Here is a 54,774-nt window from a genome sequence, read left to right as displayed (position 1 = left end):
GCCGATTTCCGGCGACAAGAAACTGTCTAACATTAGAAAAGGGCCCAGGGCCTGGTTGAGAACCACGAGTTCTCCCAGACCTGGGCCCTTTTCTCATTCCCGAAACCCGCCACACGCGTGATCCGACACGGAACACGCGTGATTGCAGAGCGAACACGCGTGATCCCACGGACGACACGACCACCGGCCGAGCCGGCCCTGCAATCACGTGTGTCGTCCGTCTGATCACGCGAGATCCCCCTCTAAACACGCGAGATCCGCCTCCAATCACGCGAGTCACGGCCCCGATCACGTGAGGGGGCGGACCCGGCGCATTTAGAGGACTAAATGCGGGAGGGGGCGGGGCGGCGTAGGTGGTAGATGTCCATGATCCAGCCCTTGCGGGTGCGGGCGGAGGCGCGGACGGAGCGGATCTCCTCGGCGAGGGCCGCGGTCAACGGGCCGGAGAGCAGGAGCTCGTCGGGGGTGCCGAGGTACGCGCCCCAGTAGATCTCCAGCCCGGTATCGACGAACCGCGAGAACGTGCACCCCGCGTCGAGCATGACGAAGACGTCGTCCACGTCCGCGGGCCAGCCGGCTTCGAGGCGGCGGCCGGTGGTGACCAGGACCGGACGGCCGATCTGGTTCATCGTGGTCCGGTGCCGTGACGTCAGCGCGGCCACACTGCTCACCCCGGGGATGACGTCGTATTCGAACTCGACGTTCCCGCGGTCGAGCACCGCGTCCAGCAGGGTCAGGGTCGAGTCGTAGAGCGCCGGGTCGCCCCAGACGAGGAACGCGCCCCGCTCGTCGGGACCCAGGGAAGCGATCATGCTCTCGTAGACGTCGGTGCGGAGCCGGTGCCAGTCGGCGACGGCCTTCCGGTAGTCGTCAGGAGTACGGTCGCGTTCGGGGTCCGGTGCCCGCACGACGCGGTAGCCGGGCCGCTCGACGAAGCGGTCGAGGATCTCCTGGCGCAGCGCCACCAGGTCCTGCTTTTCCGAGCCCTTGTCGAGCACGAAGAACACATCGGTCTCGTTGAGCCGCCGGATCGCCTGGACGGTCAGGTGGTCCGGGTCGCCGGCGCCGATGCCGATGGCGGAGATCTTCCTCATTTCCGCAGTGTCCCCGCACCCTCTGTGCACACCCCTACCCCCACGGGGTATAAAGGAAGTGATCGCTCCACCTGTCCTGTAGAGGAGTTCGAACCGATGGCCGAAACCACCTACATCGTCAAGGGCATGTCCTGCGGGCACTGCGCCTCCTCCGTCACCGAGGAGGTCAGCGAGATCGCGGGCGTCAGCGCCGTGAACGTGGACGTCGCCAGCGGCAAGGTCACCGTCACCAGCGACGCGCCGCTGGACGTCCAAGCCGTCGACGCGGCCGTCAGCGAGGCCGGTTACCAGCTCGTCTCGTGAGCACCGCCCTCAAGGTGTCGGCGTTCGCCGCGGCTCTGGTCGCGGTGTTCGCCGTCGCCTGGGCGATCGGTTCCGCCGTCGGGCCGCTGGACGAGGAGCCGCCCCCGCCGGCGCCGACCAGCGAGCACCACGGGCACCACCCGGGAGGTACGCCGTGACATCCCAGCGCGTCGAACTGGCCATCGGCGGGATGACCTGCGCGTCCTGCGCCGCGCGGGTCGAACGCAAACTGAACAAGGTCGACGGCGTCTCCGCCACGGTCAACTACGCCACCGAGAAGGCGCAGGTCGACTTTCCCGCGGCGGTCTCGGTCGAAGACCTCGTCGGCGTCGTCGAGTCCGCCGGCTACACGGCCCAACCGCCCACACCCGACGAGGACGAGGACCAGACCGGCTCCCTGCGAACCCGTCTCGTGGTCTCCGCCGTCCTCGCCGCGCCGGTGATCGTGCTGGCGATGGTCCCGGCCTGGCAGTTCCCCTACTGGCAGTGGGTCTCGCTGGTCTTGGCCGCGCCGGTCGTCACCTGGGGCGCGTGGCCGTTCCACCGCCCGGCCTGGACGAACCTCCGCCATGGCGCCGCCACCATGGACACCCTGATCTCCCTCGGCGTCGTCGCCGCCACGCTCTGGTCGCTGTACGCGCTGCTGTTCGGCACCGCTGGGACACCTGGCATGCGGCACGGTTTCGAGCTGATCATGGAACGCGGGCACGGCGCGGGCAACGTCTACCTCGAGGTCGCCGCCGGGGTGACCACGTTCCTCCTCGCGGGCCGCTACTTCGAGGCCCGGTCCAAGCGCCGCTCCGGCGCCGCGCTGAGGGCACTGCTCGAACTCGGTGCGAAGGACGTCGCGCTCCTGAAGGACGGCATCGAGAGCCGTGTCCCGATCGGCGAGCTGAAGACGGGCGACGAGTTCGTCGTCCGGCCGGGGGAGAAGATCGCCACCGACGGCGTGGTGACCGAAGGTGGCTCGGCCGTCGACCTGAGCATGCTGACGGGCGAGGCCGTCCCGGTCGAGGTGGTGGCCGGGGACGCGGTCGTCGGCGGGACGGTCAACGCGAGCGGCAGGCTCGTCGTCCGCGCCACCCGGATCGGCGCCGACACGCGGCTCGCGCAGATGGCGCGGCTGGTCGAGGACGCGCAGAACGGCAAGGCGCGGGTCCAGCGGCTCGCCGACCGGGTGTCGGCGGTGTTCGTCCCGGTGGTGATCGCCCTCGCGGTCGGCACACTCGGCTTCTGGCTCGGCGCGGGCAGCGGGGCCGACGCCGCCTTCACCGCCGCCGTCGCGGTCCTGATCATCGCCTGCCCGTGTGCGCTCGGGCTGGCCACGCCGACGGCGCTGCTGGTCGGCACCGGCCGCGGCGCGCAGCTGGGCATCCTCATCAAGGGTCCGGAGGTGCTCGAGTCCACTCGCGCGGTGGACACCGTCGTACTCGACAAGACCGGCACGGTGACCGCCGGGAAGATGAGTCTCACCGACCTGTTCGGCGACGACGAGACCGAAGTCCTGCGCCTGGCCGCGGCGGTCGAGCACGGCTCCGAACATCCGATCGCCCGCGCGATCGTCGCGGCCGCCGAGGAGCGGGTGGGCGAGCTGCCGCCGGTCGGCGGGTTCCGCAACGTCGAGGGCCTGGGTGTCGTCGGTGAGGTCGAGGGCAAGACCGTCCTGGCCGGGAGGCCCGCCCTCCTCGACCGGCACGGCATCGCCGTCGGCGACGAGTTCACCCAGGCCAAGAAGGTCGCCGAGGAACGCGGCGCGACCGCGGTCGTCGTCGCGTGGGACGGCGAGGCACGCGGTGTGGTCGTCGTCGCCGACACGGTCAAGCCGACTTCCGCCGAGGCCGTGGCCGGGTTGAAGGCGCTCGGGCTCCGGCCGGTCCTGCTGACCGGGGACAACGCCGGTTCCGCGGCGGCCGTCGCCGCCGAAGTGGGGATCGACGAGGTCGTCGCGGAGGTGCTGCCCGCCGACAAGGTCGATGTCGTCAAGCGCCTTCAGGCGCGAGGCAACGTGGTCGCCATGGTCGGCGACGGTGTCAACGACGCGGCCGCGCTCGCGCAGGCCGACCTCGGTCTTTCGATGGGGACCGGGACCGACGCCGCGATCGAAGCGGGCGACCTCACCCTGGTGCGCGGCGACCTGCGCGCGGCCGTGGACGCCATCCGCCTCGCCCGCCGCACGTTCGGCACGATCAAGGGCAACCTGTTCTGGGCGTTCGCCTACAACGTCGCCGCCCTGCCGCTGGCCGCGCTCGGCCTGCTCAACCCCATGATCGCCGGGGCCGCGATGGCGTTCTCGTCGGTCTTCGTCGTCACCAACAGCCTGCGGTTGCGACGCTTCAGGACCGGACCAGCCGGGCGATGGCGTCGGACGCCTCCCGGACCTTGAGGTCGGCCTCTTCGCCGCCCGCGGCCGCGGCGTGGACCACGCAGGTGGCGAGGTGCTCGTCCAGCAGTTCGAGGGAGAACGACTGCAGTGCCTTCGTGGCCGCGGACACCTGGGTCAGGATGTCGATGCAGTACTTGTCCTCTTCCACCATCCGCTGCAAACCGCGGATCTGCCCCTCGATCCGGCGCAGGCGCTTGAGGTAGGCCTCCCGCTCGGTGCCGTAGCCCGTCATTCCCGCACCCGTTCTCTCGTCGTTCCCTGTCGTCTTCCCACTATACCCTCCCCACGTATGCAGCCGGAGAGCGGAAAAAAGTGGGTGTCAGGATGTCGAGAACGATCCGGCCGCTCCGACTCCTGCGTGAGTGGCCGGGCACCGGCCGCACGACCAGGAGGAACACCGATGAAGTACATGATCATGATCACGATGAACCCCACCGCCTGGGACGCCCTCCCCGAAGAGGAGCGCAACGAGGTGGTCGCCCGCATCGACCCTTTCATGAAGAAGCTCACCGAGAGCGGCGAACTGCTCGGGACACAGGCGCTGGCGGAGCCGAAGGACAGCACCGTGGTCCGGGTGCGTGACGGCGTCCCGGTGGTCACCGACGGCCCGTTCGCGGAGTCGAAGGAGTACCTGGCCGGCTTCTACCTGGTCGAATGCGACAGCAAGGAGCGGGCGATCGAGATCGCGGGCCAGATCCCGGACGCGCACATCAACGCGATGGAGATCCGGCCGGTGGTCTTCTCGTCCGGCGACAACGCTTAGTCAGGTGGCGGCGGCTTCGGTGCCGGTGCGGGCTTCGGGCCTGCTCCGGCGCTGAACGGGCACTTCCGGTTTCGGTGAGTCCGGTACGGCCAGCACCATGCCGGCTTCGGTGAGCAGTTCGCGGCAGCCGACCAGCTGTTTCAGCACGTCGTCGCGCAGGCGGAGGGCCACATCGGCCTTCTGCCGCGCTTCGGCGACCAGGCGCTCGGCCTCTTCGGCGGCGTCGTCGAGCAGTTTCCGCGCCTTCGCCTGCGCGGCTTCGTCCCGCGCGGCGAGCGCGCGCATCGCCTCCGCGCGGCGCAGCGTCATGGCGCGCTCGAAGTCTTCGGCGATCCGCTTTCGTTCCGCCTCGGCCTTGGCGGCTTCTTCGGCGGCCCGCGCGGCGATGTCGTCGGCTTCCTCGCGTGTGAGTTCGAGCATCCGGCGCGAGCGTTCCTGCAACGCGTCGGGTGCGATCGGCACGCGGCTGATCCGGTCGACGCTGGCCTTCAGTTCGCGATTTTCCTCTTGTGTGGCGGCGAGCTCGCCGGCGAGAGCTTGCCCACGGCGGATCGCTTCGTCGCGTTCGGCTTCCACTCGTCTTAGTTCGGCTTCCACCTCGCGGACGAATTCCCGGACCTGGGCGCGATTGAAACCACGCCACGCCAGATCGAAGCCGGGCATCTCCATTGGTCACCTCCACAGTGGTCGATGTGTCACCGTTGGGCGCTTTTCTTTGCCACACGGGGCTTTCAACGACCAGTGTGCCTGAAGCCGCGACGACACGCGCCACGGGTGGGTGGTCTTTGCGGTGAACGGTCCGCCGCAAGCGGGAAGAAGGGTGAAGTCTCCCGGCGGTGGGAGAATGGACGACCATCGCATACCCCACGGGAGGTGGCCGCGTGACGAGCAGCCGAATTCGGGTCCCTGGCTGGAATACGGCGACAGCGGCCGAAGGATATCGGCAGGTCAGGGAGAACATCGCGATCTTGGTCACCGATCACGCGGGGGCGGGCGAGCGGGCCGTCCCGGCGTGTCCACAGTGGACCGTGCGCGACCTGATCGCGCATCTGACCGAGATCTGCGATCGGGTGATCACCCGGTTCGGTGGCGAGGCCTGCCCGATCCCGGAATCCGCGTCGGCCGTCGAATTGCTGAAACTCTGGCTCGAACGCGGTCCCGAGGCCGACAACCTCCTCGCCGCCGACGGTGCCGGGAAGAGTCGCGGCGACATCATGGTGATGGACGCCTTCACCCACGAACTCGACATCCGGTACGCGCTCGGTGCTCCGCCGCCGCAAGCGCACGCGGCCTGGCTGCGGGGTTTCGAAGTGCTCGTCGGCGGGCTCGGCGCCTCGCTGGGCAGGCACGGGCTGCCGGGGATGCGGATCGAGACCGAGGGTGCGACCTGGATCGCCGGCACCGAGCCGGTCGCGGCGGTGCTCTCGGGCGCGCCCTCGGACCTGTACCGGACGCTCGCCGGGCGGCGGAGCCCGGCCCAGATCGCCGCCATGGACTGGCTGGGCGATCCCGAGCCGTGGCTCCGCGCCTTCACCTGGGGACCGTTCACCCCGCCGGAAGCGGAGATCGAGCGGTGATCAGCCGGTCGGGGACATCGAGGACAACGCCGCGGCCAGCGCGAGCACCACGGCCACGATCAGCACCTCGACGCCGACGCTGACCCGCAGTTTCCGCAGGTCGGCGGTCACCACGCCGGTGCCGCCCCGGCCGGAGATCCCGCGGCGCACCGCGGTGCGGCTCATATTCGCCACCAGCAGCAACGCGGCGAACCCGGTCAGCTTCAGCACGAAGACGATGCCGTAGGCCGACGTCCAGAGCGCCTCCACCGACGGGACGAGCCGGAAACCCAGGTAGGCGCCGCTGACCACCATGATCACGATCGACCGGGTGGCGATCGGATGGAACCGCGCCAGCGCGGGCTCGGCCTCCGACGACGGGTATCTGCCGCGCAGGAGCACGGCCAGCTGGATCAGCCCGCCCACCCAGACGGCCATCGCGCCGAAATGCGCGAGGTCCGCGCTGACCGAGAGGAACATGATCTTGTCGGCCACCGCGTGCCCGGTCGCGGAGAAGCTCAGCATCACGATGAACCCGGCCGCGATGCCGAGGTTCTCGTAGCGCGATCGCAGCCGATCCGGCAGGTCGCCCGCCAGCAGCCGCCGCACGAGCACGGCGAGCGCGACGATCGCGGCCAGGCGCAGGAGCAGGAGTTTCCCGTACGCCACCCGCAGGGTCGCCTCGATCAGCGCGCCGTCGAAGATCGCGCCGACGCCGCGGCCCGCGACGTACGGGCCTTGCAGCAGGAACCCGGCCACGGCCGTGACACCGGAGAGCCACAGACCCGCGGTGATCGGCTTCCGTGCCGCCGGGTCGGTCCGGCCGCCCGGACGGCAGACCAGCAGGAACACCAGCCCGCCGAGCAGCGCGACCCCGCCGAAGGAGCCCCAGCGGAACGTGGTGAACAGCGCGTCGGTCACCGGGTCGGTCCCGGTGGAGGCGGACACCGCGCCCGCCGAGGTGATCAGGGGACCGGTGCCGACCACGAAGGCGATCGTGCCGCGCACCGGATGCGAGTCGGTCGAGACGAAGGCGTACTCGACGAGATAGCTCCCGTCGGGAAGGTCCGGTTCGAGTGCGACGGCGACCTCTTCGGCGACTTCGCCGGGCTGGAACACCGGGCCGGACACCACGTCGGTGCCCTGCTGGTCGACGACCTTGATCGAATTCGGCTGGATGCCGATGTTCTCCGACAGGGTGATCGAGACCCGCGCCGGCGCCGAGGTGAGCCGGGCGCCGTCGGCGGGGTTCGAGGAGAGGAGTTCGACGTGGGCCGAGGCCGGGGCCGCGGCGAGTACCGCGACCCCGAACCACGCCGCCACGAGGGCCAGGAGCGCGCAGAGTCTCCCGGTCACGATGCCGCGGTCGCCAGCTCACGCCGGCTGACGGGCGAGCACGTGCAGCCGGTCAGTTCCCGCTCGGCGGCGGAGGCCTTCCGGTGCACGAGCATCGCGATGATCATCGGGATGGTGACGATCGTGTTGTAGAACAGGTGCAGTTCCACCCGCGGGATGAACAGCTGGATGATGCTGCTCGGCGCGGTCCCGCCGCCGAGCCGCCAGCCGGTCTGCGCCTGGATCAGCAGGAGCAGGTGCTCGATGTGGTGCCAGAACTGCAGGCCGAGCGCCAGGTTCCACCACTGCCGCGAGCGGCCGGCGAAACCCTTGCGCAGGGCGAACAGGAAGATCAGCATGACGATGGCGTAGCCGTAGTGCAGCCATTCGGAGCTGATCAGCTTGGGGAACGGGATCCCGAGCACGCCGCGGGCGTCCGACGTCTTCCAGCCGAGCGCGTAGATCTGGAACGCCTGCACCAGGTGTTCCGCCCAGTGGGCCACGACGACCACCGCGAAGGTGAGGAGCGCCGCGCGGTGGTATTTCCCGTTGAGCGAGGCGAGCAGACCCGGACGAGGCGAATCGAGTGCGGCCATGAAGGGCTCCTAGGGCGAAAGACCGACCGGTGACGGATGTCGACGATATCCCGCGTTCCGAGGATTTCCGTTACTCCGGATTGCTGATCCGACCAGCGGTGTTACGCCGGATGGATCAGCGGACGACGATTCCGTCGGACATTTTCGGAGCGGCGGGAATGTGGAACAATTCCGTGAAAAGCTCCAGATATTCGAAGGCGCCCTCGATCCGGATCTTCCCGGTGCGCGTCGCCTCGGCCGCGGAGAGATCCCCGCTCAGCAGATCCTTGATGAACGGGCCCAGCGGTTCGATGACCGCGTCGGCGCCGGGGTGCGCGCCTTCCGCGACCTTGAGCGCGCCGTCCTCGACGATCGCGTGCAGGACCATCTCGCCCGGGTAGCGCAGCTCGTAGGTGACCTGGACGCCCTTGGCCTTTTCACTCCGGAAGGTCGTGTACAGCGAAAGGATCGCCGAATCCAGGGTGAAGACGTCCTCGGCCGCCGGCTGCCCGAGCGATCGCGCGCCCCAAAGCCCGAGGTCCAGCACGATCTGGTCGAGTTCGCTGCCGTATTCGGTGAGCTCGTAGACCACCGCGGCGTCGAGCTGGGGGAGCAGGCGGCGGCGCAGTACGCCGGACTGCTCGAGTTCGTTGAGCCGCGCGGACAGCGTGCTCGCCGGGATCTTGGGGAGACCCGCCTGCAGTTCGGTGAACCGCTTCGGGCCGAGGACGAGGTCACGGACGATCAGCAGCGACCAGCGTTCGCCGATGATCTCCAGCGCGCGGGCCAGACCGCAGAACTGTCCATAGGTACGACTGCTCATCCGTCGATCCTCACTTTCGTTTCCGTGGCGGGAGCGGGGTTCACGCGGGTTCACCTTCGGAAAGCAGGTCGTGGTGCAGGACCTGCAGTTCGTCACAGGGTTCCACGCCCAGTTCGTTGTTGAGCCTCGCCCGCACCTGACGGTACGTGGCGAGCGCGTCGGAGCGGCGCCCGCTGCGGCCGAGCACGCGGATCAGTTGCCCGTGCAAGGCCTCGTCGAGCGGGTTCGCGGTGACCAGGGAACGCAGTTCGCCGATCAGCTCGTGCCGCATCCCGGCCGCGATGTCCGCCTCGATCCGCAGGTGCAGCGTGCTGCGCCGCTGCTCGACGAGATCGACCGCGTACGCCGACAGCACCGGTCCACAGTGGACGTTCGCGAGCGGCGGCCCGGACCACAGGTCGAGCGCCGACCGGAAGGCCTTCGCCGCTTCGGTGTGCTCGCCGCGCAGGTGCAGCTCGCGGCCCTTGTGCTGCAGCTCCTGGAACTCGAAGACGTCCACCTGCTCCGGCGCGATCCGGAACACGTACCCCGGCGGTTTCGTCGCCAGCATGGTCTCGCCGTACGGGGCCAGCTCGTTCTCGTCGATGCACTTGCGCAGCTGGTAGACGTAGGTGTGCATGGTGGTGCGGACGCTGCGCGGCGGGTCGTTGGCCCACAGCTCCTGCACGATCGTGTCGATGTGCACGATCTTCCCCGGGCTCATGACCAGCATGGCGAGCACCTGCAGCAGCTTCGGCGTCGTCGGCGCGTAGTCGATCCCGTCCCGGACGAGTTCGAGCGGGCCGAGGAGGCTGAAACGGACGGGGCTTGCGGACGCGGCCGGAATCGGGTTGGGTGCCGAGCCGTGGTGCTTGTCCGCTACTCGTGATCCGGTGTACATCGCAAGCGCCCTCCAGCTCGATACGCGTCGTGACCTGATTCCCAGTGCTTCGACAGTGACAGAGCGGCCGGTCGCCGGGCCAGTGAGCCGTCCACCAGGGCCCGCATGCGTGTCTCCCGGGAGAACATGGGTTTTTCACGTCCGACGCGTGAATCGCACACTGGCCGGTACCCGGCCCCACACAGCAGGATTCGAGAATCGAACCGACCTACTGGGGGTCATCATGCGCGAGGCATCGTCCACGCCCACCTCGATCGGCGGACTGGGATTCAAACGGCATCTGCGTGCGGAGATCAGCGAGGGCAACGGTGCCTACCTGTTCTCCGAACAGGGGGTCATCGCGATGCGAGGCGCGCAGGTCGCCTCGGTGGCCGCCCTGCTCGACGGCACCCGTGACCTCGACGGGCTCCTGTCCGCCTGCCCGGAGGGGATGAACGCCGAACAGGTCACCGGCGTGGTGGCCCGGCTCGTCGAGGCCGGTCTGGTCACCGTCCGCGTCCCGGACGAGTTCAGCGGGGACGAGCGCGCGCTCGCGTACTGGGACGCGTGCGGGCTCGACGCGTCCGCCGTGGCCTGCCGCCAGAAGCCGGCGACGGCGAGCCTGACCGCGATCGGCCGCGGCGTCGACACCTCGCAGGTGGCGAACGCGCTGGCCGCGAGCGGTATCGAAGTGGTCGAGACGGCTTCCGAGCTGGCCATCGTGCTGTGCGACGACTACCTCGACCCGAGGCTGGCCGAGATCGACGCCGAGCACCGGCGCACCGGACGGCCCTGGCTGCTGGCCCGGCCGTCGGGTTCGCAGGTGTGGATCGGTCCGATCATGCAGCCCGGCCGGTCCGGTTGCTGGCACTGCCTGACGAACCGGTTGTGGGGGCACCGGCACGCCGAGGCCTGTGTGCAGGAGGTGCTGGGGCACGACGGGCCCGCGCCGTTCCCGATGCCCGCCGTGCCGCCGCTGACCGCGGCGGCGTCGCAGCTGATCTCCCTCGAAGCGTCCAAATGGCTGGCGGGGCACCGCTATCCGGGGCAGCAGGCCGTGTGGATCCTCGACACCCTCGACCTGCAGGGGCGGTTGCACGAACTGCGCCGCCGCCCGCAATGCCCCGAATGCGGCGACGAAGGCATCGTGGCCGCGCGGACGGCCGAGCCGGTCGTGCTGCGGGAGGCCAAGAAGGCGACGTCGGGCGGTGGCGGGCACCGGACGCTCACCCCGGTCGAGGTGCTCGACCGCTACGGCCATCTGGTCAGCCCGGTCACCGGCATCGTCAAGGAGATCGCCCGCGACCCGAGAGCCCCCGCGTTCGTGAACGCGTACCGCTCCGGGCTGAACGTCGCGCGCCGCGTGCGCGGCGAGGCGGGGCTGCAGGCCGGGCTGCGCGGGGACAACGGCGGCAAGGGCGCGAGCCCGATCGACGCCGAGGTCGGCGCGCTGTGCGAGGCGATCGAACGGTTCTCGGCGAACTACCAGGGCGACGAACTGCGGATCCGCGACACCTTCCGCGCGCTCGGCGACGACGCCGTCCACCCGAACTCGTGCATGCTCTTCGACGAGCGCCAGTACGAAACGCGCGTCGAATGGAACGCCAGGCACGCGAACTTCCAGCACGTCCCCGACCGGTTCGACGCCGAGGCGGCCGTCGACTGGACGCCGCTGTGGTCGCTCTCGCAGCAGCGGCGGAAGCTGATGCCGACGGCGTACCTCTACTACGGGGTGCCGCCGGAGTGCGGGCTCACCGGGATGCGCGCGGACTCCAACGGCTGCGCGGCCGGGAGCAGCGTCGAGGACGCGATCCTGCAGGGCCTGCTCGAACTCGTCGAACGCGACGCCGTCGCGATGTGGTGGTACAACCGGCTTCCCGTGCCCGGCGTCGACATCGCGTCGTTCGACGACCCGTGGGCCGAGGAGATGGTCGGCCAGTACGCGCGGGCCGGCCGGGAGCTGTGGGTGCTCGACCTGACCGCGGATCTCGGGGTGCCGGTGATGGTCGCGCTGTCCAGGAGTATCGCCGGGCCGCGCGAGAACGTCATGATGGGCTTCGGCGCCCACCTGGATCCCAGGACGGCGTTGCGGCGGGCGGTCAGCGAGCTCAACCAGATGATCCCCGCGGTGCTCGCGAACGACGTCGAACTCGACGATCCCGACGCGTCGGCGTGGCTCAAGTACGCGACCGTCGGGAACCAGCCGTATCTGCTGCCGGCGCCGGGACGGTCGGCGAAACGCGCCGCGGACTTCAAGTTCGTCCGGCGGCCCGATGTCCGTGACGACGTGGAGTGCTTGGTACGCAAGCTTTCCGCGCTGGGAATGGAGACGCTCGTGCTGGACCAGACCAGGCCCGACATCGACCTCCCGGTGGTCCGGGTGGTCGTTCCGGGGCTGCGCCCGTTCTGGAGCCGCTTCGCCCCCGGACGGTTGTTCGACGTGCCGGTGCGGCTGGGCAGGCTCGCCGAGCCGACTCCCTACGACCGGCTGAACCCATTCCCTATGTTCTTGTAGAGCAAGCTGGAGCAACCGTTGACGACAGATCCCCCCGGCGGAGTGGCCGAAACGATCCCCTTGTGGTCGCTCACCGACGACAGCCTTGTCGAGATCGGTGAGGACGGCTCGCTGGTGGTCGTCACCCGCTGGGGCGAGTACGAGTTCGACCGCGCGGAACCGCTGGTGCTGGAATCGTTGCGGCGGATGGCGTTGGGACCGGTCTCGCTGGCGAACGTGACGTCTTCGTGGGAGCCCTTCGAGCGGGAACCCGATCTCGAAGGCGAGCTGAGCTGGACGGCCGAAGGCGCCGACGCGCTGCGGCAGGTACTCAAGGAACTCGGCGGTTCCGTGGTGCGTTCGCTCGGGCTCGCCGACGGCAGGGGGCCGCTGCTGTCGGTCATCCCGGTCGTGCTCGCCCCGGTGTTCGCGCCGGTGGAGATCCCGCCCACGCGTCCGATCCGGTTGTCCCGCTTCAGTTCCCTGCGGTCCGACGCCGACGGGATGGGGCTGGAGTCGCCGTCCGCGCGCTACCGCGTCGTGCTGTCCCAGCCGTGGGCGGTGCATGTCGCGGCGACACTGGCGACGGCGAAATCGGTCCGGGACATCGTGTCCACCACCGGGATCGACGCCTCGGTGGTCGGCGCGATCGTGTCCTATCTGGTCGCCGCGGGCGTCGTGCAGGTGGCCGGGGAACACGGCCGGTTCGCCGAGGACGACGATCCCGAACTGGGTTTGTGGTCCCCGGACGAACTCTCGTTCCACACCACCAGCCGTACGTGGCGGCCGGGTGGCCCGGCGGATCTGCCCGGTCTCGGGAAACCGCCGGTGGTCAAGGCTTCCACCGGCGACGGGCCGGTCCATGCGCTGTACCGGCCCGATCTGGCCGACCGCGCGGAGACCGATCCGACGCTGACGACGTTGCTGGAGAACGACCACACCTGCCCCGAATTCACCGAGGGTGTGCTGACCGCCGAGCAGATCGGCGAGTTCCTGTTCCGTGGCGCGAGAATCCGGTCGATCGGTCCCGCGCACCTGCCGAACGGGCCCGCCCACAGTGCTTCGCAGCGGCCCTATTTCAGCGTCGCGTGCCTGTACGAACTCGAGTTGTACGTCTCGGTCAACCGGTGCTCGGGGCTGGACCGCGGGATCTACCACTACGACCCGCTGGAGCATCGGCTCGGCCTCGTCAACGCCGACGAGGCCGACCTCGACGCGATGCTCGACATGGCGATGATCGGCGGCGGCAATCATCGACGGCCCTCGGCGCTGATCACCGTGACCGCGCGGATGCCGCGGATGGCGTCCGTCCTCGGAGGTGGCGCGTACGCCACCACGCTGGCGCATGTCGGTGCGCTCCAACAGACGCTGTACCTCGTCGCCCGCGCCATGGGGCTGGCCGCGCACGCCGTCCCGGTGGACGCCGGCGACCGCGTCGACCGCGCGCTCAAGCTCGACTGGCCCGCCGAGGTCAGCGTCGGCGAGTGCGTCCTCGACCTCCCCGTATGACCCTCGATGATCGCCGTCTGATCACGCGAGTTCCGCGCCCAATCACGCGTGTCACGTCCTGGATCACGCGAGTTCGGCCTTGCGGATCTCGATCGCTCATCGAGTGCACCGAAATCGGCACCGCGTTTGCTGGCGTACAGAGGAAAAGCGACAGCGAATCCGAGGTTGGTCTGATGCAGCTACGAACAGTCGCCATGGCGGCGAACGAGAAAGGCGTCACCGAACCCGGTCGGCTCCCCGAGCCGGCGTCCCCCTTGCAACCTGCGGTGCTGCAGGCCATCTCAGCGATGCACGCGAGGTACTTCGACCCGATCACCTTGAGCGACCTGGCATCGGAAGTCTTCGTCAGCCCGTTCCACTTCTCGCGGATCTTCACCAAGGCGACCGGGGTCACCCCCGGCCGATACCTCACCGCGATCCGGCTCTTCGAAGCGAAACGGCTGCTGCTGACGACATCGCTGACGGTGTCGGACATCGTGTGCAGCGTCGGCTACAGCAGCGTCGGCACCTTCACCAGCCGCTTCACCCGTGCGGTCGGGATGACCCCGACCCAGTACCGCGATCCCGAGGTCGGCGAGCTGCTCGTCGCGCTGGCCCCGCATTTCCAGCGCCTCCCGACCCTGGAAGCGTTGCACAGCGCCGGAATGGGCAGCGCCACGATGCGCAGCGGCACCGGCACGATCAGCGTGCGGGTCGAGACCCCGCGCGGGGCCGGTCCGGCGAGTGTCCTCATCGGACTGTTCGCCGAGTCGATCCCGCAGTGCGGCCCCGTCGCCTTCGGTGGCAGGGCGAACGTCCTGTCCGCGGACATCGAGATCCAGAACGTCCCCGAGGGGCGGTGGACCGTCATCGGGGTGGCCGAGCACGCCGCCGGGACCGCGGCCTCCTCGTTCTCCGTGGGCACGCTGCCCGGCCGCGTCGACATCACCCGGTACGGCCGGGTCCACCTGCGGATGCCCATGCGCGCCCCCCGGCCGACCGACGCGCCGATGGCGATCACCCTCGCCGGCGGCCCGAGCTCGGCCGGGAACCGGATGACCATGCCCGCTTCCGAGTACCTCCGCGCGGTGGCCTGAGCGAGGTTGTTCCCGCGGTCTCCCGATTTCGCAAACCGGGAGAACCGCGGGCGCAACCGTGGAGTGGTCGCGTCATCACCACGCATGTGAGCCTTTAAAGCAATCCGGAATTCGAATCCACCCGTTAGGGGGAGAGTGCGTTGGGCAATGGTTGGCGCACGATCAGACGTCGCATGATCACGCCGGACGTCTCCGAGACGTCACTGGACAAGCGCGGTTTCCACAAGAAGAGCCCGGCCGCTCAAGAATTGCTGGAGACCGTCGGTGAGAAGTTCCTGCTCGGCTACGCGCACGCGGTCGAAGCACGGTCCGTCGAACAGGCGGAAGAATGGCTCGAACGTATTCCGGTGAAATACCGCGGCTTCGCCTACGAAGGCGCGGGAATGGGTTACGGAATGCTGGACGGGCTGCCGGGCGGCGGCCGCCGTCACATCGAGCGGTTCCTCGACGGCCCCGGCGAGAAGCACGACTACATCATCTACGTCGGCGTCGGCTGGGCGATGGCCCGTCTGCCGCGCTTCCGCTGGCCGTCCGCCGAGGACTTCGACCCGTTGCTGCGCTGGCTGGTGCTCGACGGCTACGGCTTCCACCAGGCCTACTTCAAGACGGCGAAGTACGTCGACGGGCAGTTCCAGGACCCGGACTTCTCGTGGCCGCCCGGAAACGACGGCTACGCGCTGCGGGCGATCGACCAGGGCATCGGGCGGGCGCTGTGGTTCATCTGCGGTACCGACGTCGACCTGGTCGCCGACACGGTCGCGCGATTCCCCGAGCATCGGCACGGAGACCTCTACGCCGGCATCGGGCTCGCCTCGACCTACGCGTGCGGTGTCACCGGTGACGAACTGCTGAAACTGGCCGAGTTCGCCGGCGAGCACCGCGGGAACCTCGCCCAGGGCAGCGCTTTTGCCGCCGAAGCCCGCGTCCGCGCGGGGCTGCTGATCCCCGAGACCGAGGTCGCCACGCGGGCGATCTGCGGGCTGCCGGCCGAGCGGGCCGCGGCCATCACCCAGGAGGTGCGCCCGGCGACCGTGGTCGACGGCGAACTCCCGGCATTCGAAACCTGGCGACAGCGCATCGCCGCTGAGGTTCTCAACTCTGGAGGTGCAGGGAAATGACCGCGACCTTGGGCTGGCTCCGCAAGCAGCTTGCGGGCATCGTGGCGCTGGTGCTGATGGCGGGACTGTTCGTGGTGGCGCAGCTGCCCACCGTCTCGACCGCCGAGGCCGACACCATGGCTTCGAAGTACGCGTTCGAGCCGCTGACGATCGCCTTGCCGGAGGCGGCGAAGAGCCAGTCGATCCGGACGGTGAACAAGGAGTACGAGCACATCCGCGCCTGGATCTCCTCGGTCGGCGCCGCGATCGCGGTCAACGACCTCGACGGCGACAAGCTCGCGAACGACCTGTGTTTCGTGGACCCGCGCAGCGATCAGCTGGTGATCACCCCGACGCCGGGCAAGGGCGGCGACCGCTACGCGCCGTTCGCGCTCGACGCGGCGCCGCTGCCGATGGGCAAGTACATCGCGCCGATGGGCTGCGTGCCCGCGGACTACAACGAGGACGGCCGGGTCGACCTCCTGGCCTACTACTGGGGCCGCACGCCGATCCTGTTCCTCGCGAAGCCGGGCGCCACGAAGCTGGAGCCGAAGGCCTACGAGCCGGTGGAACTGGTGCCGGGCAACAACTCCAAGAACGGTGAGTACGCCGGTCCATTGTGGAACACCAACGCCGCCTCGGTCGGTGACTTCGACGGCGACGGCCACCAGGACATCTTCATCGGCAACTACTTCCCCGACAGCGCGGTGCTGGACGACCGCGTCTCCGGCGGGGTCGAGATGAACAAGTCGATGTCGCACGCCGACAACGCCGGCGGCAAGTACATCCTGCGGTTCACCGGCGCCACGCAGGGCGCGAAGCCGAGCGCGACGTTCGCCCTCGACGACAAGGCCATCCCGGCCGACTCCCAGGGCGGCTGGTCGCTGGCGGCCAGCGCCACCGACGTCGACGGGGACAACCTTCCGGAGCTCTACATCGGCAACGACTTCGGCCACGACCGCCTGCTGTACAACAAGTCCCGCCCCGGGCACGTCGAATTCGCCGAGGTGAAGGGCATCCGCGGGCCCAACGAGCCGAAGTCCAAGGTGATCGGCAACGACTCCTTCAAGGGCATGGGCGTCGACTTCGCCGACCTCGACCACGACGGTCTCTACGACCTGTACGTCAGCAACATCACGACGTCCTGGGGTATCGAGGAAAGCCACTTCCAGTTCATGAACACCGCCAAGGACACCGCGGATCTGCGTGGCCGGCTGCAGGGCGGCGAGGCGCCGTGGGTGGACCGCAGCGCGCAGGCCGGCACCGCCTGGTCCGGCTGGGGCTGGGACGTCAAGATCGCCGACTACAACAACAGCGGAGAATCGGTCATCACCCAGGCGACCGGCTTCGTCAAGGGCGACGTCAACCGCTGGCCGCAGTTGCAGGAGCTGGCGACCTCGAACGACGAACTGCTGAAGCACCCGTACTTCTGGCCGAACATGGTCGCCGGTGACGACGTCGGTGGCGACCACACGCTGCACTTCTGGGCCAAGAGCTCCGACGGCCGCTACACCGACCTGGCCCCGCGCCTCGGTCTCGCGGTCCCGGTGCCCACCCGCGGTATCGCCACCGGTGACGCCGACGGCGACGGCAAGCTCGACTTCGCCGTGGCCCGCCAGTGGGAGCAGCCGATCTTCTACCACAACGTCAGCCCTGACACCGGGTCGTACCTGAACCTGAAGCTGGTGCACGACAAGGCTTCGGCGGACGGTCCGCTCAAGGCGGCGGGTACCGCGGCGATCGGCGCGCAGGTCACCGTCGTCACCCCCGACGGCAAGAAGTACATGGACCGCGTCGACGGCGGCAGCGGCCACTCCGGCAAGCGCAGCCACGAGATCCAGATCGGGCTGGGCAAGGTCACCGGGCCGGTGAAGGTCTGCCTGCAGTGGCGCGACCTGACCGGGCAGATCCGCACGCAGGAAGTCCAGCTGACCCCGGGCGACCACACGTTCCAGCTCGGCGCTCAGGCTAAGGAGAAATGACCGTCATGGCTGAGCAGACACTCACGGCACCGAAGAGCAACAAGACGATCACGGCCCTTCGCCGGTTCGCGATCTCGATCACCATCTTCAACATCATCGGCTACACCGTGCTCGGTTTCGAGCAGCCCTACACCTATCCGTTCATCGCGCTGGCCACGGCGTACACCACGGAAATCCTGCTGGAGATCATCGGGGCCCGCGTCCAGGGACGCGACGTCCGCTTCCGGGGCAACGGGTTCAAGGGACTGGTGGAATTCCTCTTCCCCGCGCATATCACCGGTCTCGCGCTGAACATGCTCACCTACGTCAACGACCAGGTGCTGGTCATGATGTTCGGCGTCGTGGTCGCCGTCGGCGCCAAGTGGGTGCTGCAGGCCCCGGTGCGCGGCAGGCTGCGCCACTACATGAACCCGTCGAACTTCGGCATCACGATCATCCTGCTGGTGTTCCCCTGGGCGAGCATCGCGCCGCCGTACCACTTCACCGAGCAGGTCGACTCGTGGGTCGGCTGGCTGATCGTCGGCATCATCATGGTGTCGGGCACCGTGCTCAACGCGATGCTGACCCAGCGCATGTGGCTCATCGGCGCCTGGCTGATCACCTTCGCGCTGCAGGCGATCATCCGTGGTCTGGTGTTCGACACCGCGATCCCCGGCGCGCTCGGGATGATGACCGGTGTGGCCTTCGTGCTCTACACGAACTACATGGTCACCGACCCGGGGACGACCCCGTCCAAGCCCGCGTCGCAGATCCTGTTCGGTTCGGGGGTGGCGCTGGCGTACGGGTTCTTCATGATCGTGCACGTGGCCTACGGCCTGTTCCTCGCCACCGCGCTGGTCTGCCTCATCCGCGGGATGTTCCTGTGGGGCCTGCACTTCTCCAAGAAGGCGACCGAGAAGTGGGAGGCCGAGCAGGCGAAGTCGGCCGAGATCACGTCCCTGCCCAAGCCGGCCGGGAAGCCGGAGACGGAAACCGGGGCCGTGGCGGCATGACCACCGGTGCGGAAACCACCCGGGGGGCGCGTCTCGCGCCCCCCGGGCCGCCGCGCCGGGCGACCTTCGGTCTGCTGAAGAAGCTCTTCACCGACCGGCTGGCGCTCATGTCGGATTCGGCCAAGGCACACGGGGACGTCGTCCGGATCGCGATCGGTCCCAAGACGATGTACCTGGTGAACCACCCCGAACTGGCGAAACACGTGCTCGCGGACAACGCGGCCAACTACCACAAGGGAATCGGCCTCCAGGAGGCGCGACGGGCGCTCGGCGACGGGTTGCTCACCAGCGACGGCGACGTCTGGAAGAAGCAGCGCCGGACCATCCAGCCGGTGTTCCAGCCCAAGCGGATCGCGCGGCAGGCCTCGGTCGTCGCGAACGAGGTCGAAGGACTCGTGAAACGCTTGCGGGACACCGAAGGACCCGTGGAGATCCTGCACGAGATGACCGGGCTGACCCTCGGTGTGCTCGGCAAGACGCTGCTCGACGCGGATCTCGGCGGGTTCACCTCGCTGGGGCACTCGTTCGAGGCCGTGCAGGACCAGGCGATGTTCGAAGCGGTGACGCTGAGCATGGTCCCGCAATGGGCGCCGCTGAAGAAACAGGTGCGATTCCGGGAATCGCGGGACGACCTCCGCCGCATCGCCGACGAACTCGTCCAGCAGCGGCTGGCCAACCCGGTCGAGAACGGCGAGGACGTGCTTTCGCGGCTCATCGCCACCGACGGGACCCGCGAGCAGATGCGGGACGAGCTGATCACGCTGCTGCTGGCCGGGCACGAGACGACGGCGAGCACGCTCGGCTGGGCGTTCCATCTGCTCGACGAGCATCCGGAGATCGCGGCGAAACTGCGGGCCGAGGCCGACGCGGTGCTGGGCGACCAGTTGCCGACGCACGAGGACTTGCACCGGTTGCCGTACACGGCGAGGGTCGTCGAAGAGGTCATGCGCCTGTACCCGCCGGTGTGGCTGCTGCCGCGGGTCGCGCAGGCCGACGACGAGATCGGCGGTTATCACATCCCCGCCGGATCCGACGTCGTCGTCGTGCCCTTCACCCTGCACCGGCATCCGGATTTCTGGCCGGAGCCGGAGAGGTTCGACCCGGACCGGTTCGACCCGGACCGGCCCAGCGGGCGGCCCCGCTACGCCTACATCCCGTTCGGCGCAGGGCCGCGGTTCTGCATCGGCAACAGCCTCGGCGTGATGGAGGCCGTTTTCGTGCTGACGATGGTCCTGCGCGACCTCGAACTCAGAAAGCTCCCGGGCTACGACGTGGTTCCCGAGGCGATGCTGTCGCTCCGGGTGCGCGGCGGGCTGCCGATGACCGTGCACACCAGGAACAGGAGGTAGGTTCCGTGGATTCGGACGAACAGGTCGAGGTGTCCACTTTGGAGGCCTACGCGGACACGATCGTGCCGGGGGAGAAGCGTTTCCCCGGCGACCACGCCATCGCCGGCGCTTCGCCGGGACCGGGCGCGGTCGTCGCGGGCGCGCTCGAACTGCTGCACACCGAGGCGACAGGGGTGACCGTCGGGCTGCCCTATCTGGCGCAGTCCCTCAACGACCACGCGAAGGTCTACGCCAAGGAACACGACGTCACACTCGACGAGTCGCTGCCGCCGTTCGTCGCGCTGTCCTTCGCGGACCGGACGGCGCTCGTGCGGTCGCTGACCGCGCCGGGACATCCGGAGAAGGACGGCTGGGTCAGCCTCGCCTTGTTCTGCAACATGTCCTTCGACAGCGCGGCGCACAAGCATACCGCCGAAGCCATCGCCGAGGGCCACCCCGGCCTGCTGGCGATGGGGTACACCGCGCCGGACGAAGACGGTCTGTGGCGGTTCCCCAAGTTCTCCTATCGCCGCGAGCTGGCCAGAGTCCACCCCGACACCACGCCTTCCGGGAGTCCCGCATGACCGCCTACGACAAGACCGACGTCGTCATCGTCGGCAGCGGGTTCGGTGGCTCCATCCCCGCCTACCACTTGGCCGCGGGCGGGGCGAAGGTCACCGTGCTGGAACGCGGGCCGTGGCTGGAGGCGAAGGAGTTCGAGCACGACTATCTGCTCGGCTCGTCCTACACCCGGGCTTTCGATTTCGTCGTCGGCGACGGGATGAGCGTGCTCGGCGGGAACTGTGTCGGCGGCGGCAGCGTGGTGTATTTCGCCGCGATGCCCCGCGCGCCGAAGTTCGTGTTCGAACGTCATGGCAGTATCGGCCGTCGCATGTGGCCTTCGGTGTTGACGCGCGACACGCTGGAGCCTTGGTACGACCGGGTTTCGGAGTCGCTCCCGGTGTCCACACAGGACTGGAACGACGTCTCGTACGCGGGCGGGCTGTGGGCCGCGTTCTGCAACCACTCCGGCCGCACCGCCAACCCCGCCCCGGTCGCGGTGGACAACGACCGCTGCGTGAACTGCAACTTCATGATGGCGGGCTGCCGGTTCGACGCGAAACGCTCGCTGCTGACCAACTACCTGCCCGCGGCGCTCGCGCACGGCGCGAAGATCCGGCCGCTGCACGAGGTGCAGCGGATCGAGCGGATCGACGACGGCGACTACCGCGTGCACTTCAACATCGTCGACGACGAGGACTACCGGCTCCAGTCCGGCAGCGGGACGATCGACGCTAAGGTCGTCATCATCGCCGCGGGCGCCGGCGCGACTCCGGTGATCCTGCAGCGTTCGGAGGCGGCGCTCGGCACCATGCCGCACGCGGTCGGCCGGTACTTCTCGGGCAACGGGGAACGGCTCAACACCGCCATCATCAACGAGGAGCGCGTCCGCGAGGTGCTCGGGCTGTCCCGTGAGGACGGGAAGGTCTACGAGGCCAACCACATCGGCAAGGGCCCGACGGTGGCGAACTGGGACAAGCTCGACGGTTCGCTGCCGGAGTACGAGCGGTATTCGCTGGAGCAGCTGTACTTCCCGCCCGGGCTCGGCACGATCCTCGCGCAGGTGCCGGACGGCGACGAACCACGCTGGTTCGGCGTGCAGAAGAAGGAGATCCTCAAGAAGTGGGCCTCCTGGCTGACCATCTTCCTGATGACCGAGGACGACAACGAGGGTGTCTTCGGCGCGCCGCCGCCCACCGGCAACGCCTACCGCATCTCGCAGCAGATGCTCGGCCGTGGCCCGCTGAAGTACGACCCGACGCCGAACACCCGGCACGGCTGGGCGCTGGCCGACGCGGAATGCAAGGAGATCCTCGAGAAGGACGGCCTGGCGAAGGTGGCGCCGTGGACCAACGACGTCGTCGGCGCGTACACCGTGCACCCGCTGGCGTCGTGCCGGATCGGTGACGACCCGGTGACCTCGGCGCTGCACCCGAACCACGAACTCCGTGATCACCCCGGGATCTTCGTGACCGACAGCGCTTCCGTGCCGGGCGCGCTGACGGTGAACCCGGCGATGACGATCGCGGCGCTGGCCGAGCGTTCGGTGCCGGGGATCGTGCGGGCTTTGCAGGCTCGCGGTGTCGACGTCACGTACGGCGCCCCCGCTCCGGACGGTTCCATCACCGGGCGGCGGGCGGTCGGCAAGCTGTCGCTGGTGGCCGGGAGCTGAGCGTGGCACCCGTGCTGGTGAGGCTCGCGCTGCGGCGCGCGGTGTGTGAAGCCCGGTACGTCCGGCCGGTTCCCTTCGGCCGGGCGACCGGGCTCGTACGCGACGTCTACGAACGGCTGGAACGCGATTTCGGGATGCTGGCCCCGCCGGTGGCGGTGCATTCGCCGTCACCGCCGGTGCTCGCGGCGAGCTGGGTGATGCTGCGGGAATCGCTGGTGGCGGCGGGGGAGACGAGCCGGGCGGACCGGGAGATCGTCGCGACACTGGTGTCGCGGGGGAACTCGTGTCCGTACTGTGTCGAGGTCCACGGGATGGCGCTGGACTCGCTCGGGCGTTCCTCCGAGGCCGCGGCGATCGCCTCGGGCAGTCCCGTGCCGGATCCTCGTGCGGGGACCCTTTCGGCGGGGGCCCGGTCGGAGCTGACCGCGGTCGCGTTCGCGTTCCACTACCTGAACCGGGTGGTGAGCGTTTTCCTCGGGCCGTCACCGTTGCCGCCGACCGTGCCGGATTCGGCGCGGGCGAGGGCGAAGGCCGTCTTGGGGCGGTTCCTTCGGCCGGTGACAGGGGCTCCGCCAGGGGAGTCGCTGGACCTGCTGCCGGTCGGCTCCCGGGATTTCGCCTGGGCCGCGGGCAATCCTGTGGTCGAGGACGCGTTCTCGCGTGCTTCGGCGGCGTTCGCCGCGTTGCCGGTGCCTTCGTCCGTGCGGGACGTCGTGGAGCGTGAACTGTCCACTTGGGACGGTGCGCCACCCGGGTTGAGCCGGTCCTGGGTGGACGCCTACGACGATCACGCGGTGCGCTTGGCCTTGGTGGTCGCGAAGGCGCCTTATCAGGTGGACGACGCTTTGGTGGCGGCCGCGGGGCTGGGTGATCGGGAGCTGGTCGAGTTGGTGGGGTGGGCGAGTTTCACTGCCGCCGCCCGCGCTGTTTCGGTCGCCCCGCTTCCTGGTTAGCACCGGTGTCGCGAAAGCCACGTTCGAGACATCTGGCGTCCCGAACGTGGCTTTCGCGACATCCCGCCGCGCTCAGTCGGCCGGGCAGACGGTGCCCGGAGCGGGAAGCGACCCGTCGAGCAGGTAGGCGTTCGCCAGGCCCCGGACGCATCCGCTCCACGGATAGGCGGTGTGCCCGATCCCGTCGTAGGTGAGCAGCGCGGTCTTGGCGGGCAGCTGACGGTGCACGTTCGCCGCCCACGCGTGGCCGGTCGCCGGATCGTGCTTCGGGTTCGTGAGGAGGATGGTCGGCGTGCGCGGGTCGACGCGGGCGGGCGCCGGCGGATTGTTGACCTCGGACGGCCAGCCCGCGCAACCGAGCCAGGCTTCGCGCAATTCGGTGGAGTAGCGCATGTTCGGGGCCGCCGCCCGTTCCGCGGCGACGAGCCGGTCGAGCTGTCCCTGGTCGGCGACGCGCATGTCCCAGTCCTGGCACAGCACGGGCAACCGTCCATTCGAGACGGTGTCGCCGGAGGCCGTGGTGACCGCGGAGTCCGGCTGTGCGTCGGGAGTCCCGATGTGGAGACTGGCCAGGAACCGGCCGAGGCCCGCCAGGTCCGCCCGGCTGAGATTTCCGTACGCGGTCTGGAGGACGTACCAAGGGGAGCTCGGGTTGGTGGGTTCACCCTCGTACAGCTTGCCTTCGTCGGCCGCGGTCAGCAGTTCCCGCCAGCGGGCGAGCACGTCCTCGCCGTGCAGCGCGCACTCCGTCGAAGCCGAGCACCAGGAGGCGAACTCGGCGAGCGCGTCCTCCGCCGCCCCGGCCGCGGTGGCGGCGAAGTCCGTCAAGCCGAGACTGTGGTCCATGTTGCCGTCCAGGACCGCGGCACGCAGACGGTCGCCGTGCTGTCGCGCGTACTGCTGCCCGATGAGGGAGCCGTACGAGACACCGAAATAGCTGATCGCCGGTTCGTCGAGGGCGATGCGGAGATCGTCCAGATCGTCGGCCACCGCCCCGGTGTCGACGTGGTCGAACAGCGGGCCGCTGCGGGCGCGGCAGTCGTCGCGAAGGGCACGGTTGTCCGCCACGAGCCGGTCGAATTCGGCCTGGTTCCGGGGTGTCGCGGCGGCGAGTCCTCGCACGAGTCCGCTCGCGCACTGAATGGGCTGACTGGCCCCGATACCCCGCGGATCGAATCCGACGATGTCGAAGCGCGAGCGGATCTCCTCAGGGAACAACGCTTCGCTCTTGAACGCGAAGTCGACCCCGGACGCCCCCGGCCCGCCCGGATTCACGACCAGCGCACCGATCCGGCGCCCCGGATCGGTCGCGGGAATCCGCGCGACCGCCATCCCGAAGGTGCCCTTGCCCGGATCGGCGCGGTCGACGGGCAGGGTCAGGGTCGCGCACCGGGCGGTTTCGTGGTCCGCGCACGGGGCCCAGGCGAGCGCGGAGGACGCCGCCATCGCCGGGGCCGCGGTGGAGAGGACGAGCGCGACGGCGGCCAGTGCGATCGTGGTCTTGCGGGTGCTCATCCGCCCACGCTAGCCACAGTGGACAGTGCCCGGCACTGGCCGATCGGCCCGGATCACTCGGCCAGATGACCGATCCCGGTCAACAACTTGAGAGAAGACTCCGCGTCCGCCCCCGGTTCATGCTTGACCGGACTGCGCGAACGGACGGCGGCCGCGTATCTGGGGACAGAGCCCGGCGCCGGGACCGGATTCCGTGACTTGAGTGGTTGAGAGCTAGGGGAGTGCGGTGGCATGAGCGTTGAGCGGATTTCGATTGTCGGTATCGGTCTCCGATACCCGGACGCCGGTTCCCCGGAAGAGCTGTGGGAGAACGTCCTCGCCGGCCGCCGGGCGTTCCGGAGGCTGCCCGACGAGCGGATGAACCGCGAGGACTACTACTCGCCCGACCCCAAGGCACCGGACCGTTTCTACGCGCAGAAGGCCGCGGTCCTCCGCGACTACGAATTCGACCGGATCAAGTACAAGGTCGCGGGCAGCACGTTCCGCTCGACCGACACCACGCACTGGCTTGCCCTGGACGTCGCCGCGCAGGCGTTGGCCGACGCGGGCTTCCCCGAGGGCGAGGGGCTGCCGAAATCCGCCACTGGCGTGGTCATCGGCAACAGTCTCACCGGCGAGTTCTCCCGTGCCAACATCATGCGGCTGCGCTGGCCGTACGTGCGCCGCACGGTCGCGGCGGCACTCGCCGAGCGCGGCTGGGCCGACGGCGACACCGCCGAATTCCTCCACGATCTCGAGGCGCAGTACAAGGCACCTTTCCCGGAGATCGACGAGGACACGCTCGCGGGCGGGCTGGCGAACACGATCGCCGGCCGGGTCTGCAACTTCTTCGACTTCGGCGGCGGCGGGTTCACTGTGGACGGTGCCTGCTCGTCGTCGCTGCTTTCCGTGGTCACGGCGGCGAACGCGCTTTCGGAAGGCGACCTCGACGTCGCCATCGCCGGTGGTGTCGACTTGTCGATCGACCCGTTCGAGGTGATCGGGTTCGCCAAGACCGGCGCGCTCGCCAAACGCGAGATGAAGGTCTATGACGCCGATTCCAACGGATTCTGGCCCGGCGAGGGTTCCGGAATGCTCGTGCTGATGCGCGAAGAGGACGCGATCGCGCAGGGCAAGCGGATCTACGCCACCATCGGCGGCTGGGGTGTCTCGTCCGACGGCAAGGGCGGCATCACCCGCCCCGAGGCCTCGGGGCACCGCCTCGCGCTCAAGCGGGCGTACGACAAGGCGGGGTACGGCGTCGAGACCGTTTCCTACTTCGAGGGCCACGGCACCGGCACCGCGCTGGGCGACGCCACCGAGATCGAGGCGCTCTCCACCGCCCGCCGCGACGCCGATCCGCTCGCCGAGCGGGCCGCACTGAGCACGATCAAGGGCAATATCGGCCACACCAAGGCCGCGGCCGGGGTCGCCGGGCTGATTAAGGCGACCTTGGCGGTGTACCACCAGGTCATCCCGCCCGCGACCGGCCATTTCGAACCGCACGAATCGCTGGTCGGCGACTCCGCGCGGATGTACGTGCCCGCCGAGGCCGGGCTGTGGCCTTCGGACCAGCCGGTCCGCGCCGGTGTCTCCGCGATGGGGTTCGGCGGCATCAACTCGCACGTCACCGTCACCGAAGCGCCGGGCGCGGCCCGTCGCAAGGAGCTCGACGAGCGGACCAGGTCGCTGGTCGCCGGACGGCAGGACAGCGAACTGCTGCTCCTCGACGCCGAAGACGCCGCGTCGCTGCGCGGCCGGGTGACCGGTCTGCTGGAGATCGTGCCGAAGCTTTCCTTCGCCGAACTCGCGGACCTCGCGGGCACGCTTTCGGCCGAGCTGACCGGAAAGCCCGTCCGGGCGGCGATCGTCGCGGCCGGTCCGGACGACGCCGAGCGCAAACTGGCCAAACTCCTCGATCTTCTCGGTGAAGGGGAGCCCGAAGTCTTCTCCGCCAAGGAAGGCATCTTCGCCGGCTCCCGTTCCCAGTCCCCGAAGATCGGGTTCCTGTTCCCCGGCCAGGGTTCCGGGCAGGGCAGGGTCGGCGCGCTGCGCAAACGCTTCGCGCACGCCGACGACATCTACCGCGCCGCGAATCTGTCCACCGGCGCCGACCAGGTCGCCACCGACGTCGCCCAACCGCGTATCGTCACCGGTTCGCTGGCCGGGCTGCGGGTCCTGAAGAGCCTCGGCATCGAGGCGGGCACGGTCGCGGGCCACAGCCTCGGCGAGCTCACCGCCCTGCACTGGGGCGGCGCGCTCACCGAACGCGAAGTGCTCAAGCTGGCCAAGATCCGCGGCAGGGTGATGGCGACCGCCAGCGACGGGAACGGTGCCATGGCGGCGATCGCGGCCACGCCGAGTGTCGCCGAAGGGCTCGCCGAGGGCGAAGAGGTCGTCATCGCGGGCTACAACGCGCCCGAGCAGACCGTCCTTTCCGGACCGGCGGAGGCGATCGACCGCGTGGTCGCCCGTGCCCGCGCGGAAGGGGTCACCGCCGCCCGCATCAACGTCTCGCATGCCTTCCACTCGCCCGCGGTCGTCCCGGCCGCCGAGGCGATGACCGGGGAACTCGCCGCGATCGACTTCGCGCGGCTCGACCGGCCCGTCGTCTCCACGGTGACCGGTGACGTCCTGCACGCCGCCGAGGACCTGCGTGATTTGCTGCGCGACCAGGTGGTCCTGCCGGTCCGCTTCCGCGAGGCGGCCGCGAAGGTCGCCGAGCGCAGCGACCTGGTGATCGAGGTCGGCCCCGGCCGCGTGCTCACCGGTCTGCTGGGCACGATCGCGCCCGGCACCCCGGTGCTTTCGATCGACACCGACAGCCTGACGCTCGCCCCGGTGCTCAAGGTCGCCGGCGCCGCGTTCGCGTTCGGCGCGCCGCTGGAGACGTCCGCGCTGTTCGCCGGCCGCGTCGTGCGGCCCCTGCCCGTGGACGGCGAGTTCTCGTTCCTCGCCAGCCCGTGCGAGGCCGCGCCGTCGATCGGCGCCGTCCTGACCCGCGACCGCGTCGCCGAGCCCGCCGAGGCGGCCGCCGGAACGGCTTCGGAAAGCGGCGGCAGCAGCACCCTCGACCTGTTGCGCAAGCTCGCGTCCGAACGCGTCGAGCTGCCGCTCGAAGCGGTCACCGCCGACACGCATCCCCTCGACGATCTGCACCTTTCGTCGATCACGGTCGGCCAGCTGGTCAACGACGTGACCAGGGCGCTCGGCCGCCCGGCGCTGGAGGGCATGCCGAACTTCGCGACCGTGTGCCTCGGCGAACTCGCCGAGATGATCGACGAACTCGCGCAGACCGCCAAACCCGCCGACGGCAACCAGGCCGAGGTCGCCGGCGTCGGGCCGTGGGTGCGGCCGTTCGCGGTGGAGTACGTCGTCGCGCCGAAGCCGTCGCCCGATCTCGCCACCGGCATCTCCACCGCGGAGTGGACGGCGTTCGCCCCGGCCGGTCATCCGCTGGCGGAGCCGCTGCGCGCGGCATTGGCCACGGCGGGGGTCGGCGACGGCGTCCTCCTCTGCCTGAACGCCGACAGCGGCTCCGGCGACGTCGGCCTGTTCCTCGACGCGGGCCGTGCGGTGCTGGCCGCACCCAACGGCACGCGGTTCGTCGTGGTGCAGCACGGTCTCGGCGCCTCCGGGCTGGCGAAGACGCTCCGGCTGGAGGACCCGTCGGCCCGCACCACGATCGTCGACCTGGCCGACCTCAGCCCGGTCGATCCCGAAGCCCTCGACGCCGCGGTGTCCACTGTGGTCACCGAAGTGGCGGCGACGACCGACTTCAGCGAAGTCCGTTACGACTCTGCCGGAGTCCGCACGGTGCCGAAGCTCGCGGCGCTGACCCCGGCCGAGGCCGAGGGCACCCCGCTGGACACCGGCGACGTCCTGCTCGTCACGGGTGGCGGAAAGGGCATCACCGCCGAGAGCGCGTTGGCGCTGGCCAAGGATTCCGGCGCGAAACTGGCGCTGCTCGGCCGGAGCGACCCGGCCGACGACGCCGAACTGTCGGAGAACCTCGGCCGCATGGCGGCGGCGGGCCTCACCTACCGCTACGAACGTGCCGATGTCACCGACGCACGGCAGGTGGCCGACGCGATCGGCCGGGTGCAGGCCGAATTCGGCCCGGTCACCGCGGTACTGCACGGCGCGGGCCGCAACGAGCCCGCCGCGCTGTTCTCCTTGACCGACGAGAGCTTCCGCAAGACGTTGGCGCCCAAGATCGGCGGTCTGAACGCCGTCCTCGACGCCGTCGACAAGGACAAGATCAAGCTGCTGGTGACCTTCGGCAGCATCATCGGCCGGGCGGGCCTGCGCGGTGAGGCGCACTACGCCACGGCCAACGACTGGATGACCGAACTGACCGTGCGGTTCGGCCGGGAACACCCTGGGGCCAAGGCGATCGCGCTCGAATGGTCGGTCTGGTCCGGGACCGGGATGGGCGAAAAGCTCGGGGTGGTCAGCGCGTTGATGCGCGACGGCATCACGCCCATCCCGACCGAGGAGGGCATCGAGATCCTCCGTCAGGTCGTCGGCGACCCGGCAGCCCCGTCGGTACTGGTCGTCTGCGGCCGCACCGCCGGGCTGGCCACCCTGCCGGTGGAGAAGCGTGAACTGCCGCTGACCCGCTTCGTCGACCGCGCCGTCGTGCACTACCCGGGGGTCGAGCTGATCACCGAGGCCGACCTGTCCGCGGGCAGCGACCCGTATCTGGCCGACCACCTGCTCGACGGTCAGCTGCTGTTCCCGGCGGTGATCGGCATGGAGGCGATGACCCAGGTCGCCAAGGCCGCGCTGGCCGCGGAAACCCTGCCGGCGCCGGTGTTCTCCGACGTCGAGTTCCTGCGCCCGATCATCGTCTCGCCGGGCGGGTCGACCACGATCCGGCTCGCCGCGCTGGCCCGGGACGCCGAGACGGTGGACGTGGTGCTGCGCAGCGGGGAGACCGGCTTCAGCGCTGACCACTTCCGGGCCCGGCTGAGCTTCTCCCGGCCGGATCCACTCGGCGACACCGTCGCCCGCGACGTCGCGCTGCCGCCGGTTCCGGTGGACCCGACGACCGAGCTCTACGGCACGGTCCTGTTCCAGGGCAAGCGATTCCAGCGGGTCACCGGCTACCGGCGGGCCAGCGCGCGGCATGCGGTCGCGGAGATCGCGACCGGCGCCGAGGTCGACTGGTTCGCGCCGTTCCTCCCGCAGGAACAGCTCCTGGCCGACCCGGGCACCCGTGACGCGATGATGCACGCGATCCAGTGCTGTGTCCCGGACGCGACCCTGCTGCCGCAAGGAATCGAGCGGCTCTACCTCGCCGAACCCGGTGAGCAGCACCCGGAGTACGTGCTCCTCGACGCCCGCGAGCGTGCGCAGGACGGTGACAGTTACGTCTACGACCTCGACGTCCGCAACCCCGACGGCAAGCTGGTCGAGCGGTGGGAGGGGCTGAAGCTGCGCGCGGTGCGCAAACGCGACGGAGAGGGACCGTGGGTCCCGTCGATGCTCGGGTCCTATTTGGAGCGTTCCGTCGAACGGCTGCTCGGCTCGTCCCGCGCGATCGTCGTCGAACCGGATCCGGTGGGCGTTTCGGTGGAGACCACGCCGGAGCGGCGGGCACAGACGGCACTGGCCGCCGGCCGCGCCGTCGACGCGCCGCTGGAGATCCGCTACCGCCCGGACGGGAAACCGGAGGCCGACGGGGTCGAGGTGAGCGCGTCGCACAGCGCCGAGCTCACCCTGGCGATCGCGGGCGACGGCCGGATCGCGTGCGACGTCGAAACGGCGATCGAACGCACGCCGGAGGACTGGGCGGGCCTGCTCGGCGAGGATCTGCTCGCGGTGGGCGAACTGCTGGCCGCGGACGCCCGCGAGCCGCTTTCGGTGGCGCACACCAGGGTCTGGAGCGCGCTCGAATGCGTGCGCAAGACCGGGGACATGACGCAGGCGCTCACCGTGCACCGGGTCGATCCGGACGGCTGGGCGGTGCTTTCGCACGGCGCCGCCCGTATCGCCACCTGGGTGACGACCGTCAACGACCGGACCGATCCCGTGGTCTTCGCGGTGCTCCAGGGAGAGGAGAGCTGACATGGCCGACTACTACGAGATCCTCCACACGGTCGGATTCGAAGAGACCAACCTGGTGGGCAACGTCTACTACGTGAACTACGTGCGCTGGCAGGGCCGGTGCCGCGAGATGTTCCTGAAGGAGAAGGCGCCCGCGGTGCTCGAAGAGGTCCGCCACGACCTCAAGCTGTTCACGCTCAAGGTGGACTGCGAGTTCTACGCGGAGATCACCGCGTTCGACGAGCTGTCCATCCGGCTGCGGCTGGAAGAGCTGACCCAGACCCAGATCCAGTTCACCTTCGACTACGTCCACCTCACCGCGGAAGGCGAGCGGCTGGTGGCGCGCGGACGGCAGCGGATCGCGTGCATGCGCGGCCCGAACACGGCCACGGTGCCCAGCCGGGTGCCCGAACAGCTGCGTGAGGCGCTGGCCCCGTACACGGTCGACGGCAAGGGGGAATGACGTGGGCACGCTGGAGGAACCGTCGCGGCCGGTGCTGAAACGGCTGCCGACGCCCGTCGCCCGGCGCCGGTTGTCCGCGCAGGCGGGCCTGCGGGAGGTGATGGGCCAGTTCGCCACCGGGGTCACCGTGCTGACCGCCGGCGGCGAACGGGCACACGGGATGACCGCCAACGCCGTCACCTCCGTGTCGCTGGAGCCGCCGATGGTGCTGTGCTGCGTTTCCCGCGCGGCCCGGATGCACGAGGCGATCGTGACGGCGGGCTCGTACGCGGTCACGGTGTTGGCGTCGGACCAGAAGGATCTGGCGAAGTACTTCGCGGACTGGCGTCGCCCGGCCGGGATCGCCCAGTTCGACTCGGTGGACTGGACGGCCGGACCGCAGACCGGCGCCCCGCTGCTCGACGGCGCGCTGGCGTGGCTGGAATGCGAGCTGGCGGAGGTCTACGAAGGCGGTGACCACTCGATCTTCCTCGGCAAGGTGGTCGCCTCCAGCCGCGGCACCGCGCAGGACTCGCTCGTCTTCTACAGCGGCGGCTACCACCAGATCGACGGCCGCATCCGGGCATCGGCCTGACAGGAGAGGAAATGTCATGACCACCAACGAATCCGCCACGCCCGCCCCGGCGCCCGTCGCCGAACGGCCGCCGGTGGTGACCACGATGCCCCGCCTCGGACGGGGGGTGTGCTGGCGCGACATCGTGCGCGAGATCGAACTCGACGAGCTCGAGCGCGAGGCCCGTATGAGGGAGGCGGCGTGACCCTGCAGGGCGATCCGGGCGCCCAGCGCACGGAGGATTCCGAGGTGGTGCCGCTGCCGGAAGACCGGCTGCGGCGCTCCCGGATCCCGAGGCCGACCGACGGGCGGGTGATCCCGCTCGCCCGCGGTGCCGAGCCGGTGCATCCACCGGAACCGACGATGCCGTTGCTGCGTACCCAGCGCGACGAACTGCGCGAGCACATCGTCGACGGACGGCTCGACGGCGTCCGCCGTCAGCACTCGCTCGGCAAGCACACCGCGCGCGAACGGCTGGATCTGTTGCTGGACCCCGATTCCTTCACCGAGGTCGAGTTGTACCGGCGGCATCAGGCGAGCGGGCTCGGGCTGGCGGAGAACCGGCCGTACACCGACGGCGTCATCGCGGGCTCGGGCACCATCGACGGACGGCGCGTGTTCGTCTACGCGCAGGACTTCACCGTTTTCGGCGGTTCGCTCGGCGAGGCGCACGCGGCCAAGATCCAGAAGGTGATGGATCTGGCGATCGCCACCGGCTCGCCGCTGATCGGGCTCAACGACAGCGGGGGAGCGCGGATCCAGGAAGGGGTCATGGCGCTCAACGGCTACGGCGGCATCTTCCGCCGCCAGGTCGAGGCGTCCGGCGTCATCCCGCAGATCAGCGTGGTGCTGGGGCCGTGCGCGGGCGGGGCGGCGTATTCGCCCGCGCTCGCGGATTTCGTCTTCATGGTGCGCGACACCGCCCGCATGTACCTGACCGGGCCGGACGTCGTCGAAACCGTGACCGGGGAACGGGTCAGTCACGACGAACTGGGCGGCGCGGACGTGCACGGCGCGTCGTCCGGGGTGGCGACCGTGGTGCACGACGACGAGGAGAGCTGCCTCGCCGACGTCCGGTACCTGGTGTCGCTGCTTCCGTCGAACTACCTGGACCCCGCGCCTCGCGAGCCGTCGCAGGACGCGGGCAAGGACCGGCGGCCGCGGTTCGCCGAACTCGTCCCGGTGGAGCCGAACAAGCCCTACGACATGCGTGACGTGTTCTCGGAACTGGCCGACGACGGCGAATTCTTCGAGCTGCACGAGCGGTGGGCGCAGAACGTGTTGTGCGCGCTCGCGCGGGTCGACGGGCGTGTGGTCGGCCTGGTCGGCAACCAGCCGGTGGTGTTCGCCGGCGTGCTCGACGGCCCGGCGTCGCAGAAGGCGGCGCGATTCGTGCGGTTCTGCGACGCGTTCAGCATCCCGCTGGTGACCCTCGTGGACGTTCCGGGCTTCCTGCCGGGTGTCGAACAGGAGCATTCCGGGATCATCCGGCACGGGGCGCAACTGCTGCACGCGTACTGTGAGGCGACCGTGCCGCGTGTGCAGGTGATCCTGCGCAAGGCCTACGGCGGCGCGTACATCGTGATGGACTCGCGGTCCATCGGGACCGACCTCTCGCTGGCGTGGCCGACCAACCAGATCGCCGTGATGGGCGCCGAGGGCGCGGTGAACGTGTTGTTCCGCAAGGATCTCGCCGTCGCACCCGATCCGGACGCGTTGCGCGCGCACCTGGTCGCCGAGTACACCGAGGAGTTCATGAACCCCCAGTATTCGGCGGAACGCGGTTTGGTCGACGACATCATCGACCCGGCGGACACCCGGTCCGCCGTCGCCAGAGCGCTGGAGATGCTGCAGGACAAGCGAAAGGCGGCGCCTCAGCGCAAGCACGGCAACCACCCGATCTGAACGGGGGAACCATGTCACCGTCCGGAATGGACAGTGCGCCGGTCTTCCGGGTCCTGCGGGGGGACCCGGAAGACGCCGAACTCGCGGCGCTCGTCGCCGTCTTCACCGCGCTGGCTTCGGCCGCGCCCCCGCCCGCGGCGCCGGCCCGGTCGGCCTGGTCGCCGCTCGTCGCGCCGACCTGGCGCACCTCCGCGCTGCGCTGAGCCGCGCGCGTTCCGTACTGGTCGTGAGTGGCGTTTCGGGTTAGAACCCGAAACGCCACTCACGACCAGCTGTACCGAACGCCCGCCTTTCGCGGCGTGTCCTTACGCGAGCCGGCGCGCGGCCTCGGTCTCCCGCCGCGGCGGATACGTACTGTGGCCGGTGTGCACGGCGACGTAAAGGATCCCGCCGTCGACCACCGTCTCCAGCTCCGTTCGCTCCCAGGGCTCGAACGCGCCCCCGCAGGCCGCGCAGGTCCGTTGCCGCTCCGCCGCGCTCATTGCCGGTCCCGCTGCTCGGGGACCGAGGGGTCGGGCCACGACAGGCCGAGCAGGTCGACGTCGAGCTCGTCCTCGGCATAGATCTCATACGGGTCGAGACGTTCGGTCATGGCGTGCTCCTTGGGTTTCGGGGTACCACAAGGGCACTACCGGCACCCGGTCACCGGCGACTTTTCCTTTGCGCATCGCGCGCGCCCGGCATCCTCGATCGCGTCACGACCGGCTCCCGATCGGACGGGGTCATCCTTGGTTGTCAAGTGAGTCGTTCATCGAAGGCCGGGAGGAACGCCATGACGGCACAGGTGCGAATTTGGGTCGTGACCGATGATCTCGACCCGCGCGGGGCCGTCGAGGCCGACGCGACGGCGTTCGTCCCGGAGCCGAGGCAGGCCGCCGAAAACGATTTCCCGGCCGAGCACATCGTCCTCGGCTACAACTAGCCCACCCCCGTACGACAGCACGGACGAAGAAGACCGCCGGGTATCGCGCGCGCGAGAATGAAGATCGCCCGCGAACCGGCCAGACCACGAGGAGGCCTTCGGATGGCTATGCGCCTCCAGCTCACGTCGGGTTTGCAGGTGCTGGAAGAATGGGCGATCAATGCTCCGCAGGCTGACCGCAATGTCATCTACGAAGCGCTTTTCGCGGTGGCCGACGGATCCGCGTTCCTCATTTACGACATTTTCGGAGATGGCCGCGATCCGCATCAGTTCATCATTCTGGTGAAACACGACCTCGTCATCAGGATAGGACTCAAACGGACCGATTCCTCGTTCGAGATCGTCTACATCGGCGCGCTGGAGCACGGGACACCCGCCGCGGCATGGGCCGACGACGTCGACGGCTCCTGAGCCGGTACCGCTGAACGGCCCAGTCCGCGCCCCGGTACCGGCAGCCTTTCGTACCAGTGGATCATGTGTTCCTCACCTTGACATCGTCCAGTTCGGCGTGAAATTCTGCGAGTGTTTGCGGATGGGGAAATTCTGCCGGTCTGGAATTGCGGTCGTCGAGGTCTGGAGGCATGAAAGATGTCATCTCCTGAATTCCCTGGATTGGATGTTTCCACACGGGTGCGCGCACGTGACATCCAGATGGCCGGGGTCGCCGACGTCCGCCGGAGGGTGCTGATGATCTCCGGCGCCATCGACACCACCGAGCACGACATCTCGGTCAGCGTCAATCTCCCCGAACCCGGCCGCTGGCAGGTGATCAAATCCGAGACCAACCTGACCGACAAGACCTGGGTCGCGATGCAGGTCGTCACCGACGAGGACTCGACCTTCGTCAACGACGCCGACACCCTCGTGCTTTCCCGCCAGTTCTCGAAATCCTTCATGACACCGGATCAGCGCCGTCTCACCTTCTACGACGGTGAGGTCCGGCCCGGCGAAGCCGTGCTGAAGGTGTACTCGCTCGACGCCGGCGGGCGGAAGCCGACCTACTCCTATTCCCGCTACAGCCCGATCGCCACCGACACCGCCGAGCAGTCGCAGCAGACACTGGACGAACTGATCAGCAACGGGATGAAGCAGCGCCCCGTGATCGAGCTGATCGTCCCGGTGACCGTGATCGGCTGAGCACGCCGGTGATCACCTTCGTCCCGGAACCGCATCTGCTCGAATCGCCGCGCGGGCGGGAGTGGCCGGTCGTCCCCGGTTCCCGTGCGGCGATCACCCCCGAGCCGCCGTCCGCCGCCGACGTCGTGATCGTCGGGGCGGGTCCGGCCGGGCTCGCCGTCGCTTCCGCCCTGTGGCACCACGGCGTTCGCGACCTCGTCCTCGTCGACCGCGACGGCCGTCCCTGCGGCCGGTTCTTCGACCGCGTCGACCTGCTCGGCCAGCGCGTGCTGCGGTCGCCGTACGAACACCACCCCGGCGTCGAGGGCTACCGCGACTGCGAACTGCTGGACTTCGCGCGGCTGCACTGGTCGGTGCTGACCCCGGTGGAGCGCCGGGAGATCCGCATGGCGCAGGCCGGACATCGCTCGGTCGTCCCGGTCGACGTCTTCGAGGCCTATTGCCGTCATCTGGCCGCGAGCCATCACGTCACCGAACGGACCTGGCGCGGCTCGGTGCGCGAGGTGCTGCCGACCTCCGACGCGGTCACCGTGCGCGCGGACCGGTTCTCCGTCACCGCGCGCCACGTCGTGCTCTGCCTCGGCGAGGAGCGCCGGTCCGCCCCGGACACCTGGTGGGGCGGCGGCCATCCGCCGCGCGGCGTGACCTATTGGGACGAACCCGTTCCCGGCGGCGGGAAACGGCTCGCCGTCGTCGGCGCGGGACTCACCGCCGCACATCTGATCTCCAACGGCCTCGCCCAAGGGCGCGAGGTGCACTGGGTGGTCCGCGAAGCGGGCGAACGCTATCAGTGCGCCGACGTCAACTCGTCGTTCTTCCGTCCCGAAGGCCGTGCTCGCTTCGACGGAGTGAGCTGGTCCGAAAGACTCGAACTGATGGGCCGGTTCCGGCGCGCGTCGATCATGTTCGAGTTCCGGCCGATGCTCGAGGCCGCCGAAGCCGAGGGACGGCTGATCGTGCATCGGGGCAAGGCGATCACGAAGGTGACCCCGGGCGTCGGGCTCCACCTCGAAGACGGTTCGCGGGTTTCCGTGGACCATGTCGTCCTTGCGCTCGGGACCACGCCGTCGATCGGCGACGGCCTGATGCCCGACGAGGCCGTGCTCGATCGCGGCGGCTGGCCGAGGCTGGACGAACGCACCTTCGCCTACACCGGCGCGCCCAGGGTCTTCGCCGTCGGCGCGGCCGCGGGGATGGCGCTGGGCCCGGCCGCCCGCAACATCGACGGCCATCGGGTCGCCACCGCCCGGGTCGCGGCGGCGGTCGCCGGGAACCTGCGCCGGGACACCCCGCTGAGGATGGCCACAAAGGACGTCGCCCGTGTCTGAAGCCTACGACTCCCGGTTCACCCTGCCGTCGATCGACGACGCGCCCTCGACCGAGTCCGGGGTGATCCTGCTGGGCCTGGACGCCGAACGCCTGCTCGCCGGGGTCGGGCTGGCCCGGCTCGCCGACGAACCCGCGCTGGTGGCGCTCGCCGTGGACCAGGCCCGGCACGAGGCGCTCGACCTCGGCCTCGGCGCGCTCGTCGAGGCGGGAATCCTTCGCTGGCGCGCGGTCCGCCCGTTGATCGAAGCAGGTCCGGAGACGACGGCGGCGGGCTCCCTGCGCCGAGAATGGGAACACGCCACCGCGCGGGTCACCGCCACGGTGACCGGGCTGGGGCCGGCATCGGTGGCGTGCCTCGCGGCCTGCTGGCTGCGTCGCGACGACGTCGACGTGTTCGCCGAGCACCGGCGGGCGCCGGAAAACGGGAGCGATACACAGGATGTCCTATCTCGGGTCTTTGCCGACTGACACCACACTGCTGCAGGTCTTCCAGAAGTTCCCCGCGCCCGCGGCGAAACTGCTGGACCTCCACGAACTGCTCATGCGGGCGCCGTCGGCGTTCGGCGCGGGGGAGCGGGAGCTGATCGCGGCCTACGTCTCCGGTGTCAACGATTGCGGGTACTGCCACGGGGTCCACACCGTCACCGCGGAGGCTTTCGGTGTGCCGGAAGGACTTCTGGCGGCCGCACTGGCCGATCTCGACTCCTCGCCCGTGGACGACCGGATGAAGCCCGTGCTGGCCTACGTGGGCAAGCTGACGCGCACTCCGTCACGGATGACCGACGCGGACGCCGAAGCGGTGTACGCGGCGGGCTGGGACGAGACCGCGCTGCATGACGCCGTCCTCGTCTGCGCTTTGTTCAACTTCATGAACCGGATGGTCGAGGGGCTCGGGATCCGCGCCGACGCCGCCTACGCGAAGATCTCGGGCGTGCGGTTGAAGGAAGGCGGCTACGCCGGCCTCGCGAGGCTGCTCGAAGAGGCTTCCCGCTGACTGCTCCATTCGAGTGCGGGTAAGCGTGTGATGACCACGAGCGGTCACCCTGCCGCGCTGAGATCGGCCCGCCACTTTCCGTCGTCGAGAACGATGCCGATTACGCCGTTCGGTGCCCATGATCGCGGAAACGGAGCAGGCGAAAGACATCTTCCGGCGTAGGTGAAAAGCACATGCCCGCGATGATGCATGGCACTGGCCGCGTACCCACCCTGAGCAGCACGATTTCCTCATCGAAGGAACACCACCGAACAGCCTGGGAGCCATCGATGATGAACACCGCGACCGACAACGTCCGCTCGCTCTTCGCCGTCCGGGGGATCGACACCGGGTTCGCCGGGGACCAGGTCGAGCTCGTGATCGACCGCTTCGACCATTGGACCAACCAGCACCGCGGTGAAGCATTCAGCTGTTTCACCGGCGCCTGTTGCACCGCCCCGCCGCTGGCCGAAGCGAGCTGAGAAGCACCCCTCCGGCCGTCACTCGCACCCCGAAGGCGAGTGGCGGCCGGTTTCGTGTGCGGGCCACCTGCCGCCACGTCGACGGAAAGTAGCCGACCGACTGCGGATTCCGTCGAGGGGTGACTCTTTCGCCTCACCGCCCCCGCGCTGGGCCTGGTCGACTCACCACCCGAACGGTGGAACGCGTTCCGTGCGGGCGTGTTTATGTTGGGGCCATGGGGGTGTGCGTGAGGGGACGGCGCCATGGTGATCAGGGTTCTCGTGGCCGAAGACATGCACATCGTCAGAGGGGCGCTCGTGGCGCTCCTACGGCTGGAACCGGATATCGAAGTGGTTTCCGAAGTGGCGTCGGGTGACGAGATCCTTCCCGCCGCACGGGTTTCCCGCACCCAGGTCGCGATCATCGACATCGACCTCCCCGGCAAGGACGGGCTCACCGCGGCCACCGAACTCCACGAGCAGCTCCCCGAGGTCCGGACCCTGATCCTGACCAGTCTGGGCAGGCCCGGCACGCTCCGCCGGGCGCTGGCGGCCAAAGTGAGCGGCTTCCTGCTGAAGGACGCCCCCGCGGAGAAACTCGCCAACGCCGTGCGCGGGGTGGCCGCCGGACGGCGGATGGTCGACGGCGATCTGGCCCTCGCCGCCTGGGACACCGTGGAATGCCCGCTGACCCCGCGGGAGATCGATGTCCTGCGGCTGACCGCCGAAGGCCGCGACACCCTGGAGGTGGCGGCGAAAGCCTTTCTCTCCACCGGAACCGTCCGCAACTACCTGACCACGATCGTGTCGAAGCTCAACGCGCGCAACCGGGTCGACGCGATCCGCATCGCCAAGGAATCCGGCTGGATCTAAACGGGCACCACGGCACGCAGCCGGAACCGCCCGTCGGGCTCCACCCCGGCGGTCAGCTCCCCGCCCAGCCCGGCGACGCGGTCGGACATGTTCGTGATGCCGCTGCCCGGGGCCTCCACCCGCACCGGCTGCTCCGGCTTCGGCGGCCGTCCGTTCACCACGCCGTCGTTGACGATGTCGAGCGCGACGCCGTCGCCCGTCCGCCGCACGGCGATCTCGCAGCGTTCGACCTTGCTGTGCCGCAACACGTTCGTCACGCCTTCGCGCAGCACCACGGCCAGAACGGTGCGCACCGTCGTCGGCAGATCCTCGTGCTCGATCTCCAGCCGCACCTGGACGTCGGCGGCCACCAGGACCGCCTGCGCCGACCGCGACTCCTGATCCAGCGACAGTTCGCGGTAGCCGCTCGCCACCGACCGGACGTCGCTCAGCGCCTGCCGGGTCAGCCCGAGGATCTCCAGCAGTTCGTCGGAGGCGCGATCGGTGTCGATGTCCATGATCCGGCTGGTCAGCTCGCTCTTCAGCGCGATCGCCGACAGGCTCATTCCCAGCAGGTCGTGCAGGTCGCGGGCGAACCGCAGCCGCTCCTCCGCGACCGCGACCTCGGCGAGGCGTTTCCTGGTCTCGCCCAGTTCGGTCACCAGCCGGATCAGCCAGATCAGACCGAACACCATCAGCCCGGTGTTCAGGATGGACGCGAAGGTGTAGAAGCCGCCGAGGAAGTCGGTGCCGTAGGAGATCCGGATCAGCACCACCCCGGCGGCGGTCACGGCGAACGCCGTCCACCCGGCCAGCGGCGGCAGCACCAGCAACGCGGTGCCGGCGAACAGGCTCGGCAGGCTCACCCACGCGCTCCCGAGCGGGATGAGCGGCAGGAAGATCAGGCACGCCTGCACGAACAGCAGCGCGTAGCTCTGCCGCGAGCGCAGCCGGACGTTCGGGCGGGCGAAGTAGGACAGCTGCAGCGTGGTCAGCGCGGTGAGGTAGCCGGCGATGAGCGCGAGGGACCAGCCGTCGTCGGTCAGCATGAACGCGCGGGCCATCGCGGAGAGGCTGAAGACGATGAAGACCACCGTCATCGTCCATTGGACGTTCCTGGCGTCGATCCGGGACCAGTGCCCGGACCCCTCGGCCAGCGCCGTCTCGGTGGGCTCGGCCTGTTCGGGCACCGGGAGTTCGGCGTGCAGCCGCCACCGGCCCGCCGCGTCGGGACCCGCGCTCAGCTTCCCGCCGTGCCCGGCGACCTCCTCGGTCACCTCGCGCAGGCTCTCGGCCGTCTCCTCGGGGACGTCCTCATGCGCCGTCCCGTCGTGGACGATCTCCAGCGCCACCCGGCCGCCGTGCTCGCGCACGGTGATCTCGCAGTGCTCGACGCCGGTGTAGCGGAGCACGTTCGTGACACCCTCGCGGAGCACCTTCGCCAGCAGGGTGCGCAGCTTCACCGGGAGTTCGACCTGCTCGAGGTCGACCCGCACCGCGACGTTCGACGCCGAGAGCAGAGACACCGCGGTCCGTGACTCCTTGTCGAGCGACAGCTCCCGGTAGCCCCTGGCCACCGACCGCACGTCGGACAGCGTCCGCTGGGCGATCCCGGTGATCTCGGCGAGCTCCTCACGGGCCCTGGCCAGCGACTTCCGCAGCAGGCGGTGCACCAGTTCGCCCTTGAGCGCGATCGCGGACAGGCTGAGGCCGAGCAGGTCGTGCAGGTCCCTGGCGAAGGCCAGCCGCTGTTCGGCCACGGCCCGTCTCGCCAGCTCGGTCCTGGCCTGGTGCAGTTCGGTGACCAGCCGCGCGAGCCAGGTCAGCAGGTACACGACCAGGGCGTAGAAGACCGCGGTGACGCTGTCGAACACCGCGCCGAGCCAGGTCTCGTCGTAGGTCCACAGGATCCAGATCGTGCCCGCCATGAACACGGTGAACACCGTCCAGCCCGTCCGCGGCCGGAACAGCAGCAGCGCGCTGCCCGCCGCGAGGGTGGTCAGCGAGCTCAGCGCGGCGTCGAAGTGCAAGGTCGGCAGGAACGCCAGGCACGCCTGCACCCCCAGCATGGCCTTCGCGAGCTTCGTGTCGAGCCGGACCGCGGGACGGCTGAAGTACAGCAGCTGGATCGCCAGCACGGGCCCGACGTACAGCACGGCCAGCAGGCCCTGCCAGAAGTCCACCCCCGGCCGGAACAGGACCGCGAGGAGCCCGAACAGGCAGGAGTTGACGAAGACGACGGTGATGATCAGCCCGGCGAGGAACAGTGCCCGCCGCGGGCGCCGGTCGACCCCGGCGGTACCCAGAGGTTCGGCGGTCACGGCGAGCTGTTCCGGCACGGGCACCCCTGTGGTAACAGAAGACGTACTGATCCTTGTCGTGCTGCCCCCTTGCGACGGCCGAGGCCGTCGCACGACCTCCATCGCGGTGTGATTCGGATCCTAACCCATCTTCGTTACCCCGGTTCCCGCTTCCGCGGCCGCGGGGAGGATGATCAAGGAGGCGTTTTCCGTCCCGGGACAGGGAAAATCCCCGTGGTCACCCGCGCGGGTGTGGGACGTTCGGACCACACCGGGGATCGCGGAACTCGCCACGATGGAAGACGTGGGTTCCACTTTGTACGCCACGCGGGGCGGGCGGGCACCGGTGGCCCTAAGCTCTGCGCATGGCCAGGTATTTCGACGTACACCCGGAGAATCCGCAACGACGCGCGATCGGACAGGTCGTCGACATCCTGCGCGAGGACGGACTCATCGCGTATCCGACGGACTCCTGTTTCGCCCTCGGCTGCCAGCTGGGGAACAAACAGGGCATCGACCGCATCCGGAGCATCCGCAAACTCGACGACCGCCACCATTTCACCCTGGTGTGCCAGGACTTCGCCCAGCTGGGCCAGTTCGTGCACGTGGACAACGCGGTCTTCCGCGCGGTCAAGGCGTCCACACCGGGCAGTTACACGTTCATCCTCCCGGCCACCAAGGAGGTTCCGCGCCGTCTGCTGCACGCCAAGAAGAAGACGGTCGGCGTGCGCATCCCGGACCACGTGGTCACCCAGGCCCTGCTCGGCGAACTCGGCGAGCCGCTGCTTTCGAGCACGTTGCTGCTGCCCGACCAGGAGGAGCCGATGACCCAGGGCTGGGACATCAAGGAACATCTGGAGCACGTGGTGGACGCGGTGATCGATTCCGGCGACTGCGGGGTCGAGCCCACCACGGTCATCGATTTCTCGTCGGGCGAGCCGGAGATCGTGCGCCGGGGCGCGGGCGACACCTCGCGCTTCGAATGACGCGTGGGACCGGCGTCCCGGTCCCACGCGCCCGCGGTTCAGTGCGTGACGAGCCCTTCGGCCTTCGACGGCGCCGAGGGGATGTGGAACAGCCGCGTGAACAGCTCCAGCATCGCCGGCTCGCCCTTGATGGCCACGGCGCCGCAGGTGAGCGCGCTCGCGGCGGCCATCTCGCCGTTCAGCAGCTTCAGCACGACCGGGCCGCGCGGCTCGATGACGAGGTCGGGGTTCGGGTGCGGGCCCTCCCCGGCCGTCATGGCGCCGTCCTCGATCACCGCGTGCACGATCATCTGATCGCCGTAGTGGAGTTCGAACGCGCAGTCGATGCCACGGGCCGCGTCGGGCTGGAACGTCGTGTACAGCGACAGGATGGCCGCGTCGAGGGTGAACAGGTCGTCGGCGGCCGGGTCGGTGAGCGACCGGGCGCCCCACAGGCCCAGCTGCAGCAGGATCTGGTCGAGGTCGTTGCCGTATTCGGTCAGCTCGTAGACCACCCCGGCGTCGAGCTGCGAGAGCACCCGGCGCTGCACGACCCCGTGCCGTTCGAGTTCGTTGAGCCGGGTCGACAGGATGCTCGTCGGGATCTTCGGCAGGCCGTGCTGGAGCTCGTCGAAACGTTTCGGCCCGAGCACGAGGTCGCGGATCACGAGCAGGGACCAGCGTTCCCCGATGATCTCGAGCGCGCGGGCGAGGCCGCAGAACTGGCCATAGGTGCGAGCGGTCATGCTTGACTCCTCAGTTTCCTTGATCTGGTGGTGGCGGGTGGTGCTCGTTCAGCGGACCGGATGTCCCTCGGACAGCAGTTCGCGATGCAGCTCTCGCAGTTCGGCGCAGGGTGTCACCCCCAGTTCGTCCTCGAGCCTGGATCGCAGCCACTCGTAGGACGCCAGCGCGTCGCTGCGCCGTCCGCTGAGCCCCAGCGCGCGGATCAGGTGGCCGTGCAGGGTTTCGTCGAACGGGTCGGCGGTGGTCAGCGAGCGCAGCACGCCGAGCATCTCCCGGTGCCTGCCCGCCCGGATCTCGGCCTCGATCCACAGGTCGCGGGCGTTGCGCCGATGCTCCAGCAGATAGACGGTGTAGGCGGCCAAGGTCGGTCCACAGTGGATGTTCGCCAGCGGGGGACCGGACCACAGGTCCAGCGCGGTACGGAACGCGTGCGCGGCCGCCGCGTTGTCGCCCGCGGCCAAGAGGTCGCGGCCGAGCCGGTGGAGCCGCTGGAACTCCGACACGTCGACCACGCCCGCGTCGATCTCGAGCCGGTAGCCGGGCGAGCTGGTGACCAGCAGGCCGCCGCTGCCGCCGGGGTCGAGGTGACGGCGGAGGTGGTGGACGTAGGTGTGCAGGGTCCGGCGGACACTGCGCGGGGGCGCGTCGTTCCACAGTTCGTGGACGAGGGAGTCGACGTGGACCGTCTTTCCGGGACGGATGAGCAGCATCGCGAGCAGTTGCAGGAGTTTCGGCGTGCTCGGCGCGCGGTCGGCGCCGCCGATGTGCAGCTCGACCGGCCCCAGTACCCTGGCCGTGTCACCCGGTCCGATGGTCATCGCGTGCATCCCTGCCCCTCCGGCGGAGTCCCCCTCGATGACGGTGACAGAGGCGGAACCTTCGGAACAGTGCCGGAAACACCCGGCTGGCCGTGATTTCTTCGTTGCGCGGTATGCGATCGTCACGACCTGGCGCGATGAACCGGTTGTGGCAAAAGAGAAGACGCCGAACGGATCAGAGCCAGTCGGAATCGGTGGCGATACGGATGGCGTCCACCCTGTTGCGGGCGTTGAGTTTCGTGACCACGGTGGCGAGATAGTTCCGCACGGTCCCCGGCGACAGGAACAGCTCCGCCGCGATGTCGGCGACCGTGCGCCCGTTCGCGGCGAGCCGGAGGATCTCAGCTTCCCGCGGTGTCAGCGGGCAGTCTTCCGTTTCCCAGGCGGACAACGCGAGTTCGCTGTCGATCACCCGGCGGCCGATGGCGACCGAACGGACGGCGTTGGCGAGTTTGTCGGCCGGCGCGTCCTTGAGCAGGAAGCCGTTGACCTTCGCGTCGAGCGCGCGGCGCACGGTGCCCGGACGGCCGAGCGAGGTGAGGATCAGCGTGCGCACGCTCGGAAGTTGCTGGCAGAGCTCGGAAGCGGCCGCGAGCCCGTCCTTGGCCGGTAGATCGATGTCGATGATCGCGACGTCCGGGAGATACTCCGCGGCCATCGGGAGGATCTTGTCGCCGGAGCAGACCTCGGCGACGACCTCGATGTCCTGTTCGAGGTTCAGCAGGGCGACCAAGGCGCCACGGACCATGTGCATATCCTCGGCCAATAGGACTCGGATCACTCCGACCTCCTCTTCCCCAGAAACGCGCTAACTCTCAGTGTACATAGCAAACCCGGAAGAGTGAATCGGAATCGCACGATCCAAGGTTGCGCTTTTCCTCGCGACCTGCCCGCCATGATCAATGTGCCGGTGAGCTGCGACGATGCTCCGGCTTCGAGGGTGCTGAAACTGCGAGCGATCGATTACCGACCGTCAGGTCAGAAGAAGGTAAAATTGCCACCTCGAGTGGTTTTCTTTCTTCGCCGAGTACGTTCCATTCCGGTGAATCAGTCCGGCGAACGGGTGAATTCCCGCCTTTCCGAAGGTGGCGATGGACTGTTCGGCGGTACCGGCGCCGACCTCGATCGGACGTCGATCGCGGCATGGTCTCCTCGGCACGAGCCGGTTCGCGCGAAGCCGCCACTATCCACAAAGGACGTATGATGAGCTCATTGCTGGGTGCCCTGCGCAAGGTCATGTTCGCGCCTTCGCTGGCTTCGGTCGGCTTCGAGGGGCGAGGCTTCGGAGTGCCGAGGACGCCGTCGACCGCGCGGCTGGAGTCGATCCCGCAGGCGGTGGTGTGCGGCTTCGAGTGGGGGATCGACGCCCCCGCGCTGTGGGAGGCCGAACGGCGGCTGGACATGGTCGAGCCGGAGATGCGCGGGTTCGCCTACGAAGGCGCGGCGATGGCGTTCACCATCCTCGACGTCATGCCCGGCGGCCGGAAGGACCGCACGGCCGAACTGATGAGCGGCCCCGGACTCCCGCACGTGTTCCTGACCTACATCGGCATCGGGTTCGCGATGGCCCGGCTGCCCCGGCCGCTGTGGAAGAAGGTGCTGCCGGATCTGGACGGCGTGCCGTTCCATCCGACGATGAGCTGGCTGGCCGTCGACGGGTACGCCTTCGACCGCGCCTACTTCGACACCCGCAAGTGGGTCGACGAGCAGTTCGTCCCCCAGCCGTACCCGTGGGCGGGCGCCCCCGAGTACTTCCCGCGCGCCTGCGACCAGGGCATCGGGCGGGCGCTGTGGTTCATCAACGGCGGGGATCCGGTGAAGGTCGCCGCGGCGGTGGACCGCTTCCCGGCCGGCCGCCGTCCGGACCTGTGGAGCGGGGTCGGGCTGGCCTCGACCTTCGCGGGCGGCTGTGACCGGGCCGGGCTGGTGAGGCTCCGCGAGGCGGCGGGGGAGCACCAGGACCAGCTCGGGCTCGGCGTCGTCTTCGCGGTGAAGGCGAGGACGTTCTCCTCGTTCGTCCCGCCGCACACCCGCCGCGCCGCCCGTGCGCTCGCCGGGCTGAGCATCGAGGAGGCCGTCGAGCTGGCCGACTCGACCGAGGTCACCGAGGACGCCGCGGACGGGACGCCCGCCTACGAGCTGTGGCGGCGGAACATCCGGGAGGGGCTGGCCCCTGCGGCGGGCCGGCTGTCCGCCTGAGGGTCCGCAGATGTCAGGAAAGGGGCGTTCAAGACGTTTTCCGTCCTGAACGCCCCTTTCCTGACATCCGGGGTGAGGATCAGGCCGCGCGCTGGAACGGCTCCGGCCGGTGCCGCAGGTCGGGCAGCGCCAGCAGGACCGGCGGGTCGAACAGGCGTTTGGGGCGCATCCGCAGGTCCGCGAGCCGCGCGGTGACACCCGGCTCGACGGTGATCGGACCGTGGTGCCCGGTGTACCCGGTGCCGCGGCGCGTGAGCGGGCCGGTCACACAGTGCGCGACGAGGTGCCAGTCGCCTTCCGGGACCTCGGTCAGCTGATAGGGGCCGGGGGCGTCGATGACCGTGTAGCGCACGGGCGCGCCCTCGGGGATCCGCGTCGGGAAGAGACCGACGAAGACGAGGCCGGGCGAGATCTCCGGCGGCGCCGACACGAAACCGCGGACGATCGCCCGCTTCGGGCCGGGACGGGGCTCGCCGGCCAGGCGGCGCTGGAAGCCGCCCTGCCGCCGGTACGCGGACGGGGACAGGCCGACGCGGCTGCTGAACCGCGTGCTGAAGGTGCCGACGCTGTTGTAGCCCACGCGGTGGCTGATGTCGGCGACCGTGATCGAGGTGGTCAGCAGCAGGCGCTTGGCCTCGTCGAGCCGCAGCGCGGACAGGAACCGGCCGGGCGAGACCCCGGTGGCCTGCTGGAACACCCTGGTGAAATGGAATTTGCTGAAGGTCGCGGCGCGGGCGATGTCGTCGATAGTGAGCTCTTCGCCCAGTTTCTCGTTCATGGCCCCAATGGCTCGCTCCACGGCTCGCCGGACAGTCTCATCCATTGTGCCGTCCTTTCGCTCGAGGATTTCTGGCATGCTTTGCGGTTTCCGACAGTAGTGTTCGCCACGGCTTCTCCTGAAGTGCTTGATTCACCGCCGGATATGGATTCATGTGTGCGCCGGCGTGAAAATTTCACGGGGTGGGCGAGCATGCGAAAACCATGCCCCGCCGGTGGTGCGCGCACTGGATCCCGGTGGCCGGTGGCCGCAGAATTCCTGGTAGCGCATTCACGCCGGAACCTCCCCGGCCGTGTTGGCGCGGTCCGAAGAACGTATTCCCGCGGCAACACAGAACCGGCCCTTGACCGCGTCCCCCGCGGCGGTCAAGGGCCGGTTTCCATTTCGCGGAACGAGTGTGTGAGGATAGTATCGTCGGCTCGTGGGGCGAGACGCAGGCGAAAGGCAGATGGGGTCGATGATCAAGGTCCTGGTGGCCGAGGACATGCACATTGTCCGGGGGGCCCTGGTCGCGCTGCTCGGTTTGGAACCCGACATCGAAGTCGTCGCCGAATGCGCCAGTGGCGACGAGATCCTCCCACTCGCCCAGTCCGCGCGCCCCGACATCGCGCTGATCGACATCGACCTGCCGGGCAAGGACGGCCTCACCGCCGCCGCCGAACTGCACGAGCAGCTGCCCGCCGTGCGCACCCTGATCCTCACCTCGCTCGGCAGCCCCGGCACCCTGCGGCGGGCACTGGCCGCGAAGGTCAACGGTTTCCTGCGCAAGGACGCGCCCGCCGACCGGCTCGCCAACGCGGTCCGCGGGGTCGCCGCCGGACGGCGCGTCGTCGACGGCGACCTGGCGCTCGCCGCCTGGGACAGCGAGGAATGCCCGCTCACCGCCCGCGAGATCGAGGTGCTCCGGCTGGCGTCGGTCGGCTCCGACCCGACCGAGATCGCCGCAGAGTTGTTCCTGTCCGCCGGTACCGTGCGGAACTACCTGACGACGATCGTTTCCAAGCTCAGCGCCCGCAACCGGGTCGACGCCGTGCGGATCGCCCGCGAGTCCGGCTGGCTCTGACGCCTGCTCGACTACCGGGCCGGGACGTTCATCGTCGCGTGGGCGAGATCCGCGGCGAACTCGCCCGGAGAAGCCGCTTCCGCGAACAACCGGCGTTGCCGGGCCGCGCCGGTCCCGTGTTCGAACAGTGAGTCCAGCCCCCGGTCGACGTCGTCCGCGTCGCCCGCGGCCACGAGCGCCGGCCGGATGAACTCGACGAGTTCGCCGAGCAACTCGCGCTGATCGGCCTCTCGGCCGGTGAAGACGTCGATACCCGGCCCGTCGAGACCGCGACGCGCGGCAGCCGTCAAGGCGGCGTCGATCCGGGCACCGCGGACCCGCGGCGGTCTCGCCGTCCCGGCGCAGGTCACGACGAGCCCGCGCACCAGGGCCGCGAGGAGCACCGCGTCGTCGACGGCCAGGCAGACGTCGGCGATCCGCACCTCGACCGTGGGATGCCGCGGGGAAAGACGCGCGTAGAAGTACACGCCCGCCGCGTCGAGGGCGGCGCCGCGACGCAAGGCCTCCCGGATGCTCCGGTCGTACGCGGCCGCGCCGGTCCACTCGTCGGGCGGTTTCGCCGTCGGCCAGCGGTCCCAGATCGGGAACCGCTTGCTCGACCAGCCGGAATCGGCGCCGTTCTGCACCGGGGAGTTGGCGCTGAGGGCGAGCAACGGGGCGAGCCACGGCCGCAGCCCGGCGAGGACGCGGGCGCCGAGATCCCGTGACGGCAGACCGACGTGCACATGACAGGCGCACGTCCCGGCCTCGCCGATCAGTTCCGGGAACGCCTGCGCCATCCGCCGGTACCGCGGCTCGGGCGTGAGCGTGTCTCCCCGCAGGTCACCGGGCGGGATCCCCGCCGCCACCATCAGGCAGCCTTCGGCCTCCGCGGCCGTCGCGACGAGGTGCCGCAGCCGCGTCAGTTCCGAGCGCACCTCGTCCAGGCCGCGGCAGACACCCGTCGCGGTCTCGATCTGGAACCGCATCAGCTCACCGGTGACGTCCGGCCCGGGGGCGAGGCTTTCGAGAAGCTCGGGCGCGCGCAACGCGACCGAGCCGTCCATCGGGTCGAGCAGGACGAACTCTTCTTCCACCCCGAGGGTGTAGTTCATGCCGTCGACGGCCATGGTTCCCCGTTCGTGGGTTTTCGCCGGTGAAGTTCTGAATCTGCCCCTTTCCGCGCGGTGAGGAAAGGGCCGGTGTGCTGAACTTCGTTGCGGCGAAAGTGTTTCGTGGCCTCACTGACGGTCTAGTCTCGGTTCATGATCGATCTGTACCCGCCGGCCGAGCCCTACGACAAGGGACTGCTCGATGTAGGTGACGGCAATGTCCTCTATTGGGAAACCTGCGGGAACCCCGCCGGGAAGCCCGCGGTCATGCTGCACGGCGGGCCCGGGCAGGGCTGTACGCCGGGCATGCGGCGGATGTTCGACCCGGCCCGTTACCGCGCGGTGCTGTTCGATCAGCGCGGCTGCGGGCGCAGCACCCCGCACGCGAGCGACCCGGCGACCGACATGCGGCACAACACGACGGACCACCTCGTCACCGACATGGAACGTCTGCGCGAACACCTGGGGATCGAACGCTGGCTCGTCACCGGAGGTTCCTGGGGCACGACACTCGCGCTCGCCTACGCCGAACGATTCCCGGAGCGGGTCACCGAGATCGTCGTCAGCGCCATCAGCACGACACGTCCGTCCGAGATCAACTGGCTGTATCACGGCGCCCGCCGGTTCTTTCCCGAGGAATGGGCCCGATTCCGCGGTGATCTCTCCGGTGATCTGGTCGCCGCCTACTCACGGCTCATGGAAGATCCCGACCCGCGGGTCCGGATCGAGGCCGCCCGTTCCTGGTGCCGCTGGGAGGATACGGTGCTGTCACTGGAACCCGGTGCGACCGTCCATAATGGACCGATCGGTGAATGGGAACTCGCGTTCGCGCGCATCGTCACGCACTACTACTCCCACGCCGGCTGGCTCGAACCCGGCGCGCTGATCCGCGACGCGGGCCTGCTGCGGGACATTCCCGGCGTGCTGATCCACGGACGCCGGGACCTGAGCTGCCCGGTGGACACGGCCTGGGAACTCGCCCGCGCCTGGCCCGGCGCGGAGTTGCTGATCGACGACGATTCAGGACACCGTTCGAGTGACGTGAAGCGGGCCTGGAAGCTCGCAGCGCTGGACCGGTTCGCTGGTTCTTAGGTGGCCGCAATTAGTCGACTAACTGCGGCCACCCCATCCCTCCCGACCCGGCCGGGATCACGCGGCGCGGTGAATGACGATGTCGTCCAGCCGCGTCCGGGCGTAAACCTTGACCCCCGCCTCGCTGTCGGTCGCGACGGAGTTGCGCACGGATCCCTTGGTGCTCTTGGCATCCACCGACGCGGTGTCCCCGTCGACGCCGACCTCGATGCCGCCGGACGCGTTCACCAGTTCGGCCTCGCCGCGCGACAGCCGTCCGATGCGGATCGGGCAGTTCGCGGCCTTCGCGACGATGTCGCCGTCGGCGCGGTCGATGTCGAAACTGCCGCTGGAGCCGGAAAGTTCGACGTCGGACCGGGCGTGCCCGATCCAGACCTTCCCGGTGGCGCCCGAGTACTTCACGGTTCCTTCGACCTCGCCGATCCGGACGCCGGCCGAGCCGCCGTCGAGGTCCACGGTCCCGGCGACGTGCCCGATCGCGATGTCGCCGGCCGCGAGGTTGCCCCGCACCGCCGCGACGCGCTCGATCCGGGCCTGGCCCGACGACATCTCCAGTGCGCAGTCACCGAACCGGCCGTCGGCCTCGACATCCGACCAAGCCGTGTTCAGGACCAGCCCGGAACCGGTGGGCACCTCGATCGTGATCGCGACCGAGCCGTTCTTGCCGCCGGCCTTCTTCGTCTCGATCGACAGCTTTCCGCCGTCGAAGCCGACCTTGGTGTTCTCGGCGACCTTCACGTCCGACTTGCTCGTGGCGTCGATCGGCTCGACCAGCACCACCGTGTCGGTGCGGTCGCTCGCGGTAAGGCGAACCCGGGCGCCGGCGACGGTCAGGGTGGCGGCGATCGGCTGCGGGGTGGGGAAGACGGACATCTCGAACTCCTTGGTGGTGGTGATCTCTCGTTGTTGAAGCAACGATCGCCGACCCGGCTGACACCGGACCGCCACGGCGCTGACACGCCGGAGACACCGGGCCCCTCGCGAGAACACGAGGGGCCCAGAGCTCACGGGAAGATCACTCCGCGTACGGCTGATCCGTGCCCTTCGCGCTGTAGCCGATGCTCCAGATGTAGCCGTCCAGGTCCGCGAAGGTGCCGCCGTACCCGCCCCACGGCAGGGCACCCGCGGGCTTCAGGATCGTGGCACCCGCCTTCTCGGCCTCTGCGCCGATCTCGTCGACGCGTGCCTCGCTGCGGACGACGTAGGTGAGGACGAGCCCGCTGAAACCACTGCCTTCCGGGCTCGTGCCCACCTGGCCCGCGAGGCCTTCGCGGCCGTAGAAGCCGACCCGCGAGCCGCCGTCCGGCTCGAAGAACACCGAGACGCCGTAGTCGTCCTTGATCTTCCAGCCGAGCCCCTCGGTGTAGAACGCCTTGGACGTGGCCAGGTCCTTGACGCCGAGGAGGATCGAGCTGACGTGCGCTTTCATCATGGTCTCCTGGGGATTCGATACGGGTGGTCGGACCGGCGATGTCACATCGGGACGGGTTCGCCGGTCATTCGCTGTGACAGACCCGGACGGAGGAATGTGACAGATGGCCGAGCAGGATTGGGTGAGCGAGCGGTTCGCCGAGCATCAAGGTCGCTTGCGGGCGGTGGCCTACCGGATACTCGGCTCGCCGGGGGAGGCCGAGGACGCGGTGCAGGAGGCGTGGCTGCGGGTCAGCCGCGCGGACACCGACGACATCGAGAATCCGGCGGGCTGGCTGACGACGGTCGTCGCCAGGGTCTGCCTGAACATGCTGGAATCGCGCCGTGCCAGACGGGAGGAGTCCGCGGGGGCGATGCCGCCCGAGCCCGGCCTGCCGGACGTCGCCAAGGAAGACCCGGAGGACGAGGCGCTGCTGGCCGATTCGGTCGGTGTCGCGCTGATGGTGGTGCTGGACAAGCTGAACCCCGCCGAGCGGCTCGCGTTCGTCCTGCACGACGTGTTCGCCGTGTCGTTCGGCGAGATCGGCACCGTCCTCGGCCGTTCACCGGCGGCGGCCCGGCAGCTCGCGAGCCGGGCCAGACGCCGGGTGCAGACCGCTTCCGACGAGACGGACGCCGCGCGATCCCCGAAGCGGGAGGTCATCGCCGCCTTCCTCGCCGCCGCCCGGAACGGTGACTTCGAAGCCCTGCTCGAAGTGCTCGACCCGGACGCCGTGGTCGGCGAGGTCCGGGGCGGCCACGCGGTCGCGGCCTTCTTCTCCGGACGCGCGGAGGCGGCCCGGCTGGCCCTGGTCGGCGGGGATCCTTCGGCCGTCTGGTCGCATCGCGGCCAGGCGAAGGCCGTCTTCACGTTCAGCGTTCACGACGGGAAGATCACCAGGATCGACATCGACACCGACCCGGAACGCCTCCGCGGTCTCGAAATCGCCTTCCTCAGTGCCAAATGATCCGGTTCTTCTCGTGCACGCTCGCCGTCCACGATCTCGGCGGCGCGCTCGGCTTCTATCGTGACGTGCTCGGTTTCACCGTGTGGAGTGACGGGCCGGTGAGCGTCGGGCCGCCTTCGCAGCCAGACGTGCGGATCGTCCTCGAACCACCCGACGCGGACCGTGGTGCCTCACCGGCCGACCGGTCCGCGATCGAGGACCTGATGTCCAAAGCCTTGCTGAACCGGCTCGTCTTCACGACCGACGACTGCGACGGCACCTTCGAGCGCATCGAGGCCGCGGGCGCCGAAGTGATGCAGGAACCGATCGACCGGCCAGGAGGAGTACGCGATTGCGCCTTCCTCGACCCTTCCGGCAATCTGCTGCGCTTCATCCAGAGCAGGGAAGCTTGACGTCCTCGGGCGTCTTGTCCGCCCGCAACCCCCGCCACGTCGTATGCCGCAGACGGCCGTCCGGGGTCCAGTTCCGGTGCACGACCTCGCCGACGAGTTCCGGCTCCACCCAGTGCACGCGCCGCGCCCGATCGCGCGGGACCTCCGAGGCGAAGGGCGGCTTCTTCCGCTCCAGCGGAGTGAGCCGGGCATGCAGGTCTTCGAGGACCTTGTCGCTGAACCCGGTCCCGACGTCGCCGATGTACCGCAGGTCCCCGGCGTCGTCATGGGCGCCGAGCAGCAGCGCGCCGAGCGTCCCCGAACGCCGTCCGTCGCCGGGACGCCAGCCGCCGATCACGACCTCTTGGGTGTGCCACAGCGCTCGTTTGATCCACTGCCGCGTCCGCTTGCCGGGGTAGTAGCGGCTGTCGAGCTTCTTCGCGATCAAACCTTCGAGCCCGTGCTGCCGGACGACGTCGAGCAGCTGGTCGGGTGAGATGTCCTGGTCGGTGTACCCCGGTGGGATGGCGATGCGGCCGCCGGCACCCAAGGAGGTCAGCACCTCGCGCCGGGCCTCGTACGGCTCGTCGAGCAGGACGTCGCCGTCGAGAAGCAGCACGTCGAAGGCGAAGAAGTGCACCGGGCTGCGTTCCAGCAGCGACGCGTCCGGCGTGCGCAGGTGCCGGGTCTGCAACAGCGGGAAGCTGGGTCTGCCCTGTTCGTCGAGCACGACGATCTCGCCGTCGAGGACGGCTTCGCGACCGTCGAGCGCTTCGCCGGTGACATCCGGGTACGTCGCCGTGATGTCGAGCCCGCGGCGGCTGGTCAGACGCGTTTCGCCGTCGCGCGCGACCCGCAGGCAACAGCGGTAGCCGTCCCATTTGTATTCGTAGGCCCACCCGCCGGTGGGCAGGTCGCCGTCGGTCGCCAGCATCGGGGCGATCGCGTCCGGCACGGTGCTCATGCCTCACGGTACCCCGGAAACCCCGCCGGTGATCTATCGTCGAAGGGTGCCTGAGGAGCGGATAACGGTCGAGGTCGAGGGTCGGCGGCTGGGGCTGTCCAATCTGGACAAGGTGCTCTATCCCGCGCACGGTTTCACCAAACGCGAGGTCCTCGACTACTACCGCCGGATAGCCCCGGTGATGCTCCCGCATCTGCGTGACCGCGCCGCCACCTTCCGCCGGTTCCCCGACGGTGTCGACGGCGAACCGTTCTACGAGAAGAACGTTTCCCGGCACGCGCCCGACTGGGTGCGCACCGCGCGGCTCACCAACCGCGGCCGCCGGGGCGGGGAGGAGACGCTCGACTACCCGGTGGTCGGCGACCTCCCGACGCTGATGTGGGCGGCCAATCTCGCCGCGCTGGAACTGCACGTTCCACAGTGGACGGTCGGCCCGCGTGGCGCCCGGAAATCACCCGATCTGCTGGTGTTCGATCTCGATCCCGGGCCGCCCGCGGACGTCGTCGACTGTTG

General features: G+C 69.4%; 54 protein-coding genes (1 of these 54 running past the window's edge). 36 read left to right on the top strand and 18 right to left on the bottom strand.

What is annotated here, in order from left to right; genetic code table 11:
- Positions 1 to 323: 323 nt before the first annotated feature.
- Positions 324 to 1,094, bottom strand: a complete 771-nt coding sequence (cobF, locus tag ED92_RS39710) for a precorrin-6A synthase (deacetylating) (RefSeq protein WP_037347816.1) — start codon at positions 1,092 to 1,094, stop codon at positions 324 to 326.
- Between the two features lie 96 nt (positions 1,095 to 1,190).
- Between cobF and ED92_RS39705 the strand changes: the two genes are divergently transcribed.
- The 3 genes from ED92_RS39705 to ED92_RS39700 are packed head-to-tail and all read left to right on the top strand — an operon-like array spanning position 1,191 to position 3,780.
- Positions 1,191 to 1,397: a heavy-metal-associated domain-containing protein gene (locus ED92_RS39705; RefSeq protein WP_037347815.1), complete on the top strand. Its 207-nt coding sequence runs from the start codon at positions 1,191 to 1,193 to the stop codon at positions 1,395 to 1,397.
- Complete coding sequence (locus ED92_RS43120) at positions 1,394 to 1,555, top strand: hypothetical protein (protein ID WP_162836921.1); 162 nt, start codon at positions 1,394 to 1,396, stop codon at positions 1,553 to 1,555. Before ED92_RS39705 ends, ED92_RS43120 begins: the two co-directional genes overlap by 4 nt.
- Before the next feature lie 32 nt (positions 1,556 to 1,587).
- A complete protein-coding gene (locus ED92_RS39700; RefSeq protein ID WP_052121310.1) occupies positions 1,588 to 3,780 on the top strand; it encodes a heavy metal translocating P-type ATPase in 2,193 nt (730 codons plus the stop codon).
- On the opposite strand, the gene ED92_RS39695 is transcribed toward ED92_RS39700, so the two are convergent.
- The gene (locus ED92_RS39695; RefSeq protein WP_007034631.1) at positions 3,731 to 4,012 is read right to left on the bottom strand and encodes a metal-sensitive transcriptional regulator; all 282 of its coding nucleotides are present in this window, start codon (positions 4,010 to 4,012) and stop codon (positions 3,731 to 3,733) included. The genes ED92_RS39700 and ED92_RS39695 overlap by 50 nt on opposite strands.
- 168 nt (positions 4,013 to 4,180) lie before the next feature.
- Between ED92_RS39695 and ED92_RS39690 the strand changes: the two genes are divergently transcribed.
- Positions 4,181 to 4,543 carry a YciI family protein gene (locus tag ED92_RS39690; RefSeq protein WP_037347812.1) on the top strand — a complete coding sequence of 121 codons (363 nt, stop codon included), beginning with the start codon at positions 4,181 to 4,183 and terminating at the stop codon, positions 4,541 to 4,543.
- Here ED92_RS39690 and ED92_RS39685 read toward each other — a convergent pair whose 3' ends face one another.
- Positions 4,544 to 5,212 carry a hypothetical protein gene (locus ED92_RS39685; RefSeq protein ID WP_037347810.1) on the bottom strand — a complete coding sequence of 223 codons (669 nt, stop codon included), beginning with the start codon at positions 5,210 to 5,212 and terminating at the stop codon, positions 4,544 to 4,546.
- A gap of 290 nt (positions 5,213 to 5,502) precedes the next feature.
- Here ED92_RS39685 and ED92_RS39680 point away from each other — a divergent pair, with 290 nt between their 5' ends.
- The gene (locus ED92_RS39680) at positions 5,503 to 6,120 is read left to right on the top strand and encodes a maleylpyruvate isomerase family mycothiol-dependent enzyme (protein ID WP_081976081.1); all 618 of its coding nucleotides are present in this window, start codon (positions 5,503 to 5,505) and stop codon (positions 6,118 to 6,120) included.
- On the opposite strand, the gene ED92_RS39675 is transcribed toward ED92_RS39680, so the two are convergent.
- The 4 genes from ED92_RS39675 to ED92_RS39660 form a co-directional block, all read right to left on the bottom strand.
- Positions 6,121 to 7,455, bottom strand: a complete 1,335-nt coding sequence (locus ED92_RS39675; protein ID WP_037347808.1) for a copper resistance protein CopC — start codon at positions 7,453 to 7,455, stop codon at positions 6,121 to 6,123.
- A complete protein-coding gene (locus ED92_RS39670; protein ID WP_037347806.1) occupies positions 7,452 to 8,030 on the bottom strand; it encodes a hypothetical protein in 579 nt (192 codons plus the stop codon). Before ED92_RS39670 ends, ED92_RS39675 begins: the two co-directional genes overlap by 4 nt.
- Positions 8,031 to 8,145: 115 nt before the next feature.
- Positions 8,146 to 8,832: a helix-turn-helix domain-containing protein gene (locus tag ED92_RS39665; protein ID WP_037347804.1), complete on the bottom strand. Its 687-nt coding sequence runs from the start codon at positions 8,830 to 8,832 to the stop codon at positions 8,146 to 8,148.
- 40 nt (positions 8,833 to 8,872) lie between these two features.
- Positions 8,873 to 9,712, bottom strand: a complete 840-nt coding sequence (locus ED92_RS39660; RefSeq protein ID WP_016332220.1) for an AfsR/SARP family transcriptional regulator — start codon at positions 9,710 to 9,712, stop codon at positions 8,873 to 8,875.
- A gap of 223 nt (positions 9,713 to 9,935) precedes the next feature.
- On the opposite strand from ED92_RS39660, the gene ED92_RS39655 reads away from it, so the two are divergent.
- The 10 genes from ED92_RS39655 (at position 9,936) to ED92_RS39610 (ending at position 23,355) form a co-directional block, all read left to right on the top strand.
- A complete protein-coding gene (locus ED92_RS39655) occupies positions 9,936 to 12,206 on the top strand; it encodes a TOMM precursor leader peptide-binding protein (protein WP_037347802.1) in 2,271 nt (756 codons plus the stop codon).
- A gap of 42 nt (positions 12,207 to 12,248) precedes the next feature.
- Positions 12,249 to 13,694: a SagB family peptide dehydrogenase gene (locus ED92_RS39650; RefSeq protein WP_037347800.1), complete on the top strand. Its 1,446-nt coding sequence runs from the start codon at positions 12,249 to 12,251 to the stop codon at positions 13,692 to 13,694.
- 173 nt (positions 13,695 to 13,867) lie between these two features.
- The gene (locus ED92_RS39645; protein WP_369797490.1) at positions 13,868 to 14,770 is read left to right on the top strand and encodes a helix-turn-helix transcriptional regulator; all 903 of its coding nucleotides are present in this window, start codon (positions 13,868 to 13,870) and stop codon (positions 14,768 to 14,770) included.
- A 161-nt stretch (positions 14,771 to 14,931) separates the two neighbouring features.
- Entirely contained in the window at positions 14,932 to 15,888 is a 957-nt protein-coding gene (locus ED92_RS39640) for a DUF1702 family protein (protein ID WP_255355420.1), read from the top strand.
- Positions 15,885 to 17,849, top strand: a complete 1,965-nt coding sequence (locus ED92_RS39635; RefSeq protein ID WP_037347795.1) for a CRTAC1 family protein — start codon at positions 15,885 to 15,887, stop codon at positions 17,847 to 17,849. The genes ED92_RS39640 and ED92_RS39635 overlap by 4 nt, the downstream gene beginning before the upstream one ends.
- The gene (locus tag ED92_RS39630; RefSeq protein ID WP_199755230.1) at positions 17,846 to 18,841 is read left to right on the top strand and encodes an enediyne biosynthesis protein; all 996 of its coding nucleotides are present in this window, start codon (positions 17,846 to 17,848) and stop codon (positions 18,839 to 18,841) included. Before ED92_RS39635 ends, ED92_RS39630 begins: the two co-directional genes overlap by 4 nt.
- Complete coding sequence (locus ED92_RS39625) at positions 18,838 to 20,190, top strand: cytochrome P450 (RefSeq protein ID WP_037347794.1); 1,353 nt, start codon at positions 18,838 to 18,840, stop codon at positions 20,188 to 20,190. Before ED92_RS39630 ends, ED92_RS39625 begins: the two co-directional genes overlap by 4 nt.
- Before the next feature lie 5 nt (positions 20,191 to 20,195).
- Positions 20,196 to 20,753, top strand: a complete 558-nt coding sequence (locus ED92_RS39620) for a DUF5987 family protein (RefSeq protein WP_037347793.1) — start codon at positions 20,196 to 20,198, stop codon at positions 20,751 to 20,753.
- On the top strand, positions 20,750 to 22,402 hold the full coding sequence (locus ED92_RS39615; protein ID WP_037347791.1) for a GMC family oxidoreductase N-terminal domain-containing protein: 1,653 nt from the start codon (positions 20,750 to 20,752) through the stop codon (positions 22,400 to 22,402). The genes ED92_RS39620 and ED92_RS39615 overlap by 4 nt, the downstream gene beginning before the upstream one ends.
- A gap of 2 nt (positions 22,403 to 22,404) precedes the next feature.
- The gene (locus ED92_RS39610) at positions 22,405 to 23,355 is read left to right on the top strand and encodes a carboxymuconolactone decarboxylase family protein (protein WP_052121290.1); all 951 of its coding nucleotides are present in this window, start codon (positions 22,405 to 22,407) and stop codon (positions 23,353 to 23,355) included.
- Positions 23,356 to 23,427: 72 nt separating this feature from the next.
- Here the strand turns inward: ED92_RS39610 and ED92_RS39605 are convergent, their stop codons facing one another.
- The gene (locus ED92_RS39605; RefSeq protein ID WP_052121288.1) at positions 23,428 to 24,870 is read right to left on the bottom strand and encodes an alpha/beta hydrolase; all 1,443 of its coding nucleotides are present in this window, start codon (positions 24,868 to 24,870) and stop codon (positions 23,428 to 23,430) included.
- Between the two features lie 231 nt (positions 24,871 to 25,101).
- Between ED92_RS39605 and ED92_RS39595 the strand changes: the two genes are divergently transcribed.
- The 6 genes from ED92_RS39595 (at position 25,102) to ED92_RS39575 (ending at position 34,024) form a co-directional block, all read left to right on the top strand.
- A complete protein-coding gene (locus tag ED92_RS39595) occupies positions 25,102 to 30,921 on the top strand; it encodes a type I polyketide synthase (protein ID WP_037347786.1) in 5,820 nt (1,939 codons plus the stop codon).
- A gap of 1 nt (position 30,922) precedes the next feature.
- Positions 30,923 to 31,363 (top strand): thioesterase family protein, encoded by a 441-nt coding sequence (locus ED92_RS39590; RefSeq protein ID WP_037347784.1) that lies wholly within the window; start codon positions 30,923 to 30,925, stop codon positions 31,361 to 31,363.
- 1 nt (position 31,364) lies between these two features.
- Positions 31,365 to 31,937 (top strand): flavin reductase family protein, encoded by a 573-nt coding sequence (locus ED92_RS39585; protein ID WP_037347782.1) that lies wholly within the window; start codon positions 31,365 to 31,367, stop codon positions 31,935 to 31,937.
- Positions 31,938 to 31,953: 16 nt separating this feature from the next.
- A complete protein-coding gene (locus tag ED92_RS43115) occupies positions 31,954 to 32,121 on the top strand; it encodes a DUF6222 family protein (RefSeq protein ID WP_162836920.1) in 168 nt (55 codons plus the stop codon).
- Between the two features lie 158 nt (positions 32,122 to 32,279).
- A complete protein-coding gene (locus ED92_RS39580; RefSeq protein ID WP_369797493.1) occupies positions 32,280 to 33,821 on the top strand; it encodes an acyl-CoA carboxylase subunit beta in 1,542 nt (513 codons plus the stop codon).
- Positions 33,822 to 33,832: 11 nt separating this feature from the next.
- Positions 33,833 to 34,024 carry an acyl-CoA carboxylase subunit epsilon gene (locus ED92_RS39575; protein WP_037347777.1) on the top strand — a complete coding sequence of 64 codons (192 nt, stop codon included), beginning with the start codon at positions 33,833 to 33,835 and terminating at the stop codon, positions 34,022 to 34,024.
- Positions 34,025 to 34,126: 102 nt separating this feature from the next.
- Here the strand turns inward: ED92_RS39575 and ED92_RS43110 are convergent, their stop codons facing one another.
- Positions 34,127 to 34,303, bottom strand: coding sequence for a hypothetical protein (locus ED92_RS43110; RefSeq protein WP_162836919.1), 177 nt, complete (start codon positions 34,301 to 34,303; stop codon positions 34,127 to 34,129).
- Between the two features lie 317 nt (positions 34,304 to 34,620).
- On the opposite strand from ED92_RS43110, the gene ED92_RS43735 reads away from it, so the two are divergent.
- From ED92_RS43735 to ED92_RS39540, 8 genes are all read left to right on the top strand, one after another.
- Positions 34,621 to 34,743, top strand: a complete 123-nt coding sequence (locus ED92_RS43735) for a hypothetical protein (RefSeq protein ID WP_255355418.1) — start codon at positions 34,621 to 34,623, stop codon at positions 34,741 to 34,743.
- A gap of 102 nt (positions 34,744 to 34,845) precedes the next feature.
- Positions 34,846 to 35,154 carry a DUF6235 family protein gene (locus tag ED92_RS39570; RefSeq protein WP_016332236.1) on the top strand — a complete coding sequence of 103 codons (309 nt, stop codon included), beginning with the start codon at positions 34,846 to 34,848 and terminating at the stop codon, positions 35,152 to 35,154.
- A 240-nt stretch (positions 35,155 to 35,394) separates the two neighbouring features.
- Positions 35,395 to 35,880 carry a DUF6423 family protein gene (locus ED92_RS39565; RefSeq protein WP_016332237.1) on the top strand — a complete coding sequence of 162 codons (486 nt, stop codon included), beginning with the start codon at positions 35,395 to 35,397 and terminating at the stop codon, positions 35,878 to 35,880.
- A gap of 8 nt (positions 35,881 to 35,888) precedes the next feature.
- Positions 35,889 to 37,208, top strand: a complete 1,320-nt coding sequence (locus ED92_RS39560; RefSeq protein ID WP_037347775.1) for an FAD-dependent oxidoreductase — start codon at positions 35,889 to 35,891, stop codon at positions 37,206 to 37,208.
- Positions 37,201 to 37,677 carry a DUF6187 family protein gene (locus ED92_RS39555; protein ID WP_037347773.1) on the top strand — a complete coding sequence of 159 codons (477 nt, stop codon included), beginning with the start codon at positions 37,201 to 37,203 and terminating at the stop codon, positions 37,675 to 37,677. Before ED92_RS39560 ends, ED92_RS39555 begins: the two co-directional genes overlap by 8 nt.
- Positions 37,649 to 38,203: a carboxymuconolactone decarboxylase family protein gene (locus ED92_RS39550; RefSeq protein ID WP_037347771.1), complete on the top strand. Its 555-nt coding sequence runs from the start codon at positions 37,649 to 37,651 to the stop codon at positions 38,201 to 38,203. Before ED92_RS39555 ends, ED92_RS39550 begins: the two co-directional genes overlap by 29 nt.
- A 269-nt stretch (positions 38,204 to 38,472) precedes the next feature.
- A complete protein-coding gene (locus tag ED92_RS39545) occupies positions 38,473 to 38,664 on the top strand; it encodes a hypothetical protein (protein ID WP_037347770.1) in 192 nt (63 codons plus the stop codon).
- 243 nt (positions 38,665 to 38,907) lie between these two features.
- Positions 38,908 to 39,516 (top strand): DNA-binding response regulator, encoded by a 609-nt coding sequence (locus ED92_RS39540; RefSeq protein ID WP_081976077.1) that lies wholly within the window; start codon positions 38,908 to 38,910, stop codon positions 39,514 to 39,516.
- On the opposite strand, the gene ED92_RS39535 is transcribed toward ED92_RS39540, so the two are convergent.
- Complete coding sequence (locus tag ED92_RS39535) at positions 39,513 to 41,834, bottom strand: sensor histidine kinase (RefSeq protein WP_081976076.1); 2,322 nt, start codon at positions 41,832 to 41,834, stop codon at positions 39,513 to 39,515. The genes ED92_RS39540 and ED92_RS39535 overlap by 4 nt on opposite strands.
- Before the next feature lie 326 nt (positions 41,835 to 42,160).
- Here ED92_RS39535 and ED92_RS39530 point away from each other — a divergent pair, with 326 nt between their 5' ends.
- Positions 42,161 to 42,781 carry an L-threonylcarbamoyladenylate synthase gene (locus ED92_RS39530; protein ID WP_005154159.1) on the top strand — a complete coding sequence of 207 codons (621 nt, stop codon included), beginning with the start codon at positions 42,161 to 42,163 and terminating at the stop codon, positions 42,779 to 42,781.
- Between the two features lie 38 nt (positions 42,782 to 42,819).
- Here ED92_RS39530 and ED92_RS39525 read toward each other — a convergent pair whose 3' ends face one another.
- From ED92_RS39525 to ED92_RS39515, 3 genes are all read right to left on the bottom strand, one after another.
- The gene (locus ED92_RS39525; RefSeq protein ID WP_037347762.1) at positions 42,820 to 43,506 is read right to left on the bottom strand and encodes a helix-turn-helix domain-containing protein; all 687 of its coding nucleotides are present in this window, start codon (positions 43,504 to 43,506) and stop codon (positions 42,820 to 42,822) included.
- A gap of 48 nt (positions 43,507 to 43,554) precedes the next feature.
- Positions 43,555 to 44,334 carry an AfsR/SARP family transcriptional regulator gene (locus ED92_RS39520; protein ID WP_037347761.1) on the bottom strand — a complete coding sequence of 260 codons (780 nt, stop codon included), beginning with the start codon at positions 44,332 to 44,334 and terminating at the stop codon, positions 43,555 to 43,557.
- 166 nt (positions 44,335 to 44,500) lie between these two features.
- Complete coding sequence (locus ED92_RS39515) at positions 44,501 to 45,106, bottom strand: DNA-binding response regulator (protein ID WP_037347757.1); 606 nt, start codon at positions 45,104 to 45,106, stop codon at positions 44,501 to 44,503.
- Positions 45,107 to 45,528: 422 nt separating this feature from the next.
- Here ED92_RS39515 and ED92_RS39510 point away from each other — a divergent pair, with 422 nt between their 5' ends.
- Entirely contained in the window at positions 45,529 to 46,524 is a 996-nt protein-coding gene (locus ED92_RS39510; RefSeq protein WP_037347756.1) for a DUF1702 family protein, read from the top strand.
- 79 nt (positions 46,525 to 46,603) lie between these two features.
- Here the strand turns inward: ED92_RS39510 and ED92_RS39505 are convergent, their stop codons facing one another.
- Positions 46,604 to 47,302: an AraC family transcriptional regulator gene (locus ED92_RS39505; RefSeq protein ID WP_016332248.1), complete on the bottom strand. Its 699-nt coding sequence runs from the start codon at positions 47,300 to 47,302 to the stop codon at positions 46,604 to 46,606.
- A 457-nt stretch (positions 47,303 to 47,759) separates the two neighbouring features.
- Between ED92_RS39505 and ED92_RS39500 the strand changes: the two genes are divergently transcribed.
- The gene (locus ED92_RS39500; RefSeq protein ID WP_037347878.1) at positions 47,760 to 48,365 is read left to right on the top strand and encodes a DNA-binding response regulator; all 606 of its coding nucleotides are present in this window, start codon (positions 47,760 to 47,762) and stop codon (positions 48,363 to 48,365) included.
- Between the two features lie 11 nt (positions 48,366 to 48,376).
- Here ED92_RS39500 and ED92_RS39495 read toward each other — a convergent pair whose 3' ends face one another.
- Complete coding sequence (locus ED92_RS39495; RefSeq protein WP_037347754.1) at positions 48,377 to 49,474, bottom strand: glutamate--cysteine ligase; 1,098 nt, start codon at positions 49,472 to 49,474, stop codon at positions 48,377 to 48,379.
- A 135-nt stretch (positions 49,475 to 49,609) separates the two neighbouring features.
- Here ED92_RS39495 and pip point away from each other — a divergent pair, with 135 nt between their 5' ends.
- A complete protein-coding gene (gene pip, locus ED92_RS39490) occupies positions 49,610 to 50,548 on the top strand; it encodes a prolyl aminopeptidase (protein ID WP_037347751.1) in 939 nt (312 codons plus the stop codon).
- A gap of 57 nt (positions 50,549 to 50,605) precedes the next feature.
- Here pip and ED92_RS39485 read toward each other — a convergent pair whose 3' ends face one another.
- On the bottom strand, positions 50,606 to 51,421 hold the full coding sequence (locus ED92_RS39485) for a DUF4097 family beta strand repeat-containing protein (RefSeq protein WP_037347749.1): 816 nt from the start codon (positions 51,419 to 51,421) through the stop codon (positions 50,606 to 50,608).
- 142 nt (positions 51,422 to 51,563) lie between these two features.
- Complete coding sequence (locus tag ED92_RS39480) at positions 51,564 to 51,980, bottom strand: VOC family protein (RefSeq protein ID WP_235213510.1); 417 nt, start codon at positions 51,978 to 51,980, stop codon at positions 51,564 to 51,566.
- 103 nt (positions 51,981 to 52,083) lie between these two features.
- Between ED92_RS39480 and ED92_RS39475 the strand changes: the two genes are divergently transcribed.
- Complete coding sequence (locus tag ED92_RS39475; RefSeq protein ID WP_037347744.1) at positions 52,084 to 52,926, top strand: sigma-70 family RNA polymerase sigma factor; 843 nt, start codon at positions 52,084 to 52,086, stop codon at positions 52,924 to 52,926.
- A complete protein-coding gene (locus ED92_RS39470; RefSeq protein ID WP_037347742.1) occupies positions 52,923 to 53,318 on the top strand; it encodes a VOC family protein in 396 nt (131 codons plus the stop codon). The genes ED92_RS39475 and ED92_RS39470 overlap by 4 nt, the downstream gene beginning before the upstream one ends.
- On the opposite strand, the gene ligD (ED92_RS39465) is transcribed toward ED92_RS39470, so the two are convergent.
- A complete protein-coding gene (gene ligD / locus ED92_RS39465) occupies positions 53,296 to 54,261 on the bottom strand; it encodes a non-homologous end-joining DNA ligase (protein ID WP_037347740.1) in 966 nt (321 codons plus the stop codon). The genes ED92_RS39470 and ligD (ED92_RS39465) overlap by 23 nt on opposite strands.
- Positions 54,262 to 54,307: 46 nt before the next feature.
- Between ligD (ED92_RS39465) and ligD (ED92_RS39460) the strand changes: the two genes are divergently transcribed.
- On the top strand, positions 54,308 to 54,774 hold the 5' portion of the coding sequence (gene ligD / locus ED92_RS39460; protein WP_037347739.1) for a non-homologous end-joining DNA ligase. Its footprint extends 451 nt past the window's final position; the window shows 467 of its 918 coding nt (coding positions 1–467); its start codon is at positions 54,308 to 54,310; its stop codon lies off the right edge, out of view.

This window comes from Amycolatopsis sp. MJM2582, from assembly GCF_000754115.1.
Classification (GTDB): Bacteria; Actinomycetota; Actinomycetes; order Mycobacteriales; family Pseudonocardiaceae; genus Amycolatopsis; species Amycolatopsis japonica.
Note: the sequence above shows the minus strand (reverse complement) of the source record. Positions and strands in the feature narration are given on the sequence as shown.

Excerpts from the sequence above, each read along its gene's own strand:
- cobF (WP_037347816.1), bottom strand. The coding sequence starts at position 1,094 with ATGAGGAAGATCTCCGCCATCGGCATCGGCGCCGGCGACCCGGACCAC.
- ED92_RS39705 (WP_037347815.1), top strand. The coding sequence starts at position 1,191 with ATGGCCGAAACCACCTACATCGTCAAGGGCATGTCCTGCGGGCACTGC.
- ED92_RS39700 (WP_052121310.1), top strand. The coding sequence starts at position 1,588 with ATGACCTGCGCGTCCTGCGCCGCGCGGGTCGAACGCAAACTGAACAAG.
- ED92_RS39695 (WP_007034631.1), bottom strand. The coding sequence starts at position 4,012 with ATGACGGGCTACGGCACCGAGCGGGAGGCCTACCTCAAGCGCCTGCGC.
- ED92_RS39690 (WP_037347812.1), top strand. The coding sequence starts at position 4,181 with ATGAAGTACATGATCATGATCACGATGAACCCCACCGCCTGGGACGCC.
- ED92_RS39685 (WP_037347810.1), bottom strand. The coding sequence starts at position 5,212 with ATGGAGATGCCCGGCTTCGATCTGGCGTGGCGTGGTTTCAATCGCGCC.
- ED92_RS39670 (WP_037347806.1), bottom strand. The coding sequence starts at position 8,030 with ATGGCCGCACTCGATTCGCCTCGTCCGGGTCTGCTCGCCTCGCTCAAC.
- ED92_RS39665 (WP_037347804.1), bottom strand. The coding sequence starts at position 8,832 with ATGAGCAGTCGTACCTATGGACAGTTCTGCGGTCTGGCCCGCGCGCTG.
- ED92_RS39660 (WP_016332220.1), bottom strand. The coding sequence starts at position 9,712 with ATGTACACCGGATCACGAGTAGCGGACAAGCACCACGGCTCGGCACCC.
- ED92_RS39655 (WP_037347802.1), top strand. The coding sequence starts at position 9,936 with ATGCGCGAGGCATCGTCCACGCCCACCTCGATCGGCGGACTGGGATTC.
- ED92_RS39645 (WP_369797490.1), top strand. The coding sequence starts at position 13,868 with ATGCAGCTACGAACAGTCGCCATGGCGGCGAACGAGAAAGGCGTCACC.
- ED92_RS39635 (WP_037347795.1), top strand. The coding sequence starts at position 15,885 with ATGACCGCGACCTTGGGCTGGCTCCGCAAGCAGCTTGCGGGCATCGTG.
- ED92_RS39630 (WP_199755230.1), top strand. The coding sequence starts at position 17,846 with ATGACCGTCATGGCTGAGCAGACACTCACGGCACCGAAGAGCAACAAG.
- ED92_RS39625 (WP_037347794.1), top strand. The coding sequence starts at position 18,838 with ATGACCACCGGTGCGGAAACCACCCGGGGGGCGCGTCTCGCGCCCCCC.
- ED92_RS39615 (WP_037347791.1), top strand. The coding sequence starts at position 20,750 with ATGACCGCCTACGACAAGACCGACGTCGTCATCGTCGGCAGCGGGTTC.
- ED92_RS39605 (WP_052121288.1), bottom strand. The coding sequence starts at position 24,870 with ATGAGCACCCGCAAGACCACGATCGCACTGGCCGCCGTCGCGCTCGTC.
- ED92_RS39595 (WP_037347786.1), top strand. The coding sequence starts at position 25,102 with ATGAGCGTTGAGCGGATTTCGATTGTCGGTATCGGTCTCCGATACCCG.
- ED92_RS39590 (WP_037347784.1), top strand. The coding sequence starts at position 30,923 with ATGGCCGACTACTACGAGATCCTCCACACGGTCGGATTCGAAGAGACC.
- ED92_RS43115 (WP_162836920.1), top strand. The coding sequence starts at position 31,954 with ATGACCACCAACGAATCCGCCACGCCCGCCCCGGCGCCCGTCGCCGAA.
- ED92_RS39580 (WP_369797493.1), top strand. The coding sequence starts at position 32,280 with ATGCCGTTGCTGCGTACCCAGCGCGACGAACTGCGCGAGCACATCGTC.
- ED92_RS39575 (WP_037347777.1), top strand. The coding sequence starts at position 33,833 with ATGTCACCGTCCGGAATGGACAGTGCGCCGGTCTTCCGGGTCCTGCGG.
- ED92_RS43110 (WP_162836919.1), bottom strand. The coding sequence starts at position 34,303 with ATGAGCGCGGCGGAGCGGCAACGGACCTGCGCGGCCTGCGGGGGCGCG.
- ED92_RS39570 (WP_016332236.1), top strand. The coding sequence starts at position 34,846 with ATGGCTATGCGCCTCCAGCTCACGTCGGGTTTGCAGGTGCTGGAAGAA.
- ED92_RS39565 (WP_016332237.1), top strand. The coding sequence starts at position 35,395 with ATGGCCGGGGTCGCCGACGTCCGCCGGAGGGTGCTGATGATCTCCGGC.
- ED92_RS39550 (WP_037347771.1), top strand. The coding sequence starts at position 37,649 with ATGTCCTATCTCGGGTCTTTGCCGACTGACACCACACTGCTGCAGGTC.
- ED92_RS39545 (WP_037347770.1), top strand. The coding sequence starts at position 38,473 with ATGATGAACACCGCGACCGACAACGTCCGCTCGCTCTTCGCCGTCCGG.
- ED92_RS39540 (WP_081976077.1), top strand. The coding sequence starts at position 38,908 with ATGGTGATCAGGGTTCTCGTGGCCGAAGACATGCACATCGTCAGAGGG.
- ED92_RS39530 (WP_005154159.1), top strand. The coding sequence starts at position 42,161 with ATGGCCAGGTATTTCGACGTACACCCGGAGAATCCGCAACGACGCGCG.
- ED92_RS39525 (WP_037347762.1), bottom strand. The coding sequence starts at position 43,506 with ATGACCGCTCGCACCTATGGCCAGTTCTGCGGCCTCGCCCGCGCGCTC.
- ED92_RS39520 (WP_037347761.1), bottom strand. The coding sequence starts at position 44,334 with ATGCACGCGATGACCATCGGACCGGGTGACACGGCCAGGGTACTGGGG.
- ED92_RS39510 (WP_037347756.1), top strand. The coding sequence starts at position 45,529 with ATGAGCTCATTGCTGGGTGCCCTGCGCAAGGTCATGTTCGCGCCTTCG.
- ED92_RS39505 (WP_016332248.1), bottom strand. The coding sequence starts at position 47,302 with ATGAACGAGAAACTGGGCGAAGAGCTCACTATCGACGACATCGCCCGC.
- ED92_RS39500 (WP_037347878.1), top strand. The coding sequence starts at position 47,760 with ATGATCAAGGTCCTGGTGGCCGAGGACATGCACATTGTCCGGGGGGCC.
- ED92_RS39495 (WP_037347754.1), bottom strand. The coding sequence starts at position 49,474 with ATGGCCGTCGACGGCATGAACTACACCCTCGGGGTGGAAGAAGAGTTC.
- pip (WP_037347751.1), top strand. The coding sequence starts at position 49,610 with ATGATCGATCTGTACCCGCCGGCCGAGCCCTACGACAAGGGACTGCTC.
- ED92_RS39485 (WP_037347749.1), bottom strand. The coding sequence starts at position 51,421 with ATGTCCGTCTTCCCCACCCCGCAGCCGATCGCCGCCACCCTGACCGTC.
- ED92_RS39480 (WP_235213510.1), bottom strand. The coding sequence starts at position 51,980 with ATGATGAAAGCGCACGTCAGCTCGATCCTCCTCGGCGTCAAGGACCTG.
- ED92_RS39475 (WP_037347744.1), top strand. The coding sequence starts at position 52,084 with ATGGCCGAGCAGGATTGGGTGAGCGAGCGGTTCGCCGAGCATCAAGGT.
- ED92_RS39470 (WP_037347742.1), top strand. The coding sequence starts at position 52,923 with ATGATCCGGTTCTTCTCGTGCACGCTCGCCGTCCACGATCTCGGCGGC.
- ligD (WP_037347740.1), bottom strand. The coding sequence starts at position 54,261 with ATGAGCACCGTGCCGGACGCGATCGCCCCGATGCTGGCGACCGACGGC.